Here is a 53,739-nt window from a genome sequence, read left to right on the forward strand (position 1 = left end):
AGAACCGCGACCAGCATGATCGGGAGGGTGATGATCCAGGTCAGGAAGCGCACGGGCTAGGGTCCTCGCGTCGTTTGTTCGTCAGTGGAGCCGGGCAGGACCGGCCGGGTCGGATGGGCACGGCCTCATTCGTCCGTGTTCAGGCGTTCGCGGAGCTGCTTGCCGGTCTTGAAGAACGGGATGCACTTCTCGCCCACGTCAACGGATTCACCCGTCCTCGGGTTTCGTCCAGTGCGCGCGTCGCGCCGCTTGACGGAAAAGGCGCCGAAGCCGCGCAGCTCCACCCGGTCGCCGCGCGCCAGCGCGTCGGTGATCTCGCCGAAGATGGTGCTGACGATCTTCTCGATGTCGCGCTGGTAAAGGTGCGGGTTGCGTTCCGCCAGCCTCTGGATCAGCTCGGACTTGGTCATGGGACTGGTGTTTCCCCCGATGCCGGCGCCTGATTTCGCGCCCTTTCCGCGAAGCCTGCCACCGGGGTCCCGACCCGTCAAGCTAAGCCTTTCAGGTAAAACCCTTTTTCCGTTTGCAGCCGCGAAGCGGCGGGGCCTCGGCGGCGGCCTCCGGGCCTGGGCGGCACCCTGGGGCCGGGCAGGAAAAAGGCCGCCGCGGTCTCCCGCGGCGGCCCCTTCCACTCGAACCGTCCGCCCCCGGAAGGGGCGTCGGGCTTACTCTTCGCTCTGCTGGCGGCGCTTCAGGGCGGCGCCCAGGATGTCGCCCAGCGAGGCGCCGGAGTCCGAAGAGCCGAACTCGGCCATCGCCTGCTTCTCTTCCTCGGTCTCGCGGGCCTTGATGGACAGCGAGATGCGGCGGGAAGCGCGGTCGATCTGGGTGACCTTGGCGTCGACCTTCTCACCGACGGCGAAGCGCTCGGGGCGCTGCTCCGAACGGTCGCGGGACAGGTCCGACTTGCGGATGAAGCCGGTGTAGCCCTCGCCCACGGCCACCTCGATGCCACCGTCGGTGACCTGGGTGACGGTGCAGGTGACGACGTCGTTCTTCTTCAGGCCGGCCGTGGCCGCCTCGAACGGATCGCTGCCCAGCTGCTTGATGCCGAGGCTGATGCGCTCCTTCTCGACGTCGACGTCCAGGACCTTGACCTTGACGCGGTCGCCCTTCTTGAACTCGGCGATGGCTTCCTCACCCGACTTGTTCCAGTCGAGGTCGGACATGTGCACCATGCCGTCGATGTCGCCCGGGAGGCCGACGAACAGACCGAACTCGGTGATGTTCTTGACTTCGCCTTCCAGCTCGGTGCCCGGACCGAACTTGTCGACGAAGGTCTCCCACGGGTTGTCCAGGCACTGCTTCAGGCCGAGGCTGATGCGGCGCTTCTGCGGATCGACGTCCAGGACCATGACCTCGACTTCCTGCGAAGTCGACACGATCTTGCCCGGATGGACGTTCTTCTTGGTCCAGGACATCTCCGAGACGTGCACCAGGCCCTCGATCCCCGGCTCCAGCTCCACGAAGGCGCCGTAGTCGGTGATGTTGGTGACGCGGCCCTTGAACCGGGCGCTGACCGGGTACTTGGCTTCGACGCCTTCCCACGGATCGGCTTCCAGCTGCTTCATGCCGAGGCTGATGCGCTGGGTTTCCGGGTTGAAGCGGATGACCTGGACCGTGACGGTCTGGCCGATCTGCAGGGCTTCCGACGGATGGTTGATGCGGCGCCACGCGATGTCGGTGACGTGCAGCAGGCCGTCCACGCCGCCCAGGTCGACGAACGCACCGTAATCGGTGATGTTCTTGACGACGCCCTGGAGGACCTGGCCTTCCTTGAGGTTGGCGACCAGCTCCGAACGGGCCTCGGCGCGGCTCTCCTCGAGCACGGCGCGGCGCGACACGACGATGTTGCCGCGCGAGCGGTCCATCTTCAGGATCTGGAACGGCTGCGGGGTGCCCAGCAGCGGGGAGATGTCGCGGACCGGACGGATGTCCACCTGGCTGCCCGGCAGGAACGCCACGGCGCCCGACAGGTCGACGGTGAAGCCACCCTTGACGCGGCCGAAGATCACGCCGGTGACGCGGCTCTGATCCTGGAAGGACTTCTCGAGGAGCGACCAGGCTTCCTCGCGCTTCGCCTTCTCGCGGCTCAGAACGGCTTCGCCGTTCTTGTCTTCCATACGCTCAAGATAGACCTCGACGGTGTCACCCGCCTTCATCTCGGGCGACTGGCCGGCGACGGCGAATTCCTTCAGGGCGACGCGCCCCTCGGACTTCAGGCCGACGTCGATCGTGACCATGTCGTTTTCGACCGAGACGACACGCCCGCGGACGACCGTGCCTTCGAGCGAGTCAGCGGTGCCGAGCGACTCTTCGAGCAGAGCCGCGAAGCTTTCCTTATCGCCGGACCGGGCCATAGCTTGTGCCATTGAAACTCCTAAGGTTGCAGGAAAAGCGGCTCCCTTCCTGGCCGGACCCGCGGCAAAACGGGACCGATCCGGATGAGGCCGCCGCGCCGGGCCCCACGCCCGGCGACTTGGTTGATGTTTTCCTGAAGGGCCGAGAAGCCCGGAACGCGCCGTTCAGGCCCGGGGCTTGAGACCCCTGGGGCTGAGGCCGGTCTTCGAACCGATGAAGCCGATCGCCTCTGCGAACGCCTGTTCGGCGTCGAGGGCGGACGTATCAAGCACAAAAGCGTCGGCAGCCGGACGGAGCGGGGCCACCGCTCTCTGGCTGTCGCGCGCGTCACGAGCCTTCATGTCCTCCAGAACGTCGGAGGGTATAGCCGGAATCCCGCGTCCCCGCAACTCCTTGAGTCGCCGGTCGGCCCGGACCTCCACGGAAGCGGTAACGAAGAGCTTGGCGTCGGCGCTCGGGCAGACCACCGTGCCGATGTCGCGCCCGTCGAGCACGGCGCCCGGCGCGTCGCCCGGCGGGGTCGACGCGAAGCGGCGCTGGAACTCCAGCAGGGCCTCGCGCACCGCCGGCACCGCCGCCACCTTGGAGGCGGCCTGCGCCGCCTCGTCGGTGCGCAGGGCCGGGTCGTCGAGGATGCCGTCCTCCGGGTGCAGGTCCCAGGCGGCGCGGGCCGCGGCCTCCGCGTCCGACGGGTCCATCCCGGCGCGCAGCACCGCCATGCCGACCGCGCGGTAGAGCGATCCCGTGTCCAGATGCGCGAAACCGAAGGCGAGCGCCGCCCGCTTGGCGAGCGTGCCCTTACCGCTCGCCGCCGGCCCGTCGATGGCGATGACGACGCTCATCTCCTTAAACCTCCGCAATGCTCGCCCCCAGTCCATTCATCAAACCGACGAAACCCGGAAAACTCGTGTCGATAAAGGCGCCATCATCCACCTGGACAGGTTCGGACGTGGCCATGCCCAGAACGAGGAAGCTCATGGCGATGCGGTGGTCCATCGCGGTGGCGACCGTGGCGCCGCCCTGCGGCGGGCGGCCGGTGCCGTGGACGGTCAGGCTGTCGTCGGCCCCGACCTCCACCTTGACGCCGCAGCGCGTCAGCCCTTCCGCGACCATGGAGAGCCGGTCGCTCTCCTTCACGCGCAACTCCTTCAGGCCGAGCATGACGGTCGTGCCCTCGGCGCAGGCCGCCGCCGCCGCCAGGACCGGATACTCGTCGATCATGCTGGGCGCGCGGTCGGCCGGCACAACGACACCCTTCAGGGGGCCATGCTTCACCCGCAGGTCGGCGACCGGCTCGCCCGCCTGGTCGCGGCGGTTCTCGAAGGCGATTGAACCGCCCATTTCCAGCAGCGTGTCGTACAGGCCGGTGCGGCGCGGGTTCATGCCGACGTCGCGCAGGACCAGCTCCGAGCCGGGGCGCAGCAGCGCCGCCACCGCCGGGAAGGCGGCCGAGCTGGGGTCGGACGGCACGAAGATCTCGCGGGCGGTCAGCTCCGGCTGGCCGGTGACGGAAACGGCGAGCGCGCCGTCCGCCATGCGCTCCGTCGTCACGGTGGCGCCGAAATGGCGCAGCATCAGCTCGGTGTGGTCGCGGGTCGGCTCCGCCTCGATCACGGTGGTGATGCCGGCGGTGTTCAGGCCGCAGAGGATGATCGCCGACTTCACCTGGGCCGAGGCGACCGGCAGCCGGTAGGTGACCGGGATGGTCTGGTCCGACCCGACCACGGCGAGCGGCAGCCGCCCGCCGCCGCGCCCGACGAAGCGCGCGCCCATCTGCTCCAGCGGCGTGGTCACGCGCGCCATCGGGCGCTTGTTGAGGGAGGCGTCGCCGGTGAAGACGCTGGTGATCGGGTGCGCCGCGACCAGCCCCATCAGCAGGCGTGCCGCCGTGCCGCTGTTGCCCATGTCCAGCACCTGCGCCGGCTCCCGCAGGCCGCCCAGCCCGACGCCGCGCACGCGCCAGACGCCGTCGGCGTCGCGCTCGGCCTCCGCCCCCAGAAGCCGCATGGCGGCGGCCGTGTGCAGCACGTCCTCGCCCTCCAGCAGCCCATGGATGACGGTCTCGCCGACCGCCACCGCGCCCAGCATCAGCGACCGGTGCGAGATCGACTTGTCGCCCGGCACACGCAGGGTGCCTTTGAGCGCGCCGGTGGAGGACGAGCGCAACGGCTTCGCCAGCGACATGGAAAAACCCTCGAAATGGATGAACTCGGCCGGATTACCTATCACAGCCCTCCCGGCGATGCGACTCCCGTCAGCGCGGCGGCACCACCCTGGAGCGTGTGCGGAACGCGGGCAAAAAGAGACCGCCACGGGGTTGCCCCCGGGCGGTCCAAGTTCGGGAAAATTCCCATGCCAAAAATGGAGGAGTGCACGAAGTGCAACATCCTTGTAATCTTATTATCGTTAACGAGGCGTAAAGATGCGCCCTTTTTATCGCACCTAGCCTTAATTGCAGAGCCGCTGCACGCCCGCCGACCGCCGGTTCAGTCCCCGATCGCGACGCCCTCACGCCGGGTGTCGGCGCCGCCGGACAGCCCGTCCGGCGTGACGATGATCGCCTGGGTGCCGGAGGTCATGTCCATCAGCTCGACCCTGTGGCCCCGCGCCTCCAGCGCAGACACCCAGCCCTCCGCCTCGGTCCCCCTCTCCAGCTCGGTCGGGCCGTTGCGGCTGCCGAAATTGGCGAGGTCCACCGCTTCCTGCGGGTCCATGTCCCAGTCGAGCAACGCCACCAGCGTCTTGGCCACGAAATTGGCGATGGCGCTGCCACCGGGGGAGCCGACCGTGGCAAGGAGGCTGCCGTCCCCACGGAACACCAGCATCGGCGCCATGGTGCTGCGCGGGCGCTTGCCCGGCTCCACCCGGTTGGCGACCGGCTTGCCCTCGACCTCCGGGGTGAAGGCGAAGTCGGTCAGCTCGTTGTTCAGCAGGAAGCCCCGCACCATGATGCGCGAGCCGAAGCCGCCCTCGATCGTGGTGGTCATGGAGACGGCGTTGCCCTGCCCGTCCACGACGGAGATGTGGCTGGTTCCGTTCTCGACCGCCTCCGCCAGGCCCCAGTGGCGCGTTTCGCGGTGGGGCGGCTCGCCCGGCTTCGCCTCCCCCATCGAACGCCCGCCCATCTGCGCCGCCCGCCCACGCAGATATCCGGCGTCGAGCAGGCCCTTCAGCGGCACCCGCACGAAATCCGGGTCGGCGAGGTAGAGGGCGCGGTCCGCGTAGGCGAGCCGCCCGGCCTCGGAAAACCAATGCACCGCCAGGGGCATGTCGGCGCGCAGCCGCCCCATGTCCTTGCCCTCCAGCATCGCCAGCATCTGGAGGATGGCGACCGGGCCGGAGCTGGGCGGCCCCATGCCGCAGAGCCGGTAGGCGCGGTAGCTGCCGCAGACCGGCTCGCGCTCCTTCACCGCATAGCCCTTCAGATCCTCCGCCGTCAGGTCGCCGGGATGGGCCGGGTGCGCGCGGACGGCCGCCACGATGTCCCCGGCGATGGGTTCCTCGTAGAAGGCCGCCGCTCCCCCTCGTGCGATGGCACGCAGCGTGTCGGCGAAGGCGGGATTGCGCAGCACATGGCCGACCGGCCTGGGCGTGCCGTCGGGCTGGTAGAAATAGGCGCGCGCCGCCGGGTCGCGGGCGAGATAAGCGTCCTGGCCGAGAAGGCCGTTCAGCCGTGGGCTCACCGGGAAGCCGTCCTCGGCAAGTTGGATCGCCCGCTCGAACAGCGCTGGCCAGGGAAGCCGCCCGTGCCGGGCGTGGGCATGCTCCAGCAGCCGCACCAGCCCCGGCACGCCGACGGACCGGCCACTGGCCACCGCCTCCATGAAGGGCATGGGCGTGCCGTCGGGGCGGAGGAAGCGGTCGGGCCGGGCCGCCGCCGGGGCCGTCTCGCGGCCGTCGTAGCTGGTGACCCGCTTTGTCGCCGCGTCGTAATGGACCAGGAAGGCGCCGCCGCCGATCCCGGAGCTTTGCGGCTCCACGAGGTTGAGGACGAGCTGCACGGCGATGGCCGCGTCCACCGCGCTGCCGCCGGCGCGCAGGGCCGCGCGCCCGGCCTCGGCCGCCAGCGGGTTGGCGGCGGCCACCATGCTGCCCGCCGCCGTGGCGACCGCCTGCCGGCCGCGTCCCGTTGCCCCCTCCGGGGCGGGGGCGAGCTGGGCCGACGCCAGGGGCGCGGAGGCGGTCAGGAGAAGTGCCGCGAGAAGGATCTTCCGGAGGATGCCGGGATGGCGCTGCATGTGTTCCTCCCTACGGGTGTGGGACAGAGCGTGGGGATCAACCCGTAAGCCGCCCATGTCCGGCGCGAACTTTTTTTTGACAAGCGCCCGCTGGCATGGCAAAGGGCGCCACTTGAGAAATTCCCGGAAATCTACGGAGGATTGGCGTGGCCAAACCCGAATGGGGCGTCAAGCGCATCTGCCCGAATTGCGGCGCGCGCTATTACGACATGCGCAAGGACCCGCCGGTGTGCCCGTCTTGCGGCGCGCAGTTCGACCCGGAGGCCCTGCTGAAGTCGCGCAAGGCCCGCCCGGCCCCCGCCGACGAGGTGGTCAAGAAGGCCGCCCCGGTCGATGACGAGGATGTCGAGAGGGAGACCGAGGACGAGGTCGAAGTCGATGAGGTCGAAGACGACGTCGAGGTCGAGGATGACGTCGAGGTCGAGGACGCCGCCGAGGACGAGGAGGACGTGCTGATCGAGGACACCTCCGAGCTGGGCGAGGACGACATGGACGAGGTCGTGGACGTCGACGACGAGAACGAGGAGGAGCGCTGAGGCGCTTTTCCCAAAAGCCGGACGGGGTCGGGAAAAAAGTTTCGGAGGGGCGAATATTTCTCTTGCGCCTGCCCCCCGATCTGACGATTATCCCGCTCCACCGGCGCCGGCCGAAAGGCAGGCACCCCAGAGTTCCGGGGCCATAGCTCAGCTGGGAGAGCGCTACAATGGCATTGTAGAGGTCAGGAGTTCGATCCTCCTTGGCTCCACCAAATCAACGAAGGGCTCGGTCAGATCTGACCGGGCCCTTCGTCGTTTCCGGCATTTACGTTTCCGGCATCCGCACACCGCACCGAAAGGTCCCGGCCATGGCCAGCATCCCGACCGCCGCCACCACCATGGGCACGCTGAACCGGGAGAACCCCGCAGCGCTGGAACGCCTGTCCTACCTGCACCCGGCCTTCGCCCCCGGCATGGACATCCCGCCGGAGGTGACGCTGGAACAGATGGCCGGCGCCACCGGCCTGCCGCTCGACGCCGTCCTGGTGACCGCCCGCGGCGAGATGCGCGTCACCATGCCCGAGGGCGGCTGCGGCCCCGGCTGCTCCTGCGTCGGCGAGGGTGTCAGCGCGGGTGGCGCTTGCGTCCACTGATTCTTCTTTTTCCCTCAAACGCCGGGCGCGGCCATCCGGCCGCTTGGCTTCGCGGTCACGTGACCGCGGGCCGCGGTCGCGGCCTCCAACGGCCAAAAGGCCGTTGGTTTCACCGCCGGAAGCCGAACCCCGCCAGCGCCTCGGCCACGGCGGGGTCTTCCAGCGCGGCGAGGAAGCGCTTCACCGCCGGGCGGTCCAGCCGGTCGCGCGGGATGATGAAGTCGTAATGCTCCTCCTGCAGCGGCAGGAACCCCAGCCCATACAGGTTCGCGACGCTGTCGATGGCGACACCCCAGTCGGCGCGGCCCTGCGCCACGGCGGCGGCCACGGCGTTGTGCGACTTGGCCTGCGACCAGTAGCCGGCGGGGCGCGCCGGCCCCAGCATGCGGTCGGTGAGGATGCGGGTGCCGCTGCCGGCGTTGCGGTTGATCATGATGAGGTCGGCGTCATCCGCCGCGGCCCGCGCCGCCGCCTCCGCGCCACGCCCCTCGAAGCGGGGATCGCCCCGGCGGAACAGGACGCCCTGGTTGCGGCGGTAGCCGGGGACCAGCTCCAGCGCCGATGTCAGGAAGGGGCGGTTGTATTCCCCGCTCTTCGGGTCCATCAGGTGGACGGGCGCCACGTCGCACTCCCCGCGCCGGGCGGCGGCGAGGCCGCCCATGGAGCCGAGGTTCAGCGCCTTGACCGACAGCCCCTCCCCCGCCATGCGGCCGAGGATTGCGTCGAGCCCGACGCAATGGCTGCCGATGACGATCAGGTCGGCCGGGCCGGCGTCGCGGCCCAGCAGCTGGACAGACACGGGCGTGCCGGCCTCCACCGCCTCGGCCTGGGCGTCCACCGCGATGAAGCCGTCGGCCTGGCTGAAGGCGGTGACGGCGCCGGAGCCCTTGGCGAGCGGGTAGGCCGCCAGTTCCCCGCCGGCCCCGCGCACCAGCGACACCATCGCATATTCGGTCCGCCCCCGCTCCGACGCCAGCCGCACGGGCAGCGAGGCCGGCACCGTCTCCGCCGCCTCGGGCGGCAGGCCGGCCAATGCGCGGATCACCGGCGCCACGAACTCGTGGAAGGTGAACATGGCCGAGGTCGGGAAGCCCGGCAGCACGGCCACCGGCTTGCCCCCGGTGACCGCGAGGCAGAGCGGCTTGCCCGGCTTCAGCGCCACGCCATGCACGACGATGCCGGGATCGCTCAGCCCTTCCAGGATGCGGTGCGACAGGTCGCCGGCCCCCTTGGACGTGCCGCCCGACAGCAGCAGCGCATCGCAGGCCAGCCCCTCGGCGACGAGGCGGGACAGGCTCTCCTCCTCGTCGCGGGCGATGCCCAGCGGCACCGGCTCCCCGCCCAGCTCCTCCACGGCGGCGGCCAGCACGGCGCCGTTGCTGTCATAGACGCCGCCCGGCCGCATCGGCTCGCCCGGCGCCAGGATCTCGTCGCCGGTGGAGAGGATGGCGACGCGCGGGCGGCGGACCACCGCCAGCTCGGCCCGGCCTATGGCGGCCAGCACCGCGATCTCGCGCGAGGTCAGCCGCTGGCCGCGCCGCAGCACCGTCTCCCCCCGCCCGATGTCCGAACCGGTGGCCGCGACGAAGGCGCCGGGCATGGCGGGCCGGCGGATCTCGACCGACAGGCTGCCGTCCTCGTCGCGCACGTCGGTCTGCTCGACCATCACCACGGCGTCGGCCCCGCGCGGCAGCATGCCGCCGGTCGCGATCACCGTCGCGGTGCCGGGGGCGACGGTCAGGGCGGGGGCGCGCCCGGCGGACAGCACCTCCCCGTTCAGCCGCAGCCGCACGGGTGCGTCCTCGGCCGCGCCCGTGGTGTCGGCGGCCCGCACCGCGAAGCCGTCCACCGAGGAGCGGTCGAAGCCCGGCACGTCCACCTCCGCCAGCACGTCGCGCGCCAGCACGCGGCCGAGCGCGCGGGACAGCGGGACGCTCTCCTCCCCCTTCGGCGTCAGGTCGAGATGGCGGCGGAAGCGCGCCTCCGCCTCCTCCCGGCTCACGACCTCCAGGAACTGCTCCTGCCGCGCGGCGCGCGCCACGAAGCGCCGGATCTCCTGGCTGGACATGTCCTGGCCGAATTCGTCCTTGTTGGACACGCGCGTTTCCTTCCTGATTCCCTTTGGCCTGATTCCCTTTGGCCTGATTCCCTTTGGCCCCATTCCCTCAGCCGGCCATCGTAGCGTCATACCGCCGCACGGTCACGGGGCTGCCCTCCGGGACGCCCTCGCTTTCCGGCGGGATCAGGACGAAGCCGTCCGCGCGCAGCAGCGCCCCCAGCCCCGGCACGGCGGGGGAGGCCACCGGCTCCACCCCGCCCTCCCCGTCGATGCGCACGCGGTAGAGGTCGGCGCAGCCGATCTCCGACACCAGCTTGCGCCGCGTCACCCCAGGCTGGACCGGCAAGGGCATCTCCGGGGCGCGCCCGCCGAGCCGCCGCACGGCCCGCCCGCCCAGCAGTTCATAGGCGGCGAGGCAGGCCATCGGCTCCCCCGGCAGCAGGACGGCCGGCGCGGCCCCCGCGAGCCCGAGCCCGGCGGAGTCGCCGGGCCGCATGGCGACGCCGTGCAGCGCAAGGGTGCCGGCGGCGGCCAGCGCCAGCGGCGCCACGTCGTCCGGGCCCACTCCGGTCCGCCCGGCGGACAGCAGCAGGTCGGCGCCGGGCTCCGCGAAGGCGGCGGCCAGGGCGCCGACGTCCGCCGGCAGCGGCCCCACCAGCTCCGGCAGGCCGCCGTCGCGCGCGACCAGCGCTACCAGCATGGCGCCCAGCGCGTCCGCCCCCCGGCGCGGGCCGCCGGCCAGGACGATCCGCACGCGCGGGCGCGGGCGCACGGCGACCTCCGCGACGCCCAGCGCCGCCAGCAGCCCGAGATGGTGCGGGCGCAGGACCTCCCCCTCCGCCAGCAGCGGCGCGCCGGCGCGGACGGATTCCCCGCGCCGTTCAACCCCCTCCCCCGGTGCCAGTGCCGCCAGCGCCTCGGCCATGCCGGCGATCTCCTGCACGGCCTCGACCGGCAGCACGGAATCCGCGCCCGCGGGCAGCGGGTCGCCGGCCGCGACGGGCACGGCCGCGAAGAGCGGAACGGGATTGTAGGAACCGGCACCCAGCGTGTCGGAGGCCGCCACCGCCATGCCGTCGCGCGCGGCGCGGCCGGCGGGCGGCCAGTCGCCGGGTGCGGCCAGCGCCGCCGCCGACACGCGGCCCACGGCCCCGGCGAACGGGACGGTTTCGATCGCCTGCGCCGGCACCCGGGCGTCGATCCAGGCCTCGGCCTCCGCCAGGGACGCGCGGGTCGCGAAGCCGCGGCCGCGCACGTCGCGCATGTCGGGACGCGGTTCAGGACGCCCGTTCGTCACGCTGCCGGCGGCCATCCTCGACGCTCCACCACTGCCTGTTGCCAGGGATCTTCCCAGGCGATCGGGCGGGAGTATGGGCTGGCGCCGGAACGGGCCGCAAGCTTTCCCCTCGTCCTTTCCGGACAGCGGCACCCGCGCGCGGTTCAGGTCGAAAGCGTGATGGTCCGGGGCTTGTGCTTGATGTCCAGCACGAGCCGGCTGCCGGCAACGGTCAGGGACTTGTCGGCCTGGCGCGGCACGGGGATCTTCTGGCTGCGGCAGAGCAGCAGGAGTGCGGCCAGGATCTTCTGCTGGCTCAGCACCGCCTCGCGCAGCATCGACGCGCCGCTCTGCTGCACGAAGACCGTCGCCGACAGCCCGTCATTGTCGCGCAGATCGACGCCCGTGATGACCCCCTGCGGCAGGTCGCCCTGCGTCGACACGTCGGCGTACAGGCGGATGGCCAGCCGCAACGCCGTGTCGTTGAACACGATGCGGCGGGACTCGACGATCATCGAGGGCGAGGAGGAGGAGGAGGTGCGGTCGGTCATGAAAACCAGGTCGAGGGGGGAACCGGGCCGGGAGCCGGCGCGGCGCGCGCCCCGTCCAGTTAGGGGCCGCCGGGTTAGGTTTCCGTTAAAAGGCCGCAGCCCCATGGACCCGCCGGCCCTCTTAATGTCTTGACCGCGACCCGCGATCCTCCAATCTATGGGGAGTGCGGCGCCGAGACGAAGATCGGGCCGCCGATGCACCGGGTGCCGGCAACGGGCCCGCCGCGCAACTCGCTCGCGTCTCGAGGAGGATGCCCATGACGACTCGCCTTTCGCTGTTCAACAGCCCCCTTCTGCTCGGTTTCGACCAGTTCGAGCGGACGCTCGACCGCATCGCCAAGAATTCCGCCGAGGGCTACCCGCCCTACAACATCGAGCAGATCGGCGAGGACGGACTCCGCATCACCTTGGCTGTGGCCGGTTTCACGTCGGAGGACCTGTCGGTCCAGACCGAGGACAACCAGCTCGTCATCCGCGGCCGCCAGACCGACGACCGGTCGCGCGTCTACCTGCACCGGGGCATCGCCGCCCGCCAGTTCCAGCGCAGCTTCGTGCTGGCCGAGGGGATCGAGGTCATCGGCGCGTCGCTCGACAACGGGCTGCTGAACGTCGACCTGCGGCGCCCGATGCCCGAGCCGAAGGTGCGCACCATCAAGATCGAACAGACCAGGACGGACCAGGGCGCGGCCAAGGGGCCGCAGACCATCGACGTGGCGCCCGACCGTTCCGAGGCCTGACCTTAGTTTCCGGCCGCCGGTCCAGCCGGCGGTCCGTTTGCCGAAAGACCATCATCCATGAACGACTCCCTTCACCTGCGCGAAATCTCGGCCCAGGACTTCGCGTCCTTCGGCTTGGACCATGTGGCCTATGTGCGCCCGGTGACGGTGCATGGCATCGACGCCTTCGGCGTCTACGCCGCCGACGGCACGCAGCTGACCGTCGTGCCCGGGCGCGACGCGGCCTTCACCGCGATCGTCCAGAACGACATGGAGCCGGTCAGCCTCCACTGACGCCCCCTCCAGGCGGCCCCCGCCCCGAACCGGTCAGGCCGGCCCGCCCCGATGGCGCGCCGGCCTTTCTCGTATCCCACCCCGTTGAATTTTGTCGCAGAGCGTCGCGTGATGTCGGTATTTGCTGCCGCTAGTATGGCCCGCGTTCGCGGAACAGGCGTCGGGAGAACAGGGTGGACGGCGGTCACGGCCCCGTGGCGACACGCGCGGCATCCGGAGCGGCGGGCATGAGCCGGGCCGTGGAGGACCAAGCCAGGGCGGACGAGGCGCGCGACGCGCTGCACATCCTGCCCCTGTCGATGATCCCGCTGGAGACGGCCGGCCTCCAGCAGGCCCGGCTGATCAAGAACGTGCGGCTGGAAACGGTCGTGGAGATGTTCCACGACCCCCAGGCCGGCAGCGGCCAGGTGCCGCCGCATCAGGTCGCCGCCTATTTCGAATCCAACCCGGAGGAGATGGAACGCGACCTCGTCAAGATCCAGAAGATCGGACGCGCCTCCAGCTTCGACGTCTACTCCTCGCGCATCGAGCTGCGGCGCCTGAAGATCGACGTCAACAACGTCGAATCCCTGACCCTGTCCGACCGCAAGAAGGCGGAGCTGACCAACTACATGCGCGTCTTCACGCGCCCGCTGGTCGAATACGTCTACGGGATGGAGGAGATCCAGGTCCAGGACGTGGGCGACCTGATCAACATGTTCGCCAACCCCAACCGGGACGAGGCGCTGCGGAACCTGCGCATGATGGCCGACCGGCTCGACATCGGGCTGATGGAGATCCCGCAGTTCCTGGAGGAGTATGGCGACATCTTCCTGTCGCTCGCCTATTTCAAGAAGTGCCTGGACGACATCGTGCCGGAGACCCAGCGCTTCATGGACTGGGTGAACGACATCCGCGCCTCCGCCGAGGTGCGGCGCGACTCCCGCCAGATCCGGATGCTGGACGAGATCGAGAGCGACCTGACCGACATCACCACCTCGATCACCGGCCGCTTCGAGAGCTTCGACAACCGCTCCCGCGACTTCTGGCGCGACATCAACGCCCAGACCTTCCGCGCCATCCGGGAGCTGATCACCTCCCACCACGTCACCATCGGCGGCGTGCTGTGCGGGCTGGCCGTGAAGATGTCCCTCTGGAAAGCCCGCTTCGCCCGTGGCGGCGGCGGCCCCAACCGCCGCCTGGAATTCGTCAAGTCGGAGATCCTCCCGGGCCTGTCGCACATCCGCGCCCTGGAACAGTCGGCGCGCGCGCCGACGCAGTGAGGGGTTTGGTGCGGCCAAGGATAAATGAGCGATCGAAGCAAGCGTGCGACCATCCCGCCACCGTCATCCCCGCGGACGCGCATGGGCGCTAACTTTGAGAATCGCCCGACGAAACCGAGCATCCGACTCCCCCTGCACCGGCATCGAATCCGTCAGCGCACGGAGCGCTGCGACATCGACAGGCCGGCGGGGTGGTTGCGCGGCGACCAGCCGGGCGGCCGGCTTGCCTTCGACGGTGATGCAGACCGGTTCTCCGGACGCCGCCAGCGCGACCAGTTCGCCAAGACATGCTCCGGCTTCGGCAAGTTCGACGGTCCTCACAGCGTGGCCTCCTGACCGAGCTGTTCCCTCTCCCGCTCCGGCTTCGCCGGTCGCGCCAGGACGCAGGAGGCCGGCAGGACCAGAGCGGCCCGGGTGCCGCGGCCGGGTTCGCTGGCGATCTCCAGGCGCCCGCCATGCGCCTCGATCAGGCCCTTGACGATGCTGAGGCCGAGCCCGGTGCCCTCGTGCAGGCGGGACAGGCGGCTGTCGATCTGGGTGAAGGGCTGGACGGCCAGGGCGGCCTGCTCGGCGGTCATGCCGATGCCCTGGTCCGTCACGGCGATCTCCACCTCGCCCTGCGGGCCGGCCGTGCAGGCGATGCGGACCGGTGACGGGGGCGTGCTGAACTTCAGGGCGTTGGACAGCAGGTTCGTCACCATGCGCCGCAACGCCTTCTCGTCGGCGTACAGGACCGGCCATGCGGAGTCCGGGTCGAGTTCGACCGTGCGGCCCTGGCCGATGGTGCTGGAGCGGACCATGTTCAGGGCGAACAGGACGGCCGCCCGGCTGTCCACGCTGTCGCGGTTCAGGGACAGCGTCATGGACTCCAGCTTGGCGACGGTCAGCAGGTCCTCCACCATCACCAGCATGTGGCGCCCGCCGCCGAGGATGTATTCGGCGCATTCGGCGGCCTGCCGGGCGGCACCGCTTCCCTGGCCTTGCCCTGGGCGGCCTTCCTGGCGGCGGCTTTCCTCGCGGCGGCTTTCCTCCTGGATGATCTCGGCGTAGCCGATGATCGCGTTCAGGGGCGTGCGCAGTTCGTGGCTCATGACGGCCAGGAAACGGGATTTCGCCCGGTTCGCCGCCTCGGCGTTCTCCTTTTCCGCGCTCAGGTCCACGCTCAGGCTCTGGAGCCGGAACTGCGCGCGCCGCATGGCGCGGTTGTTGTGGAGGATGAAGGCGATGGACAGGCCGCTGAACAGCAGGCAGGTCCCGGCGAGGAGGGAGAAGTTCCGGTGCTGCCGGATCAGGTTGTCCTGGGCCTCCGAGATCTCCTCGCTGCTGTACTGGTTGACGGCGGAGGCGAAGCGCGACAGCTCGGGCACGGCCGGGGCCAGCACGGCCAGCGCCGCCCGCGCCTTGGCCGGGGCATCGCCGCCAGTGTCGCCGAACAGCGCCTCGGCGCGCGCGACGGCGGCGGAGACGCGCTCCAGCGCCTGCCGGAGGTCCGGGGAACGCTCCCCGAATTCCGTGAGCCGGCCGCTTGCCAGAAGCCTCAGCCGTCCCTTGACGATGGCGAGCCGCAGCGAGACCTCCTCCTCCGCGGCGGCGTCGCCGGCCAGCGCGTAGGCGGTGATGCGCTGCTCCAGCCGCACGAACTCGCCGACGGCCTGGCTCGCCGCCCAGGCCGCGTGATAAGGGGTCGCCTCGTCCAGTGCTGAGGCGTGCTGGAACACCAGCGCGCTCGCGTAGATCGAGGCCGCGGCGAAGAGGCCGGTCACGGCCGCGAGCAGGAAGCCCGACCTCCGCTCCCTCCGGCTTCGCCCGTTCCGGCTCCGCTCCGCCCCGAGCCGCTCCATGCCGGATGCCATGCGCCCTTCCCTGTCCATGCCGCGCCCGCTCATGTCCTAGCGGACGTCCAGGCTCTTCAGCTGCCACACGGAGCGGCTGAAGTAGGCGTTCGAATTCAGCTCGGTCCGGCTGTCGTAATCGTAGACGATGAACAGCGGCCCCTTGTTGTCGACCCTCAGATACTCGCCGTTCGCCTTCAGGGCGATGATCACGGGATAAGCGCGGGCATCGGACACCGGCAGTTCGGCCGAATAATCGTTCAGCGCGACGGCCAGCAGCCGGTCGCCGCTGGCCTCCACCCGGTCGAGCAGCGTTGCGAGCGGCACGCCCTCGAAGCGGACCGGCCCATTGTCCCAGGGCGTCACGGTTTCGAAGGAGACGGTACCGAGACCTTCCAGCATCGCGCGGTCGAAGCGCGCGGCCTGGCCGTCGTTGCGCACACCGATCTTTCCCGACACTTCCAGGACCGGGCGCCCCGTGGGCTCGGGAAGCGGCTCGGCCGCCGACGCGCCGAAAGCGAGCGGCAGGGCCAGACCCGCCGCCGCGACCGTCCGAACGAAGTGCTGGACCATGGCCATGTCCGATCCCCTCGCGCCAGCCCTGCCGGATGCCTTCCGCATCCGGTCCCGGCGGCGTCGGGATCAGCATACAATTGTTTGATAAACGGACGGTAAAATTCGGGTTCGCCCAAGGCCGCCGGCCGGGTTGGGCGTTCAGCCCGGCAAGGCCGGCCCCTGTTCGGAAAAGACAGGGGAAACGGAGATTTCACCTTTCCAAATCAATCCCTTGCCGTTCCGGCGGGTGCGGCCGGCAGAGACGGCCGTCCCCCTGGAAAAACGGCATACATGCCTATTGTCCGGGGGTCCTAATCCTTCGCCGAGAGCACCCGCCGCGCGATCTCCCCGACAAGGTCCGGCAGCACCTCGAAGCCGTAGGGGACGCACAGACGCTCCAGCGGCGTGTGGTAGTCGCGGCCCCAGGGGCCGGCGTTCACGATGGGAACGCCGCCCAGCGCCGGGCCTTCGGGCCAAGTGATGCCGGCGCCCCAGGGCGGGGTGTTGGCGGCGATGACCGGCACGGCGCCTTCGTCGGCCTGGCCCAGGAAGCTCATGTCGGAGATGCCTGGGAAATAGCGCATCAGCCGTATGGTCGTGCCGTGGCGCTCCGCCACCGCCCGCACCGCTTCCCCACAGGCCGCCTCCAGCCGGCGCGCATCCGGGTCCTCGCCGAGGCTGGTCGCGAGATAGGGCATGGAAGCGAAGCCCAGGAAGATGGCGGGGCCGGTGCGGCCGCTCAGCTCCCAGGCGCGCTCGGTGATCAGCCGGCTCTGCTCCGGCAGGTCCAGCCCGCGCCCCGCCGCCTCGCGCGCCATCCCGGCCAGCGCCTCGGCGGCATCCGGTCCGCGCGCCTCCACCTCGCGGCGCAGCGCCTCGAAGGTCAGGACCGGCACCTCGGGAACGGGCGCGCCGAGCCGCTGCCCCAGCCGTTCGACGAAGCCGCGCGCCGCGCGCGCCGCCAGCGTCTCCACGATGCCCAGCACCTCGGCCGGCCCGCGCCGCTGGGTCATGACGTTCCAGAACATCCAGACCCGCTCGGGCATGGTGACGTTGTAGCCCTGCTTGCCGTCCTTCATGCCGAGCAGGGTCACGCCGGCCGCCGCCTCCTCGCCCGTGCGCTCCTGAAGCTCCGCCGCCCATTCAAGCTCGGCGGCGAGCGCGCCGGCCAGCGCGCAGGCGCCGAGCCCCCGGAAGGAATCCGAGGCGTGGGCCGCCCGGCCGACCACCAGGGCGCTCGGCAGCAGCTTGCCGATGGTGCCGAGCGCCACAGCCCGCCCCTCGCTGCCGTCGCCCTCCTCCACCAGCGCGTCGAGGTTGACCGCCGCGACGATCTCCAGCCCGCGTTCCCGGCCCAGCCCGGCCAGACGGGCCGCGGCGGCACGCGCGCCGGCGGAGTTCACCTCCTCGTCCGGCACGGCGAGGAACAGCAGGTTGCCCACGCGCTCCGGGTCGGCCGCCGCCGCTTCCATCGCCGCGAGCCCGGCGGCCAGCCCGCCCTTCATGTCCAGCAGCCCCCGGCCGGGCAGGAAGTCCGGCCCCTCCAGGTCGGCCAGCGCCAGCCGTTCCCCGACCGTCTCCGCCCTGCCGCGCAGCCGTTCCACCAGCGCCGCCTTCAGCGCCTCGGGCCGGCAGGCGAGAGGGGCGAGGTCGCCGTAATCCTCGATGCCCACCGTGTCGAAATGGCCGGTCAGCACGACCGTCCGCGCGCCCCGCCCCCGCAGCAGCGCGCAGACGCAGGCCCGCCCGGGCAGCCCGTCCGGCACCGGGATGGTCCAGACATCGTCGGGAGAGCCGGCGAAGAGCGGGTCGGCGCGCAGCAGTTCCACCAGCCGCGCGGCGAAGCCGGCTTCGGCGGGCGTGCCGGTGACGCTCGGGATTTCCGTGAGCGCGATGGACCAGCGGGCGGCGGGAGCGGCGGGAACGGTGCTCATGGGATCGGTTTCGGCTCGCGGTTGGGGCGGGACCGGACCCGGAGGTCCGGCCCCGCCAGCATAGCAGCTCCGGCGCGCCGCCCCACGCCGGTTGCGTCAACCGGCTGTCGCCAATCGGCAGGCGTCATTCGGCAGGCTTTATTCAGCGGCTTGCCCGGCGCTCTCCTTCGGGGCGTCGCGGACCGCGGCGGGCGCCTCGCGCGACTGGTCCTCGTCCGTCATGATCCGCGCCAGCCCGATGGCGGCGGGGCGAGGCGCCCATGAGAAAAGGGCCGCCCCCTTTCGGGAGCGGCCCTTTCCTTTGCTTTGACAGAACCGGAACGTTCCGGCGCCGAACTCAGGTGTCTGAATTAAGCCGCGAGGTTGCGCAGCACGTAGTTCAGCACGCCGCCGTTCTTGTAGTATTCGACCTCGTCCAGCGTGTCGATGCGCAGGAAGAGCTGGTACTCCTCCTTGGCGCCGTTCGCGCGGGTCAGGGTCAGGGTGACGTCCTTGCGGGGGCGCAGGTCGTCCTCGATCCCGACGATGTCGAAGGTCTCGGAGCCGTCGAGCTTCAGCGCGTCGCGGGTCAGGCCGTCCTTGAACTGGAGCGGCAGGATGCCCATGCCGACGAGGTTCGAGCGGTGGATGCGCTCGAAGCTCTCGGCGATGACCGCCTTGATGCCCAGCAGCTTGGTGCCCTTGGCCGCCCAGTCGCGGGACGAGCCGGTGCCGTACTCCTTGCCGGCCACCACGACCAGCGGCACGCCCTCGTCGGCGTAGCGCATGGCAGCCGTGTAGATCGGCAGGCGCTCGCCCGACGGATAGTGCTTGGTCTCGCCGCCCTCGACGCCGGGGATCAGCTCGTTCTTGATGCGGATGTTGGCGAAGGTGCCGCGCATCATGACTTCGTGGTTGCCGCGGCGGGCACCGTAGGAGTTGAAGTCCTGCGGACGCACCTGGTAGCTCAGCAGATACTCACCCGCCGGGCTGGTCTTCTTGATCGAGCCGGCCGGGGAGATGTGGTCGGTCGTGATCGAGTCGCCCAGCACGGCCAGGGCGCGCGCGCCCTTCACGTCGGAGACCGCACCCGGCGTCTTCGGCATGTCGGTGAAGAAGGGCGGCAGCTTGACGTAGGTCGAGCTGTCCTTCCACTGGTAGGTCTGGCCTTCGGCGGTGGCGATGTCCTGCCACTGCTGCGGGCCCTTGAACACGTCGCTGTAGCGCGAGCGGAACATCTCCGGCGTCAGCGAGGCGTTGATCGCGTCCTGGACCTCCTGGTTGGACGGCCAGATGTCCGCGAGATAGACCGGCTGCCCGTCCTTGCCCGTGCCGATGGCGTCCTTGGTCAGGTCGATCAGCATGTTGCCGGCCAGCGCGTAGGCGACGCAGAGCGGCGGCGAGGCGAGGTAGTTGGCGCGGGTGTGCGGGTTGACGCGGCCCTCGAAGTTGCGGTTGCCCGAGAGCACCGCGGCGACCACGAGGTTGCCCTCCTCCACCGCCGCGGCGATGGCGTCCGGCAGCGGGCCGGAGTTGCCGATGCAGGTGGTGCAGCCGTAGCCGACCGTGTTGAAGCCGAGCTGGTCCAGATACTGGGTCAGGCCGGCCTGGTTCAGGTAGTCGGTCACAACCTGCGAGCCGGGGGCGAGCGAGGTCTTCACCCAGGGCTTGGTCGTCAGGCCCTTCTCGACCGCCTTGCGGGCGACGAGGCCGGCGGCGATCAGCACGGCGGGGTTGGAGGTGTTGGTGCAGGACGTGATGGCGGAGATCACCACCGCACCCTGCTCGAGCGCGTAGTCGCTGCCGGCGACCGGGACCGACTTCTTCGGGTCATCGGCCTTGAAGGCGCCGGTCAGGTCGGCGGCGAAGCTCTGCGCGGTGCCGGACAGGGCGACGCGGTCCTGCGGGCGCTTCGGGCCGGCGAGCGACGGCTCGACCGTGCCCATGTCCAGCTCCAGCGTGTCCGTGAAGACCGGGTCCGGGGTGTTGGCGTCGCGCCACATGCCCTGCGCCTTGGCATAGGCTTCCACCAGGGCCACCCGCTCGGGGTCGCGGCCGGTGAAGGTCAGGTAGTTGATGGTCTCGGCGTCGATCGGGAAGATGCCGCAGGTGGCGCCGTATTCCGGGCCCATGTTGCCGATGGTGGCGCGGTCCGACAGCGTCAGGCTGTCGAGGCCCGGGCCGTAGAACTCCACGAACTTGCCGACCACGCCCTTCTTGCGGAGCATCTGCGTGACGGTCAGGACGAGGTCGGTCGCGGTGTTGCCTTCCTTCATCTTGCCGGTCAGCTTGAAGCCGACGACCTCGGGGATCAGCATGGAGATGGGCTGGCCCAGCATGGCCGCCTCGGCCTCGATGCCGCCGACGCCCCAGCCCAGCACGGCCAGGCCGTTCACCATCGTGGTGTGGCTGTCGGTGCCGACCAGCGTGTCGGGATAGGCCACCAGCTTGCCGGCCGGGTCGGTGTCGGTCCAGACGGTCTGGGCCAGATATTCGGTGTTCACCTGGTGGCAGATGCCGGTGCCCGGCGGGACGACGCGGAAGTTGTCGAAGGCCTTCTGGCCCCAGCGCAGGAACTCGTAACGCTCCAGGTTGCGCTCGAACTCCAGGTCGACGTTCTTGCCGAAGCTGTCGCTGGTGCCGAAGTAATCCACCATCACCGAGTGGTCGATGACGAGGTCGACCGGGACCAGCGGGTTGATCTTCTTCGGGTCGCCGCCGAGGGCGGCCATCGCCTCGCGCATGGCGGCGAGGTCGCAGACCGCCGGCACGCCGGTGAAGTCCTGCATCAGCACGCGCGCCGGGCGGTAGGCGATCTCACGGTCCGACCGCTTGTCCTTGAGCCACTGGGCCACGGCCTTGACGTCGTCGACCGAGACGGTGCGGCCGTCCTCGAAGCGCAGGAGGTTCTCCAGCAGGACCTTCATCGAGTAGGGCAGGCGCGAAAGGTCGCCCAGCCCCGCCTCCTCGGCGGCCTTGATGCTGTAATAGTCATAGCTCTTGCCACCCACCGTGAGGGTACGGCGGGTCTTCAACGTGTCCTGACCGGTGAACGTGGTCACGGGAACGCCTCCTTGGCTTGGGTCTGGTGCTTGTCTTTGGCGGCAGCGGATCGCGGCTGTCGATGACGGCCATATCTGTCGTTGCCGTGGTGTAGCGCAAAAACGAGGCAGGATCAAACGGCTTCGATCACGCCTGCTTCGCACCGCTTCATCCTGACGAAGACCGCTCCCGGGAGCTCAGTACAGTCCGAATGGTTGGGTGCTACAGACGGGAAGAAGGTGAATGCTGGGCGATTCTGGTATGACCACTTTCCGCCCTGGTATGACCACTTCATGCCGCAGCGCAACAGCGCCCCTCCCCGGCCGCCGCCACGGCCCGGTTCCTTGACGCGGCCTTCAGGCGGGCTTGATCGCGAGGTAGCGGACGAAGCTCAGGCCGCGGCCCAGCACCCGCAGCCGCGCCCACCACATCGACAGCTCCCGCGCCAGCCCCGACAGCACGGGTCCGGACAGCACGCCGCTCTTCAGCCGCTCCGCCAGCGCCCGCACCCGCTCGACGATCTGGCGGCGGTGGAGCGCCGTCAGGTCCTCGGTGATGCGCAGGTCCATGTTGCGCTGGACCAGCTCGGTCGCCATGCGGTCGCGCGACCAGGGATACAGCTCCTCCGGTTCCTCGTTCCTCCACCGGTTCCAATTGTCCCAGGAGGCCGGAGTTCCCTCGATCACGTAATCGAACAGCAGCAGCCCCCCATTCTCCTTGGCGCAGTCGCAGATCCGGTCGAGGAAGACCTCCTTGGAGCGGACGCGGTGCAGAACGCGGTCGGCCAGCACGAGGTCGAAATGGCCGGCCTGGTTGAAGCCGTCCGGGTCGTAGGCGGCGATGGGCGCCTTCTTCGCCAGCCCCAGCGCCTTCGACCGCTCCATGCCGAGCCGCGCCAGCAGGGGCGACATCTCCAGCCCCGTCACCCAGGTGTCGTAGCTGCCGGCGATGGCGCGCGCCGAACCGCCCAGGCCCGCCGACAGGTCGAGCACGGTCTTGGCCGGGGTGAGCCCGAAGGAGCGCACCGCCTCCACCATCCAGGCCGCGTCGCCCGGCCCCGCCTGCCCGTCGCCCCAGAGCATCTGCGCGCCTTCCGCCCGCCCCGGCGACCAGAGCGGCCCGCCGCTCCGGTCGAGCTGGAGGCTCGCCAGACGGTCCAGTTCGCCATCGGCGGACACATCGCCGGACTCGGCGGCGGAAGCGGTGGCGGAAGCGGTGGCGGAAGCGGTGGCAGGAGGCAGGGCCTGCCGGGAAAGCGCCGCCCGGTCCAGACCGAGCGGCGAGGCGCGCCCGGCGCGCTGGGCGGCGCGGGCCGCGCGCGACAGCGCCTCGACGTCATACCCCTCCCACCAGGCGACCAGCCGCGACCGCAAGTCCGGATTGCGCCAGCGCTCCAACTCCCGGTGGTTCAAGGCCCGCTCTCCGCGCGATGAGGAACGCTTTTCAGGAGAAGCCGCGTCGCGACGTGTAATGCGGCAGCCCTACCCAGCAATAAAGAGGTAAGAAGCCCCTTCCCTTCTTGTCAAGAAAGGATTCCTTAACCAATATCTACCAATTAGCGCGTGTTTTATATGGTTTTCGCGCATTCCCGACGCTGCTGCGGGGCAACACCGGCATGCCGGGGTGCGGGAAAATCCGGGGAGCCACGCCGGGGCGCGTTGCGGATGCGCCGGGGCGCTCCCTATATTCCGCACCTGCTCATGCGCCGCAACCGACCGGAGGACCTTCCGCGTGCCGCACACGACCCGCAATCCCTGGACGATTCTGTCCACAAAGCCGGTCTACGAGAATCCCTGGATGCGGATCGTCGAACATCAGGTGCTGAACCCGAAGGGCAAGCCCGGCATCTACGGCGTCATGCACGCGCAGAACCTCGCGGTCGGGGTCGTGCCCATCGACGACGAGGGCCATGTCACGCTGGTCGGCCAGTACCGCTTGCCTCTGAACCTCTACAGCTGGGAGATCCCGGAGGGCGGCGCCGACCCGAAGCTGCCGCCGGTCGAATCGGCGCGGCGCGAGCTGTCGGAGGAAACCGGCCTCACCGCCCGGCACTGGCTGCCGCTGATGACGCTGCACCTGTCCAACAGCGTCACCGACGAGACCGCCCACGGCTTCCTCGCCTGGGGGCTGCAGCAGGGCACCGCCACGCCGGAGGACACCGAGGAGCTTCAGGTCCGCCGCATTCCCTTCGCCGAGGCCCTGTCCATGGCGATGCGCGGCGACATCACGGACGCTATCGCGGTGGCCTGCCTGATGAAGGTCCAGCTGATGGCGCAGGCGGGCGAGCTGCCCGACGACGTGACCCGCCTGATCCTGCGCTGAAGGAAAAGCCCGCTTCCATGTACGCCGTCGCCATCGATTTCGAGACCGCCAACGAGCTGCGGACCAGTGCCTGTTCCATCGGCGTCGCCTGGATCGACCGGGGCCGCGTCGTCGCGACGGAGGAGCATCTGATCCGCCCGCGCGAGCTGCGCTTCAACCCCTTCAACAGCAAGATCCACGGCATCCACGCCGACGACGTGGCCGAGGCGCCGGAATTCCCCGAGGTGTGGGCGCTTCTGGAGGAGCGGATGCGCGGGCGCCTCGTGCTCGCCCACAACGCCTCCTTCGACCTCAGCGTGCTGCGCCACACGCTCGCCGACTATGGGATGGCGGCCCCGGTCTGCTCCTATCTCTGCACGGTCATCCTGGCGCGGCGCGCCTGGCCGGAGCTGACCGCGCACAAGCTGAACGTGCTGGCCGCGCATCTGGGCATCGCGCTCGAACACCACCGGGCCGGCAGCGACGCGGAGGCCTGCGGGCGGATCGCGCTGGCGGCGGCGGGTGCTCTGGGGCTGGAGCGGCTCGGCCAGATCGCCGAGGCGACCGGCATCGTTCCGGGCGAGTTGCGCGCCGACGGCTACAGCGCCTGCAAGGCCGGACGCACGCCGCCGAAGCGCCGCGCGGCCGGGGGACTCGTCACACTGGAGCGGAGCTGAGCCAAGCGCGGTGGAAGATCAGCGGCGCGGGTCGCGGCTGAGCTTCCTGGCCTCGAGCTCGGCGAGATAGTCGGCCCACAGCTCGTCCTGCTTCTCGCCGATCTCGTACAGGTACTTCCAGCTGTAGATGCCGGTGTCGTGCAGGTCGTCGAAGAGGATGCGCACGGCGTAATGGCCGACCGGCTCCAGCTTCATGATGCCGACATGGCGGCGGCCGAAGACCGTCTGCTTCTGGCCCGGCCCGTGGCCCTGCACCTCGGCCGAGGGGCTGACCACGCGCAGGAACTCCGCCGGGTAGGAGAAGGTCCGGCCGTTGTCGAACTCGACCTCCAGCCGCTTTTCCTCCTTCTTCAGGCGGATCTCGACGGGCCAGTGCTTGGTGCCGAATGCGTCCGTGGCGAACTGCTCGTCGGACATCAGGCGGCTCCGGAGTCGCCGTCGACGCTGCGCGCCTCGTCCACCAGCATGATCGGGATGCCGTCGCGGATCGGGTAGGCCAGCCCGGCCCGCTCGCTGATCAGCTCGCCGCGCTGCGCGTCGTAGCGCAACGGCCCCTTGGTCAGGGGGCAGACCAGGATTTCCAGCAGCTTGGGATCGACGCGCGCGCCGGCCTTGCCTTCGGTCGCCTTGTCCTCGGGGGTGTCCACGCTCATGGAAATTGGCCTCGCGTAAATGGCGGATGTGGGGGATCAGTGACGGTGCGGCCCGGCGTCGCCGTCGTGGGCGTCGAGAATGGACATCTCGATCAGCGCGATCAAGAGCTTCGCGCGCTGCTGGAGGTCCGGCGCCTCCAGCAGCGCCTGTTTCTCACCCGGCCCGAAGGGGCAGATCATGGCGAGCGAGGTGACCAGCCGCTCGTCGGGGGTGGAGCCGATGGCGTCCCAGTCCACCGAGATGCCGTTCGCCTTGAGGTAGCCGCGCAGACCCGCCAGAAGCTTGGGCCGGTCGAAGGAGGCGCCGCGCTCCTCCTCCAGGTCGCCGGCGTAGCGGTCCCAGTCCGCCTCCACCCGGCGGTAGCCGCGCGCCCCCTCCAGTTCCTGGCGGACGTCGAAGCGGCAGACGCCCGACAGGGTGATCAGGAAGCGGCCGTCCTCGGATTCCGTGAAGCTGGTGATGCGCCCGGCGCAGCCCGTCCCGTAGACGGCCGGCGCCTGGGATCGGGTGCCGGGATCGGTCGGCTGGACCATCCCGATCATGCGGCCGCCGCCCAGCGCGTCCTCGACCATCGCGAGGTAGCGCGGCTCGAAGATGTTCAGCGGCAGCCGCCCGCGCGGCAGCAGCAGCACGCCGGGCAGCGGAAAGATCGGCAGGTCCCGCGGCAGGCGGTCGAAGGTCGGGTCGAACGGGTTTCGGTTCATGCTTGGAATATAGGCGCGGCTCGGCCCGCGAACAGTCACGAGCGCAACGGTGCGACTCCGCCGCAGGGCGGGAGTGGGCGCGGGGTGGCCCGGAAAGTGAAAAGGGCGGCCCGCCACCGGCAGGCCGCCCCTTCCCGAAGGCCAATGCGTCCAGCCCTAGCTGAACAGGATCGACGACAGGCGCCGGCGGGTCTGGACGGTCAGCGGGTCGGTCGGGCCGAAGGCCTCGAAGAACTTCACGAGCTGCTTGCGGGCGGCCTGCTCGTTCCATTCGCGGTCGCGCTTCACGCTGTCCAGCAGCGCGTCCACCGCCTCCTGCCGCTGGCCGGCGGCGAACAGCGCGATGGCGAGGTCGAGGCGGGCCTGGTGGTCGTCCGGGTCGCGCGCCACCTTGTCCTGAAGCTCGGTGATCGGGCCGGCCTTCTCCGCCTGCTCGGCGACCTCCAGCGCGCTGCGGGCCAGCGCCATCTCCTTGTCCTTGGCGATGGGCTCGGGCGCCCCGTCGAGCATCTGCCGGGCCTGCTCCAGGTCCTTGGCGGCGATCAGGCAGCGGACCAGACCGAAATAGGCCTGGGCGTTCTCCGGGTCGGCCTGCATCAACTCGTTGTAGATCTCGGCGGCGGTCTGGATGTCGCCGGCCTCCAGCGCCTCCTTGGCCTGGGCCAGCACCTCCTCGATCATGTCGGCCTCGGAGCCGCCGGACAGCTTCGCCAGCTTCTCGACGAAGGCCTTGATCTGCGACTCAGGGACCGCACCCATGAAGCCGTCCACCGGGCGCCCCTGGAAGAAGGCGAAGACGGCGGGGATCGACTGCACGCGCAGCTGCTGCGCGATCATCGGGTGCTGGTCGGTGTCGATCTTGACCAGCCGCACGGCACCCTTGGCGGCCAGCACGGCCTTTTCCAGCACGGGGCCGAGCTGCTTGCAGGGGCCGCACCAGGGCGCCCAGAAATCGACGATGACCGGGACGCTCTGCGAGGCCTCGATCACGTCGGCCATGAAGGCGCGGTCGCTGCTGTCCTTGACGAGGTCCTTGGCGGCGGCACCGCCGCCGAAGGCGGCGTTGTTGGCGGGCGGAGGTGAGAACATGGCTTCCAGATTTCCCGTTTTCGGTCTTGCGTGAATAGATGAGCCTTTCCCGCCCGCCGAACAAGCCTTTCGCATGCGGCGCGTCGGATGGCTTGGCCTGAAACGTTCACCGGCGTTCCGGCTCAGCCCTCCTCGCCGAAGGCGACGACCGCCGGCTCGTGCCCGCAGGCGCGGATGAAGGCCAGCAAGTCCGCCGAGCGGATGGCCGTGGTGCGGTCGTTCATCAGCGGGTGATAGTTCAGGAGATCGTGCCGCATCATCGCCTCCTGGAGCACGACCCTGACCCGCTTCTCCGTATCGTTGATCAGGGCGAAGGGCGTGACCGAGCCCGGCCGCACGCCGAGATGCCGCCACAGCCGGTCCGGCGAGGCGAAGCTGAGCCGCGCCGACCCGATGGCCTTGTCCAGCCCGTTCATCTCGATCCGCGCGTCCTCCAGCGCCACCACCAGCCAGTGCTGGTCCTTCTTGTCCTTCAGGAACAGGTTCTTGCAGTGGCCGCCGGGCAGCGCGCCGCGCAAGGCCTTGCTGTCCTCCACCGTGCGCATCGGCGGGTGGCGGTGCGTCACCGCCTCGATCCCCAGCTCCGCCAGCCGCGCCAGCAACTCGTCCGGCGAGGTCGGCAGGGGGACATCGCCGGGAATGGGCGAAGGGGCGGCGGAAGGCGGGGTCTCGGCCATGGCTCGGGCGTCGCGGCGCTGTTCGGAGAGGGGTTCGGAGGAGGTTTCTTACCGGCGGGACGGCCCCTCGTCCAGACGTTCGAATTTCTGAAAAGGAGCGCTTGCATTGCTCCGGCCGATGAGTATAGTCCGCCGCACGCCGCCGGACGGACCGGCCGCCAGCCCCGATACGAAGGGCAGGCAGCGGGATGGAAAGCGGCACGGAGCGCGGGCGTAGCTCAGGGGTAGAGCACAACCTTGCCAAGGTTGGGGTCGAGGGTTCGAATCCCTTCGCCCGCTCCAAATTCAAGCGACATCAAGGGCCGGGCCTCGATCGAGGCACCGGCCCTTCGCTTTTCTGGCCTCTGGCCGAACCACGCCGCGGCATTCCCTGAAAGCGCATGCGCCCGAACCGGGCCCAAGGACCGAAACCAAGCTTTCGGCCATCCCTCCTCCGTCTCATACGATTTTCATGAAGTCCTGATCTGTGGTCAGGACTTCCGCGCCACAGGGCACGGGGCCGCAGTCGCTGCCCTATACCGGGTTCGGAGGTCGGAATTTTCCGAACCCGGCATCACGTCATGGACTCCGTGCGAGCAGCGAATTTGCGCCCGGAATGCTCATCGCACAAACATTTCGCATAACAAACCACTAGCATCGTAAGTCCTCGCCGAAGTGAAACAAAGATTTCACTCCTGTGACCGTAAAGGTCCAGCCATCCAAAACCTACAGCCCCGCTATGTAAAAGCGTCTGTGGCGAAGGCCGACGAAGACGAATATCTATTCATCACCAAACACAGGCGCCGCAGCCCTGGGCATGACGGCGCGATCCAAGAAAAATGGAATCACCATCATGACCATGACCGAACGCTCGGCCGATCTCGGCCACGCCAGCTCGACCACCACCCTCTCCCAGCTGGTCGCCCGCCTCTCCTCCCTCCTGTCCCTGTGGCGCCGCCGCACCGTCACCCGCTTCGAACTCGCCCGCCTGGACGAGCGCATGCTGCGGGACATCGGCGTCACCCACGGTGCGGTGGAGCTGGAAGTGTCGAAGCCCTTCTGGCGCGCCTGACCGGTGCCGGAACCGGAACGGCGAAAAGGCCGCCTCCCTCACGGGATGGCGGCCTTCTTCATTTCAGGATGCCTCCAGACGCGCACTATTCCCTCAAGCTGGAAACCCGCGATGCCTGGTCACCCCGACAACCATCAGCGTTGACACCAGCAGCACCAGCAAAGCGGGAGAGAACGCCCCTACACCGAACCAGTTCAACAGCACGCCACCCACGATGCCCCCGCCGGCAATTGCCGTGTTCCAGGCGGTCACCAGCATGGACTGCGCGACATCCGTAGCCTCGCCGGCCATCTCGGCGAGCGCGGTCTGAAAGAGCGTCGCCGCGCCTCCGAAGGCCAAACCCCAGGCGGCACCAGCTGCGTACACCACAGCAGGCACATCTCCGGCCATGCCAAGCGCCAGCGCGGACAGGCTGAACACGACTGTGCTGGCGAGCGTCAACGCGCGCAGATGGCGGTCGATCAGCAAACCGATGATCCAGATGCCCAACAGGGACGTGACGCCGAATACCAGCAGCACAAGGTCCGTCCGGTCCGCCATGCCTGCCGCAGCCAGGAAAGGCGCGATGTAGGTGTAGAGGATGTTGTGTGCCAGCACGAAGGCCAACACCACGAAAAGGAGCGGACGCACACCGGGCATGGTGAACACGTGCCCGAGTGACAGCCGTTTACCCGCCGTCTGCCCAGCGAAGTCCGGCACCTTGACGCGCACCCAGATCATGAGCAGCAGCGCCAGCAGGCTCATGATGCCGAAGCACATGCGCCAGCTCACCAGATTGCCAAGGAATGTGCCGGCCGGCACGCCGAGCGACAGCGCCAATGGCGTTCCCACCATGGCAATCGCGATGGCCCGCCCCTTTTGGTGTTCCGGCACCATGCGAGCGGCATAGCCGGCCAGCAGAGCCCAGAGCAGTCCAGCCGAAACTCCCGCCAGAAAGCGCGCCATCATCGTCAGCGCATAGCTGGCGGAAAGTGCCGTCACGGTGTTGGCAAGTGCGAAGCCCGCGACCGCGGCCAACAGCAACGGCCGGCGCCGGATGCCCTGTGTGGCGGCGGTCAACGGGATAGCCGCCACGAGCGAGCCGATGGCATAGATCGTGACGGTCTGGCCGACCCAGGCCTCGGACACGGCCAAGCCGTGTGCCATATGCGGCAACAGCCCGGCCGGCAGCGCTTCGGTCAGGATGGTGATGAAAGCCGCCATGGCCAGTGCCAGCAACGCGGCCAAGGGCAGGCGGTCTTGCGTACCGGATTTCATCGCGGCACCTCCGCCGCACCATGCACCGCTTCGCGGAGGTCAGCGACGAAACAGCGCCGGCCTTGCATGACCAGCACGACGGCACCGACAAGCCGCTGCTCATCCAGGGCCTGCTCGACAACGGTATGGACGCGGGTTGGCAGATCCCCCGGCGGAACGCTCCGGCGCACGGAAAACATGGGACTCGTCACGGCAAACACCTCAACCAAATTGGCGAAGCCGTGACGATAAAAATCCTGCGATTGAAGAAAAAGCAGGCTAGAGTTCCGTTCTGTGCGGACCTTTCAGTCCGCAATTAGGGCAAGGCACCGGGGATGGCATGGACAGCCTGAATGGCTTCGTGGTGTTCGTGCAGGTGGCCGAAACCCGCAGCTTCGTCGCCGCCGGCCGGCTGCTGGGCGTATCGGCATCCGCCGTCGGCAAGAGCGTGGCGCGGCTGGAGGAGAAGCTGGGCGTGCGCCTGTTCCACCGCAGCACGCGAAGTGTCACGCTGACCGCCGAGGGCACGCTGTTCCTCGAGCGCAGCCGCCGCATCCTGGCCGAAATCGAGGCGGCGGAAATGGAATTGTCACAGGTCACCGCCGCGCCGCGCGGACGCCTGCGCGTGAGCCTGCCGCTGGTCAGTTCGCTGATGCTGCCGGTGCTCGGCGAGTTCATGCGCGAGTACCCGGAGATCGAGTTGGACCTGGACTTCACCGACCGCATGGTCGATGTGATCGAGGAAGGCTTCGACGCTGTGGTCAGGACGGGCAATCCCACTGATTCGCGCCTCACGACCCGAAGGCTGGGTTCCTTCCGCTCGCTGCTGGTCGCCTCGCCTGATTACCTTGCGCGGCGAGGCACGCCCGAAGTGCCCGCCGATCTGTTGCGGCACTCCTGCCTGCACTACCGCTTTCCCAACAGCGGCAAACTGGAAACATGGCCACTGCGGCAACAACCCGGCGAGCCCGAACTGCAGCTTCCCACCTCGATGATCTGCAACAACATCGAAACGCGCGTGTGTTTCGCGCTTCAGGGGCTAGGGATCGCCTATCTGCCGGATTTTTCCATCCGCGAACCGCTGGCCGATGGCCGGCTCCAACCGATCCTGGATGGGCATGTGGAGCGCACCGGTGTCTTCCACGTTCTCTGGCCCGCGAGCAAGCACCCATCGCCGAAAGTGCGGGCGTTGGTGGATTTCCTCCACGCGAGGGTGTTCGCGGCCTCGAAGATCAAGGCGCCCAGTTCCAAGGGCCGGCTCGCCCGATAGCTGGTCCCCCGTGCCCGCTCGAACCGGGGACCTGACGGCGCACATCTTTCATGTCCGGTTTTCCGGGTCCGGTTTCCGGGCCTGGCGCCGTCCTCCGGCCCGGCCCCTCCCTGGCGGAAGGGGCGGGCCGGGAGCGGCTTCAGATGCAGTACTGCTGGAGCGGCGCGAAGCCGTTGAAGCAGACGGCCGAGTAGGTCGTGGTGTAGGCGCCGGTGGCGTGGATGCGCACGCGGTCGCCGGCCTTCAGGGCGAGCGGCATCTTGTACTCGGCCTTCTCGTACAGCACGTCGGCGCTGTCGCAGGTCGGGCCGGCCAGCACGACGGCTTCGGTCTCCGGGTCGAACGACTCCTCGCCCATCTCCTCGGCCAGCACCTCGATGGGGTACTGGATGGCTTCGTCCATCGTCTCGGCGAGGCCGCCGAACTTGCCGATGTCCAGATAGACCCAGCGCTTGGAGTCGTTGGCCGACTTGCGGGAGACGAGCACGACCTCGCTCTCGATCACGCCGGCGCTGCCGACCATGCCGCGGCCCGGCTCCACGATGGTCTCGGGGATGCGGTTGCCGAAATGGCGGCGCAGGCTGTCGAAGATCGACTGGCCGTAGGCGGCCGAGGCCGGCACGTCGGAGCGGTAGCGGGTCGGGAAGCCGCCGCCGAGGTTGATCATGCCCAGTTCGACGCCCACCGCCTCAAGCTCGCGGAAGAGCTGCGCCACCTGCGAGATGGCGAGGTCCCACTGCTTCAGGTCCTTCTGCTGCGAGCCGACGTGGAACGACACGCCGTAGGGCTGGACGTTCATGTCCTTGGCCTTCAGCAGCAGCTCGCGCGCCATGTCGAGGTCGCAGCCGAACTTGCGCGACAGCGGCCATTCGGCGCCCTCGCCCGAGGTCAGGATGCGGCAGAAGACGCGGGCGCCGGGGGCGGCGCGGGCGATCTTCTCCAGCTCCGGCTCGCTGTCGAAGGCGAACAGCCGCACGCCCAGCTCGTAGGCGCGGCGGATGTCGGCTTCCTTCTTGATGGTGTTGCCGTAGGAGATGCGCTCCGCCGGGCAGCCGGTCGCCAGCACCATCTGGATCTCCGGCACGCTCGCCGTGTCGAAGGCGGAGCCGAGGCGGGTCAGCAGCGACAGCACTTCCGCGGCCGGATTGGCCTTCACCGCGTAGAAGATGCGCGCGTCGGGCAGCGCGGTCTCGAGCGCGTTGTAGTTCTGCTCGACGATGTCGAGGTCCAGGACGAGGCACGGGGTCTGCGGGCGGCGCTCTTCGAAAAAGCGCGCGATCTTCTGGTTCATCTGCATCTCCATGATGGCAAGATGATTGAAACAAACGGGCGGATGTCAGTCGGGAACGGAGCGGCCGAAGCGGCTGCTGACCGGAAAAAAACCGTCGGTCAGGCGCTCGGGCCGCCCATACTGGACTGCCGTTTGCTCACACCAGAGTGACGGACGAGAAGGGATCGGTGACGGGTGAGCCGGGGCCCACCGACAACAACATGTACCATCGTAACCTCCAAGACGCCGCCTTGCTTAAGGGACGGTCGGGGATCACGCGTTACGTCGTTGCATAACCAGGTCGTCGGGAATGAGGCCGACGAGGGCGGGCCAGCGGCACGTGCGCTTGCGAGTGCGGCGTATTTATATCCATTGGCCCTCCGTTTAAAGGGAAAAAAATGCGACGGGGGCAAAAAACTTCCCCTCTCCCGAGAACCATGAAAAAACCGTTACGGTCCAAGGGTTTGTCTCGCTTTTTCCCCCGCCCGCCTCAGGCTTTGCGCGCGGGCGCCGCGACCAGCCGGTAGGCCCCCGCCGCCAGCACCGACAGCAGGCCGATCCCGCCCATCATGGGCAGCTGGGTGCCGGTGTGGATGTGCCCGATCAGCGTGCCGGCCACCGCCCCCGTCCCCATCTGCCAGAATCCCAGCAGCGCCGAGGCCAGCCCGGTCATGGCCGGATAGGGGCCGATGGCCGCCGCCATGCCGTTGGGCAGGGTGAAGGCGGCGCCGAACAGGAAGACGAAGAAGGGCGCCAGCACGGCGGCCAGATGGGTCGCGTCGGCAACCGCCAGCAGCGCGCCGGCCAGCCCGCCCGCCAGCGATATGGATGTTCCGATGCGGATCATGCGCGCTGCGCCCAGCCGCTGCGACAGCCGCCCGGCGAAGAAGGACCCCGTCATGTAGCCCAGCACCGCCGTCCCGAAGCTGAGGCCATAGGCCGACGGGCTGAGCTTCAGCCGCTCGATCAGCACGAAGCTGGAGCCGGAGATGAAGGCGAAGATGCCGCTGTAGGTGAAGCCCACCATCATGGCGTGGCCGACGAAGGCGCGGTCGCGCATCAGCCGCGCGTAGTTGGCCGCCAGCCGGCCGGGTTTGAGGGCCTGCGGGTCGCGCGCCGCGTTGGTCTCCCCCAGCATCGTCCAGAGCCCCGCCAGGGTCAGTGCCGCGAAGCCCGCCAGCAGGGCGAAGTTGGCGCGCCAGCCGAACAGCTCGGTCATCACCCCGCCCAGCACCGGGCCGGCGGCGGGCGCGAGCGTCATGGCCATCGCCATGTAGGCCAGGACCGAGGCGGCGCGGTCGCGCCCGAAGACGTCGCGCACAACCGCCCGCGCCACCACCGGCCCGCAGCAGGCCCCGACCGCCTGGACGAGGCGTGCCGCGATCAGCCCGCCGATGCTCGTCGCCATCATGCAGCCCAGGCTGCCCAGCAGATATACAAGGACCCCGCCCAGCAGGGCCGGCCGCCGGCCGAACCGGTCCGACAGAGGCCCGTAGACGAGCTGCGACACGGCGAAGCCCACCAGGAAGACGCTGAGCGTCAGCTGCACGGACGCGATGTCCGTGCCGAACACGGTGACCAGCGTCGGCAGGGCCGGAAGATACAGGTCGGTGGAGATCGGGCCGAGGGCGACCAGCGCGGTCAGCAGGACACGGACGCGCAGGGATTCGGAAGGGGGCATGGAAAGCCGGACGGGATGGGAGGGCGGGAAGGCAGGGAGGACCCGGGATCAGCCGTAGCGCAGGAGCCGGGCGCCGTTGGTCTTCAGCCAGTTGCGCGGCCCCGCCACGTCGGGCACCAGCGACGCGCAGAGCGCCCAGAAGCGGGGCGAGTGGTTCATCTCGCGCAGATGCGCCACCTCGTGCCCGACCACATAGTCGAGAACGGGTTCGGGCGTCAGGATCAGCCGCCAGGAATAGGAAAGGCGCCCGGTCGCCGAGCAGCTTCCCCAGCGGCTCTTGGTGTCACGCACGGTCACGGCGGCGACGCGGGCGCCGATCAGGGCCGCCTTGGCCCGCGACCGCTCCGCCAGCTCCCGCCGCGCCTCGGACAGGAGGAAGTCGCGCACCCGGCGGGCGACATGCTCGGCCTGCCCGCCGACGAGGATCGCGCCACCCTCCCGCCGCGTGCCGCCCCGCAGATCCGGGTCGTGGCGGACCACATGGTCCACACCCATGTAGGGCACGGTCGCGCCGTCGGCGAAGGGGAGCTGCGGCGGCAGGGCGGCCAGCCGCGCGCGCACCCAGCCGTCGTGGCGGCCGACGAAGCGCAGGGCCTCCTCCTCGGCGACGCCCACGGGGATCACCACCTGGATGAGGCCGCGCGCGGCGTCCACGCGCAGGGTCATGCGCCGGGAACGGGCGCTCTCGCGCAACTCCAGGGGAACGGGCAGACCGGCCACCGCCAACGCGCGTGGGCTTTTTGCCTTGCGGCGGATCATCATTGCGCCTTTATAGCCCGCCGCCGCGCGGCATCCAAGCCGTCCCGGCGGCACGGGCGGGCGGCTCGGCACGAAGCCGGGAAAACCGGCCCGGACCAAAGACATGGGACGAACGGCATGGGCACCGCAATTCCGTCACCTTTCCGGGCGAGGCTGGCCGCCATGTCGGGACGGAAACGCAGACCGGCGTCCGGGCGGATTTTTGTCTCGCCTTATGGCGTTTGTCACATTTGACTTAAGGCCTGCCCGTGCAACATAACCATTCTGATGAATGCTTCTGATCGGTAAAGTCGTGAACCAGTACAACGCCAAAGCTCAAGCTGAAGGGCATATGACGGCACGCGAAGCTCAGCTTGACGCGTTGTTGTCGGCCAGCGTCGCTCCGCAGGCGTTGTTTGCGCCCGATGGGCGTTTGCTGGTGGTGAACAGGGCCTTCGCCGTGGCCTTCGGCCATCTCCCTGACGAGATCGAAGGGCTGCGGCTGGAAGAGGCTGGCGCCACGCCGGCCGTCGCCGCGCATGTGGAGGCCCAGATCCGCCGCGCCGCCGCGACCGGCGGCACCGCCACGATCGAGGGGGTGCCGGCCGGCATGGCGCTGACCCTGACGCCGGTGCGCGACGCCGACGGGCTGGTCCACTCCATGGCCGCCATCGCGGTTCCGGCCGCCGGCACCGACGCCTCCTCCTCGCGCGAGGCGCTGCTGCGCGAGCTGGAGGCCGCGCGGGCCGAGGCCGAGCGGGCCAGGGAGGAGGCCGTGCGGGCGCGCAAGGCCGCCGGCAAGTTCCTGTCCACCGCCAACCACGACCTGCGCCAGCCCTTCCAGGCGATGCAGCTCTTCCATCACCTGCTGATGATGAAGCTGACCGACCCCGCCGCGCGCGACCTCGGCGAGAAGCTGGAAATGGCCATCATGGGCAGCGACGCCCTGCTGCGCACGCTGGTCGAGGTGTCGCGGCTGGAGGCCGGGCTGGTCGAGGCCGCGACCGAGAATTTCGCGGTCGAGGATTCCCTGCGCCGCATGCGGGAGGAGTTCGCGCCGGAGGCCAAGGCCAAGTTGCTGCGCCTCAGCATCCGCAAGGCCGATGCGCAGGTGCACAGCGACCCGGTCCTGCTGGAGCGGCTGCTGCGCCCGCTGATCTCCAACGCCCTGCGCTACACCGACCGGGGCGGCGTGGTGGTCGGCGTGCGCCGCCGCGGTGTCGGGCTGCGGGTCGAGGTGTGGGACAGCGGCATCGGCATCCCCGAGTCCGACGTCGAGGCCGCCTTCGAGGATTTCCGTCAGCTCGACAACCCGAACCGCGACCGCAAGCAGGGGCTGGGGCTTGGCCTGTCGATCGTCCGGCGCCTTGCCGACCTGCTCGGCCATCAGGTGACCCTGCGCTCCCGCCCCGGCCGGGGCACGGTCGTGGTGGTGGACCTGCCGCCGGCCCGGGACGAGCGGCAGGACGCAGTGCAGCGGGCCGAGCCGTCCCTCGCCAGCCTCTGATAAGGACCACCGACCCCGGCCACTGACTCCGGCTAGCCGGAACACAGCGTCCGGAAAAGCGGAGCGCGGGAGCCATGACGGCGCCCGCGCTCTTTGCTATGGTCCGCACCCTTGACGCTATTCCACCTGGAAGACTTCTCAAGGGACACGGACGTGAAGCTCTACATCAAGCCCGGCGCCTGCTCGCTCTCGACGCACATCATCCTGCGGGAGGCCGGTCTCCCCTTCGATCTCGTGAAGGTCGAATTCCCGGCGAAGACCCTGCCGGACGGCGCCAGCTACCTGTCGGTCAACCCCAAGGGCCAGGTGCCGGCCCTGGGCCTGGACGAGGGCGGCGTGCTGACCGAGGCGGCGGTCATCGCCCAGTATCTCGCCGACAAGGCGCCGGACAGCGGCCTGCTGCCGGCCGCCGGCGGCATGGAGCGCTACCGCGTTCTGGAGTGGCTGAACTTCATCGCCACCGAGCTGCACAAGAGCTTCACCCCGCTCTTCCGCCCGAACACGCCGGAGGAGTACAAGCCGGTCGCCCGCGACATCGTCGCCGGCAAGCTCGCCATGCTCGACGCCGAACTGGCGGATAGGCCCTTCCTGGCCGGTGCAGCCTTCACGGCGGCCGATGCCTACTGCTTCACCGTCCTGCGCTGGACCCGCGCGGTCGCCATCGACCTCGCCGCCTGGCCGAACCTGACCGCCTATGTGGAGCGCGTCGGCGCCCGCCCGGCCGTGGCCGAGGCCATCGCGGCGGAGAAGGCGGCCTGACGACCGCCTGAAGGCCGACGCCTGACGCATCGGTCGGGGCCGGACCGCCAAAGAAAAAGCCCCTCTCTCCAGCCGGAGAGAGGGGCTTTTTCCTGTCGGAACGCGGCGCCCGTTAGGCGGCGCTGCGGCGCGGGCCGCCGCCCTGCTGGGGACGGCGGTTGGGCTGGCCCGCCGGCTTGGGCTTGTTGCCCTGCCCCTGCGAGGCGGCACCCTGCCCCTTCGGCCCATCCTGGCGGGGCTGGCCCGCCGGCTTGGGCGCGCCCTGCTTGGGAGCTCCCTGGCGCTGGCCGCCCGGCTGTCCGTTCCCCTGGGGGCGGCCCTGCCGCTGCCCCTGGGGCTTCTGGCCCTGCGGCTTGGAGGCACCCCGGCCCTGCTTCTGCGGCGGGCTCGCGTAGAGATGCGCGATGTCCGCGGCGTGCATCGCGTGGTCGTGGTCGGCGGGGACCGGCTGGCGGATGGTCTTCTCGATGTCGCGGAGGTAGGGCACCTCCTCCACGTCGCAGAAGGACACCGCGACCCCTTCCGTGCCGGCGCGCGCCGTGCGGCCGATGCGGTGGACGTAGCTTTCCGGCTCGTTCGGCAGGTCGAAGTTGACGACGTGGGTCACGCCGTCCACGTCGATGCCGCGCGCGGCGATGTCGGTCGCGACCAGCGCCCGCAGCTCGCCCTTGCGGAAGGAGTCCAGCGCGCGGATGCGGGCCGACTGCGACTTGTCGCCGTGGATCGCGTCCGCCGGCACGCCGGCCTTCTTCAGATGCTCGGCGACGCGGTCGGCGCCATGCTTGGTGCGGGCGAAGACGATCGTCCGCTCCATCCCCCGGTCCTGCATCAGGTTCGCCAGCAGCTGGCGCTTGTCCGCCTTGTGGACGAACAGCACGCGCTGGGCGATGCGCTCGACCGTGGTGGACTGGGGCGCCACCTCGACCCGCACGCTGTCGGTCAGGATGCTGCGCGCCAGCTCGCCCACCGTGTCCGGCATGGTGGCGGAGAAGAGCAGGGTCTGCCGCTGCTTGGGCAGCTGCGCCACGACCTTCCGGACGTCGCGGATGAAGCCCATGTCGAGCATCCGGTCCGCCTCGTCCAGGACGAAGATCTCCACCTGGTCCAGCCGGACATGGTTCTGCGCCATCAGGTCGAGCAGGCGGCCCGGCGTGGCGATCAGCACCTCCACCCCCCGGGCCAGCGCCGCGACCTGCGGGCTCTGCCCGACGCCGCCGTGGATCACGGTGCGGCGGATGGGCAGGTGGCGTCCGTAGGTCGTGAAGCTGTCGCCGATCTGCAGGGCCAGCTCGCGCGTCGGGGTCAGGATCAGGGCACGCGGCGCCTTCGCCGCCACCCGCTTCTTCGCCTCGAACAGGCGTTGAAGGATGGGCAGCGTGAAGGCGGCGGTCTTTCCGGTCCCCGTCTGCGCCAGGCCGAGCACGTCATGCCCTTGCAGCAGAACCGGTATGGCGTCCGCCTGGATGGGCGTCGCCTGGGTGTATCCCTCGTCCGAGACGGCCCGCAACAGGGGCTCGATCAGGCCGAGGTCGGTGAATTCGGTCATTCGATTCTTTGTCCTGGTGTGTCGGCGCGCCGGTGGGCGCCGGGATCGGTCCGGAAGGGGACCGATCAGCGCCGGCGCGGAGGCGGACGCCGCGCGCCGCCGGGCGCTCCGCCGGGAGCGCCGCCCGTGGGCTCGTCCTTGTGGCGGAAGTTGATGCGCGCCTTGGTCAGGTCGTAGGGCGTCATCTCCAGAGAGACGCGGTCCCCCGCCAGGACGCGGATGCGGTTCTTCTTCATGCGGCCGGACGCGTAGGCGATCACCTCGTGTCCGTTCTCGAGATTGACGCGGAACCGTGCGTCGGGGAGGACTTCGGCGACGATGCCCTCCATCTCGATCAGATCTTCCTTAGCCATCAGGCACCCTTTCCGGAAAACAAAGGGGGGCGGCCAAGCGCCGCCCCACCCGGTTCAAAACGATCTTCAGACCATGCGCGAAAGCTGAGGGCACGGGAACGGGACGCCCATGCGCACGGGACCACCCGTCCCCACGCGGCCGCCCTTATCCGACCACTCCCAACCCGGCCGTGCGACGGCCGCGATGTGGACGCAGTGGTCCTCCGATCCGTCTTCCGGCTGGATGGTGAAGCCAAGGCTCCGGAACAGGAGGCCCCCGCCGTCGGCAGGGGCCGTCACGCGCATTTCCCCAACGGGCAAAGCCCCGGCCGCCTGGGCGGGGGGCATCGGTTCACGCGAGGAAAACGGCAAGCACCTGCACCTGATCGGGGGTCCATGCAACCCGGAGCCAATTCGACAGGACACACATAGGCCTCCGGACCCGTCTTGGCAAGGAAAGTTGTGCCGGCGGGGCAAAGTCCGCCACCGGGGCGGCCGCCCGCGGCCCCTGATTTCGGCACTAGGAATGCGAATGATTTTCAGTATTATGGGGCCCTGTCCTGTCGAAGAGGTTCACACGCGCATGATCTCGCGTCTTGAAGCGCTGTGCCTGGAGAAGGGCCTGAAGATGACCGGCCAGCGCCGCGTGATCTCGCAGGTCCTGTCCGAGGCCGACGACCATCCGGATGTCGAGGAGGTGCACCGCCGGGCGCTCCTGATCGACCCGCGCATCTCCATCGCCACCGTCTACCGCACCATGCGCCTGCTGGAAGAGGCCCAGGTGATCGAGCGGCTGGACTTCGGCGACGGCCGCGCCCGCTACGAGGAGGCGGGCGCCGACCACCACCACCACCTGATCGACACCCGCACCGGCCGCGTCATCGAATTCTCCTGCTCCGAGCTGGAGGCGATCAAGGAACGCATCGCGCGCGAGCTGGGCTACCGGATCGTCGCCCACCGGCTGGAAATCTACGGCGTGCCCTTGGACGAGGAAGAGGGAAAGAAATGACCGAGGAACTGCGGAGCCTTCCCGACGCCACGCCAGAACCGGCCGCCGAGCTGATCGGCTGCCGCGACGCGGTGAAGCGCTGCTACGCGGGGCTGTGCGGCTGCGGCCAGCCCGAGCGCTACGCACTGGAAGCCGCCGTCACAGTCTACCGCTATCACAACCCCGAATCCTGCCCGATGATGGCCGAGACCATCGTCAGCCACTGGGTGGCGAGCCCCGTCCGGCACTGAACCGGCACTTCGGGCACTCCCGGCACTGACGCCGGCGCCGTCCGGCGCGCCCTGCGGGGCGCGCCGGAGCGGCCGCCTTCCCCGCCCCGCCTTGTTCGGTGACGGGGGGTGGCCGCAGCACCTCTCCCCTTTCCCTCCTCCCCCTGGCCCGCCCTTCCGTGTCCCGGAGCCATCGCGCCGCCGCGTGGCTACGTCGCTTTGCCGCGCCTTGCCTTTCAAGGATTCCCTTGTCAGAAGCGCGAGTGCATTTTGATTTGCTTACCATGCAGACGAGCTATCTTTAAGACAAGAGACGGCAACCCGGCAGCATCCCGGCGGCTCGGACAACCGCAACCAGGAGGTTCCCCATGACAAACCAGCTGCACCCCGCCACCCGCGAATCGGCCTACGGCAACGCCCGCGCCCTGTGCAACGACCTGGATGCGGAAAACATCTACCCGGCCTTCGACGTCGCCATGGACATGGCCTGCCGCCTGAACGAACTGGTCCTGCGCGCCCCCTCCCGCCCCAGCCTCGACCGCGACGTCCCCGCCCGCCGCGAGGAATCCCCCGTGGAAGCCCGCGCCGCCCGCCGCACCGCCCAGTGATCTGCCCGGGGTGATCTGCCCGGGGCGCACGGCCCCGGCCGCAAGGCCCGCCGCCACCGGCACGCCGACGCGCCCACCTGGCAGCGTTGGCGTGGCTGGAGCGATGATGGAGCCCCACGAGGAGGGACGTTCGCCGGCCCCGGTTGCAGTCCACGCTCCTGTGTGGCGAGCGACGGTAGCCAGCCACTTCACCGGCTGCCGCCCCTCGGCGTTTCAATCCACGCCCCCGTATGGGGAGCGACGCGCGACGTGCAGTCCCGCCTCAACGGGCATCTGCGGTTTCAATCCACGCCCCCGTATGGGGAGCGACACGCTGCGGCTTCACAGCCCGGACCCCTGAAACGAGGTTTCAATCCACGCCCCCGTATGGGGAGCGACACCGGCCCAGCTCCTGCTTGGTCTGCCGCTTGACGTTTCAATCCACGCCCCCGTATGGGGAGCGACGCGACACTTTCGCACGCCTCGCCCTATGTGGCCGTTTCAATCCACGCCCCCGTATGGGGAGCGACGCGCCACGCACCATCCAGGCCCCCACGGCAGGACCTGTTTCAATCCACGCCCCCGTATGGGGAGCGACCCTCCCAGACCTCCACGCGGTAATAGCTGCTCTGTCGGTTTCAATCCACGCCCCCGTATGGGGAGCGACCCACGCCGAACTGGCCGAGCGCCATCATGGTCCCGTTTCAATCCACGCCCCCGTATGGGGAGCGACGATCAGGCGGGGCTGGGCAGCGTGGTGAAGCCGCCGTTTCAATCCACGCCCCCGTATGGGGAGCGACGAGCGGACGCTTGCCGAGGACTTCGGCCTGCATCGGTTTCAATCCACGCCCCCGTATGGGGAGCGACTCGGAGGAGATCGGGCGCAAGTCGGCTTTCATGAGGTTTCAATCCACGCCCCCGTATGGGGAGCGACTAGCAACGTGGGGCGGCGGCGGCCCCTATGACATGTTTCAATACACGCCCCCGTATGGGGAGCGACAATGGAAGGGCTGATACAGGGGCTGAAACCGGAGGTTTCAATACACGCCCCCGTATGGGGAGCGACGTGCGCATGGGAATCCCGGCAGATTGAGGAGCATGTTTCAATACACGCCCCCGTATGGGGAGCGACGGCGGCGGCGCCGTGCGCGTCTGGGAGAATCTGGCGTTTCAATACACGCCCCCGTATGGGGAGCGACGAGCTAATTGAAGCGTTGATGAATGGGCGCAAGGGAGTTTCAATCCACGCCCCCGTATGGGGAGCGACAGGTCGCCCGCCGTGACGATGGCCAGCAACGCGCCGTTTCAATCCACGCCCCCGTATGGGGAGCGACGCCCTGGTCCGTGAAGGCTTGGGCCATCGGGCAGTTTCAATCCACGCCCCCGTATGGGGAGCGACATGCGGCAGGAGCGGCGGCATCTTGCCGGTCTGGTAGTTTCAATCCACGCCCCCGTATGGGGAGCGACTGGATGATGTTGTTGTCGCTGGAGCCCATAAACTTGGTTTCAATCCACGCCCCCGTATGGGGAGCGACGGCGGCGCGCGGCGTCAGGTCGTCTTGATGGCGGGTTTCAATCCACGCCCCCGTATGGGGAGCGACTCCGCGATCCCCGACGAGGTGCTGGACAAAGGCGTTTCAATCCACGCCCCCGTATGGGGAGCGACTGACCGACTACATCGTCCGGCGCCTCGTGGAAAAGGTTTCAATCCACGCCCCCGTATGGGGAGCGACGGCCCCAGTGTAAGTCATTGGCGCGGTTCATGAAACCATCCCATTTGCGCGAACCTTCGAGCATCGGCCGCTCGTGGCCCCCCTCCAGGCGCGGCCCACCGCCGGAGCGCTTGCGGCGCCTGGGTTTTCGGCCCGCGCGAACCTCCCGGGAATTTCGTGTGCGCTTGGGGTTCGCGCGGACGCGGCGCGGACGCGCGGGGCCGGTGCCATGCGCGGTCAGCGCGGGTCCGGCGGGCTGTCCGGCCACCCGCCGACGGGGCGGTAGAGGCGGAGCGATTCGGGCTCGAAGCCTTGCCCTTCGTAGAAGGCGCGGGCGCGGCCATTGTTGGCGAAGACGTCCAGGCTGAGGAAGCGCCAGCCCGACGCCGCCGCGACCTCCTCGGCCGCCGCCATCAGGGCGCGGGCCGTCCCTCGCCCCTCCGCCGCTTCCGACACGGCGAGGAGGGAGACATAGCCAGCGGGATCGCCGGAGATCGGATCCGGCGCCGGCTCGACATGCAGGAAGCCCAGCCGCTCGCCCGTCTCCCCAACCGCGACGAGGGTGGAGGCCCCCTCCGCCGTCCGGCCTTCGGCCAGCGGGCCGAGCGCTGCGCGCATGAAGCGCTCCTGGAAGGCGTCCACCTCCGTCCGCTCACGGCCGCGCAGCCGCGCCATGCCGGCCAGCCGGGGCGCGAGCCCGAGGCAGAAGGGCACGTCCTCCGCCGTCGCGGGGCGGACGGTCAAGCCGTTCAACGGCGCTTCCCGGCTCACTGCCGCCTTCCCTTGCGCAGCAGGGTTTCCGGGGCGAACTCCTCCGGTTTCATCGGCTTTCCGAAGACCGGCGGGCCATGCTGGTTGTCCAGCCCGCTGGCGACGTAGCGCCCGTCGGTCAGGTCGTAGGTGATCTCCATCGCCGGGAGGAAGGCCGGGACCTGCGAATGGGCGATGCCGTGCGCCTCGCCGTAGCGGGCGAGATTGCCCTCCGCGTCGTAATAGTCGGCCATCAAGATCTGCCAGCTGTCCTCGTCCAGGTAATAGGTACGCTCCGGGAAGGCGTCGCGCAGGCCGGCCTTGACGGCCGCCTCGACCACCCAGACCCGGTGCAGCTCGTAGCGCAGGAATTCCGGGTTGGGGTGGTTCGGCCACAGGAAGTCCCGCGGGGTCAGGTTGGGGGCGTTCAGCCGGTAGGCGTTGTAGGGCACGTACATCTCGCGCCGCTTGTCGAGCAGCGTGAAGTCCAGCCGGTCGAGCGGGCCGCTGAACATGTCCAGCATGTCGGCGGTGCGGATGCCGCCGGCCGCCGGGTCCGGCGTGTCGTGGGCGAACTCCGCCGCCCGCATGGGCTTGCCGCGCTCGCCCTGGCGGAACCAGGCGGCGCGCGGGACGCGCAGCGGGTCCAGCGTGCCCTGCAACAGCAGCGTCGTGCCGGCCTCGGCCTCCGGCTCCAGCTGGGTGCGGCGGTAATGGAAGGGCCGCCCCTCCTGCCCGGCGGAATAGCCCGACAGCCGGTCTTCCCGGAAGACGGAAGTGGCGAGCTGCCGCTGCCCGTCGGAGATCACCGTGGTGCCCGTGCGGCTGAGCGTCTCCCCGCGCCAGCGCAGGATGTGGTTCCACATGGCCTGCGCGCCGTTCGCCGGCACCGGGAAGGGAACGCCGGCCTTGGCCCCGTTCAGCACCAGCCCGTTGTCGGACAGGCCGGCGCGGGCCGCGTTCGCGATGGACTCGTCGTACAGGCGCTGGGGCGCCGCCGCGGTCCGGCGGCTCGGGAACAGGCGGATCTCGAAGCTGTCGGGATAGCGCCGCAGCAGCGCCTTCAGCCCGCCCGACAGGCGCGGCTCGTAACGCCGCAGTTCCCCGGCCTTGACCGTGAACCACAGCACGTCCTCGACGAAGGGGTTCGGGTGGTGCTTGCCCGGCTCGAACTCCCTCACCGGAGCCGACAGCCCACCCGTCCAGGGCGGCACCGACCGCGCCTGGTTGCCGGCGCGGATCGCGCCCATGGCCGTCAGCTCCTCCCCCAGCTTCGGCCCGGCGGGCGCAGGCTGACCGGCCTGGGACTGGGCGGTGGGAGCCTTGGTCTGCGCCTGCGCCGGATGGGACAGCAGCAGGGTGGCGATCAGGGTGGCGAAAAGACGTCTCATGCCGGCCGGGAGCGATGGTTCTCCGGCGATGATAACGCAAATCCGGACGGGGAATAGCTCTCTCCCCACTCTCCCTCTTACTCGGCCGCCAGCCGCATTTCGGGGAACAGCCCCTCCAGCCCCTCGCGGGAGGCGGGGCAGACGCCGCGTTCGGTGATCAGGCCGGTGACCAGCCGCGCCGGCGTCACGTCGAAGGCGTAGTTGGCGGCGGGGCTGCCGGCCGGGGTGACGCGGACCGTCTCGATCCGCCCGTCCGCCGTGATGCCGGTGAGGTCGGTGACCTCCGTCGCGTCGCGCTCCTCGATGGGGATCTCCCGCAGCCCGTCGGCCATGCCCCAGTCGATGGTCGGCGAGGGCAGCGCCACGTAGAAGGGCACGCCATTGTCGTGGGCGGCGAGCGCCTTCAGGTAGGTGCCGATCTTGTTGCAGACGTCGCCCGTCGCCGTGGTGCGGTCGGTGCCGACGATGCAGAGGTCCACCATGCCATGCTGCATCAGGTGGCCGCCGACATTGTCCACGATCACCGTGTGCGGCACGCCGTGATGGTTCAGCTCCCAGGCGGTGAGGCTGGCGCCCTGGTTGCGCGGGCGCGTCTCGTCCACCCAGACATGGATCTTGATGCCCCGTTCGAAGGCGACGTAGATGGGCGCCAGCGCCGTGCCCCAGTCCACGGTGGCAAGCCAGCCGGCGTTGCAGTGGGTCAGGATGTTGACGGGCTCGCCCGGCGCCTTGCGGGCCGCGGCCGCCTCGATCAGGGCGGCACCCTGCTCGCCGATGGCGCGGTTGATGGCGACGTCCTCGTCGGCGACCGCCGCGGCCTCGCGGAAGGCGGCCTCGGCGCGCTCGGACGCCGGAAGGGCCGCCAGATGGCGGCGCATGCGCTCCAGCGCCCAGCGCAGGTTGACGGCGGTGGGGCGCGTCGCGGTCAGCGCCTTGCAGGCCTCCTCCAGCCGGGCATCGCTTGCGTCCTCGGCCAGCGCCAGGGCGAGGCCATAGGCGGCGGTGGCGCCGATCAGCGGGGCGCCGCGCACCAGCATGGCGCGGATGGCGTGCGCCGCCTCCTCCAGGCTGGTCAGCCGGGCGATGGCGAAATCGTGCGGCAGCCTGGTCTGGTCGATGATCTCGACGGCCCGGCCATCCTGCGTAGGCCAAATCGTCCGATAGGCTGAGCCGTCGATACGCATGCGCCCTGTCCCCCTTCGCGCCGCCGTGCCATGGTTAGGCCGACTATGGGGACTGGCCGGCGCGGGTTCAATGACGTTGAACCGGCCCGGCGGAACGCCCCTCCGGCCGCCGCGCCGGCGCGCTGTCCGATCCTTCCGCCCACCACGCCCCTCACCTGCCCGCCCCATGCCGACACACGCCCCGCGTCCCCTCCCCTCGCCCGCCCCCGGGCATCACCGGCTGCCGGGCACCTCGCTCGTGGTGATCGCCTGCGTGGCGGCGATCCTGCTGACGGTCGGGCTGTCGGCCCTCTTCGCCTGGCGGGACCGCGACACCTCCTACCGGCAGGCGACCGACCTCGCCGGCAACGTCAGCCTGCTGGTCGCCGAACACGCGGCCCGGCTGGTGGAGACGAGCGACCTGATCCTGCGCCAGGCGGTGGAACTCGGCGGCCCGGCCGGCGCGCCCGTGCCCGCCGACCGCGCCGCCTGGGAGCGGCTGCGCGCACTCGCCGGGGCCACCCCCTACATGGTGTCGCTGCGGCTGACCGACGCCGAGGGCGCCACCCTGATGACCTCGCGCCGCTTCCCGGCCGGCACGGACGGCGCCCGCCCGGGCGGGCTGGCGGCGCAGGCCGGGCCGCCGGACGCGGCGGCGAACGGACCCTTCATCGGCCGGATCGACGGCGAGGACGCCACCGACGAGCCGCAGATCCTGCTGTCGCGCCCGCTCGCCGCGGCACCGGGGGAGTTCCGCGGCCTCGCCGTGGCGACCGTCTCGCCACGCTACCTGCGCGACATCTACAAGGCCTTCGACATCGGGCACGAGCGCATCATCACGCTGGAGAAGGCGGACGGCACCCTGCTGGTCAGCGAGCCGCCCGCCGCCCTTCCGGCGCGGGAGGACACCGCCATCTCCGTGACCCGTCCGGTGGAGGGCCGCGACGTGGTGGCGCGGGTGACGGTGCCGTCGGTCAGCGTCGGCGCCCACTGGCGCGCCCGGCTCTGGGCCTACGCCACCTACGCGGCGGCGGCCATGGGGGCCGTGGCGCTGATCGGCGCGCTCGCCATCCAGCGCGCCCGCCGCCAGCGCGAGGCGGAGGACGCGCTCCAGGTCGCCTACGCGACGCTGGAGGAGCGGGTGCACCAGCGCACCGCCGAGCTGGAGGCCGTGAACGCCAGCCTGGAGCGCGCCGTGGAGGACAAGGAGGTGCTGCTGAAGGAAGTGCAGCACCGGGTGAAGAACAACCTCCAGGTCATCTGCAGCCTGCTGCGCCTCCAGGGCAGCCGGATCGACGAGCGGGCGCGCTACGGCTTCGACGAAAGCCTGCGCCGCATCCAGTCCATGAGCCTCGTTCACGAGCTGCTCTACCGCTCCGAGCAGCCGGCGCGCATCAACCTCGCCGACTATCTGCACCAGCTCTGCGACGGGCTGGTGCGCTCCGCCAACCCGACGGGAGCGCGGCTGGTGGTGGAGGCGCGGGACTGGACGGTGGACGCCGACCGGGCCATGCCGCTCGCCCTGATGACCAGCGAGCTGGTGTCCAACGCCCTGCGCCACGCTTTCCCGCAGGGCCATCCGGGCACCGTCATGGTCGGGCTGGAGCCGGCCGGGGACGGCATGGTTCTGACGGTGCGCGACGACGGCGTCGGCCTGCCGCCGGAAAACAGCGGCCCCCGTCCGCGCGGCCTCGGCCTCGTTCTGGTGCGCTCGCTCGCCCAGCAGGCGGCGGCGACCGTGCACATCGGGCAGGGAAACGTCGGCCAGAGCAGCAGCAGCCAGGGCGGCCCCGGAACGGTCTTCACCCTGACCATCCCGACCAGCGCCTCGCGCCGGTCGAAGGCGGCCTAGCCGTCCGGGGCCGGCGTGCCGGCGGGATTTGGCTTCAGGGAAAGGCGGGGATCAGGAGGTGCGCGGCAGCCAGGGAATGCGGTGGATGTCCACGCCTTCCTCGCGCAGCTCCTCGACGTCCTGGTCGGAGGCCTCGCCGTAGATGCCGTGCGGGTCGGTCTCGCCGTAATGGATGCGGCGCGCTTCCTCGGCGAAGCGGTCGCCGACATAGTCGCAGTTTTCCTCGACCTTGCGGCGCAGCTCGCCGAGCTGGCGCATCATCTCGGCGGCGAGCCTTTGCCGCGCCTCGTCGGCCGGGCTTTGGACGGCAGGTCCGGCGGCGGCCGGAACCGCGGCGGGGACAGGCACGGCGACGGCTTTGTCGTTCCCCTGCCCCGGCTGGGCGGATTCGACCGGCTCGCGCAGGGGGGCGCGCTTGCCGAGGCCCTTGGAGATGCGGGGGGCCATCGGCGCCTTGGTCACGTCGGCGTCGCCGCAGACCGGGCAGGTGATCGCATGCTCGGCGGCCTGGGCCGCGTAGCTGTCGCTGTTGCGGAACCAGGCCTCGAAACGGTGGTCCGCCGCGCATTTCAGTTCGAAGAGGATCATGTCCCCGTCAAACCCTCGGTGTGTAGAGTGAAGGGAAAGAGGCGGTAATTCACCACGTCCGGGCCGCCGCCGTCAAACCCTCAACCGGATTCGCCTTTACGGATCAGCCATGTCCCAGCAAACGACCCCGCCGCCTCCGCACGCCGTCCTCGGCCCGCCATCCCCCTGGGTGGTGCGTTTCGCGCCGCTGGTGCCCTCCGGGGGCACCGTTCTCGACCTCGCCTGCGGGGCCGGGCGGCACTTGCGGCATTTCGCCGCGCGCGGCTTCCCGGTGGTCGGGCTGGACCGCGACCTGCGCGGGGTGGAGGACCTCCGGGGACGGAACGGGGTGGAGCTGGTGGAGGCCGATCTGGAGAACGGCTCCCCCTGGCCGCTGGCCGGGCGGCGCTTCGCCGGGATCGTGGTGACCAACTACCTGCACCGGCCGCTGTTCTCGGCCCTGCTGGACGCGCTGGCGCCGGGCGGGGTGCTGATCTACGAGACCTTCGCCGTCGGCAACGGCCGCTTCGGGCGGCCCGCTTCCCCGTCCTTCCTGCTGCGCAGCGGGGAACTGCTGGAACTGACGCGCGGCCGGCTCCAGACCGTCGCCTACGAGCATGGGGAGGTCGCCTCGCCCAAGGCCGCCGTCGTGCAGCGGCTCTGCGCCGTCAACGACCTGACGCCGGGCGACGGGCTGGACGGCGACCCGGAACCCCGGCCCCTGCCGGCGCCCTGACGGGGGCCGGCAGTAGCCAGGCGGATCAGAAGGCCAAGCGGATCAGAAGCCCATCCGGACCAGATCGACCGTGCGGTCGTGGGTCAGGGCGGGGACCATGCCGCGGGCCTCATCGACGCGGGCCATGTCCAGCTCGGCGATGGTGAAGCCCACCTCCTCGCCGGCGTCGCCCAGCACCTCGCCCCAGGGGGCGACGATCAGGGAATGGCCGTAGGTCTTGCGGCCCTGGTCGTGCGTGCCGGTCTGGGCGGGGGCCAGGACGAAGCAGCCCGTCTCGATCGCGCGGGCGCGCAGCAGCACGTGCCAGTGGGCGCGGCCGGTCGGCACGGTGAAGGCGGCCGGCGCGGTGATGATGCTCGCACCGTTCTGCGCCAGCATGCGGTACAGATAGGCGAAGCGCATGTCGTAGCAGATGGACAGCCCCATCCCGCCCCAGGGCGTGTTCGCCACCACCGCCCGGTCACCCGGCCGGTATGTGGCGGATTCCCGGTAGCTCTCGCCCTCCTTCAGGTCCACGTCGAACATGTGGATCTTGTCGTAGGTGGCGACGATCTGCCCGTTGCCGTCGAACAGGTAGCTGCGGTTGGCGACGCGCCCCTCCTCCAGCAGGATGCCGAGCGAACCGGCGAGCAGCCAAGCCCCCGTCTCCCGCGCGAGGTCGGAGAAGAAGGGGATGCCGGGATGCTCCTCCTCCCGCTTCACCCGCTCCATGATGCGCTGCCGGCCGAAGGCCATAAGGCTGACATTCTCCGGCGTCGCGATGAAGTCGGCCCCGGCGTCGCGGGCGCGGCGGATCAGGTCGCCCGCGTCCTCCAGGCTCGGCTCGATCTCGCTCCCGGCGTTGACCTGGACGCAGGCGGCCTTGAACGTCGCGCTCATCCGGCGATCCCCAGCATGGCGTCGAGCTTGCCCGCGCGGTCCAGCGCGTGGATGTCGTCCGAACCGCCGACCGGCTTCCCGTCGATGAAGACCTGCGGAACGGTGGTGCGGCCCTCGGCGCGCTGGGTCATCTCCTCGCGCCGGCGCGGCTGCGAGTAGACGTCGATTTCCTCGTACGGCACGCCCTTGCCGTCCAGCAGCTTCTTCGCGCGGGCGCAGTAGGGGCAGAAGGGGGTGGTGTAGATGACGACTTCGGCCATGGCTGGGCTCCTTGAGGTCCGGATTCCTTATAGAGTCAACGGCGCACGGGCGCCAGACGTCACGGGTCTCTATGGCTTGCGAAAAGGTCTCTCATCCGTGCCGTCCCGGCACCCGATACACCAGGGCGCCGTTCCGCCGCTAACCGTTACAGTGACGAAATTACGTGGGGTTCCTTCTATAGCGGTCTTTGATAAGCTAAGGCCGAACATGAACCGGAGAGCCCAGGGCAATAATGTCTATGATCGACGATGCTCAAGAGGTAAGAAAGTCTACGCAGATCTATCTTCGAGTTGCGGAAGCTGTACTGAGCGCAACGCGCTCGCCATTGAGCGCACGTGAGATTGTAGAAAGGGGAATAGAAAGAGGTCTCTTCGGTGATCATTCGCTTAGCCGAACTCCGGAAAATTCTATGCAGGCAAGGCTGAGCCTCGACATAAAGCAGCTAAAGACGTCGTCAAGGTTCACAAGAGTAGCGCGCGGGCGTTTTCTGTTAAGAAACCAGCTCAAAGACGCGTACGACGAAGGACAACTCTTACGCTCCGAATCAAAAGTACTGTCTGAGTATATCGCCGAGCCTAGGAAGCTTCGCCTTCCGACCGAAGAGGTACTTTGTACTCCGGAAAGTCATTTCGAAAGCATTCTTACGTTTCAAGGCATAGATGGCGACTACATCTCGGTCCTTCCAAGACTTCTTAATCGAACACTATATATTGATCGAACTGAGGCTGAGAGCAGGAATGATGCCAAGCAATTTATTACCTATGTGATTGTTCAGTGCGGCCACCGCTTACTAACATACAGAAGATCTTATCTTAGCCGGGCCGCTGAGTTCCTCAGGGGAGCGAAATGCATTGGCTTCGGGGGCCACGTTAGTGCCGCTGATAATGATATATTTTCTAGTGCTGATCGCGGCATTGAGTCCTGTGCGCGCCGTGAGCTAAGCGAAGAGCTAAGACTTAGCTTAGCCGAGAAGCATTTCCATGGTCATCTGACACGAGCTAGCGTCGACCTTTTCCGCGGCTCTCCTATGGAATGCTTGGGGATATTAAATGACGACTCCTCCGAGGTAGGTCGGCGGCACTTAGCTGTCGTTTACCGTGTGTGGATTAATGACTGGTCCGATGCTAGGAGACTGGAAAAGGGAGAGTCCTCACTTCGCACATTGAGTTGGGTTGATCTTACCAAAGAAAAGGTTGACGTAACAGAGTATGAATATTGGTCTCAGCTATGTTTGAGGAGATACTATCCGTCTAATATAATTTCAGAACCCGTCATACGCCATTTAAGCTTGCGTGCAACGCGGCGGGCCCGCACTTTAGTGGTTGCAGGGCGCATTGGATCTGGAAAGTCGGAGACTAGTCGTTACCTAGCCCAGCATCTCCATGCCGAAGCGATCAATTCAGGAGTTATTCTTCAGCATCTTATGAGTTCTCCAAGCCTTCAAGAAATAGGCCGCGAGGAGTTTCAGAGACGTGCCGAAGATTTTATTAGAAATCCGACTGGTCCGAACCGCCTTGCTCAAGCCCTTGCCGAAATTATATCAAAATCTCCAGAGAGCCGCTTCGTTATTGATGGGATACGGCAACTTGAAACTTACGAATTCCTTACAAAGCGCTTAGAAGAGCAACCGGCACTTCTATATGTCCACACCCCGCCAGACATTGCATACGAAATGTACAGACTTCGCGAGAGCGCCAATAGCCTTGACTTCAAATACAGAGATTTTCTTAAGGTTTATGACGCTCCAGTGGAATCCGACATCGCAGCTTTAGGGCGAACTGCGCATACTTATATATATAATTTTCTAGGCATTGACGCTCTACGTCGATCTCTAAATAAGCTTGTACAGGACCTATCTTAAAGTCCAGGGAACAACATTGGGCTACTTCCAATGCGGTGCGCAACAAATTGACGCAAAGCTTTTATGGACTGTGAAATGCTCAATTTATCAGCCAAACTGCTATCAGCGATCTCTGCGTAGGTTTTCCCTCCGAATCCATCGGGGCAGAACACTGGGTCCCAATAGAAGTCACGTTTTCCCGAAGGAGTGCTTTTTAGCTCTCCAAAAGTGTCACCGACAAATACCTCAACATTTGCCCCATCGCAATATCCAATCACTGCACGAGCAGTTGCTGCTTTGCTTAGAATAGAACAAGTTGCTACGAACTTTTCCGCTCCAAGTGCATCCCACATGGGCTGTGTTAATCCTCCTGGGTAGCTTTGCACCTCATAACCGCCTAGAATGAGACCAGCATGCTCAACAACACAGGGCACACGAACCGCCTGATAAGCGGAGATAACCTTCGCGCGGACCATAGCACTTAAATCACAGAGCAAGGGCTCACGCGTAGCAACCTTCCGAAACTCAAACTCAATTACGTCATCAAAATGCTTTCCAGGTTCGTACTCAAGGCGCCTGACTGTTTCCCATTCTTCTATTTTGTATTTACTCCAAGAGCAGTAAACAATTTTTGGCTTTGTTGGCATTTCAGACTCGCATGTCGTCAAGAAGATCAGCAATGGCCTTTTCTGGACTTGCAGAAGGAATAGGTATCACCTCTATGTTCCTCATATGGAACAATCGGCGCTCGAATTCGGATGGATCTGGCAGCGCGATATAAGCGCGACGCCCGGTGTACGTATTTGGCAAATTATTGAATATATGGTTTACCAAATGAAATAGGTAGTTTACGTTTGTATCATTAAAGCTATAACCTATAAACAGGACAGCTCGCCCTAATATGTCTGAACGTAACTTGAAATCCATGGCATTCTCAAAGCGCATTCTCATAAAGTACTGGCTTTCTGAAAAAACCATATTTTCAGGATCATTGAAATCACCATGAAATTTGACGACTTCATCTACAAAGCGCTTATGATTTATATTCAATTCTGAAGATGTGACATGTGTCTCGCGTTTCGAAGCACGCAACGCTCGCTCTATAAAGTTATCATAATTAGTTGTATAAAAAATTCGACAACGCTCTAGTCGGACGAGAGCTTGGTGTATTGGGCAGCGAAGTATATCACTGTCTTCTGCATAACTGAATTCTGCTGAAAGCCAGTTCGTCAAGGGAGCAAACCCGCCCTTTATAGCACGGAAGTACTCCAGTATTTGCAAGTCACTCCCCCGGACGCGGAGAAGCTCTGGTTCATTTATCCCTAGTATTTCACATGCGTGATCTACAAGCTGACGCCAAGACGGCCCCCGCGCCTGTTCACCTTTCCTCATCCATGTAACAGCCATCGACGCCCCAGCGCCAATGAACGGGATCACCCGATCGTCATGATAAAGGCGCCGCAGATCCGGCGGGCAGAGTGCGCTCATCTTATTTCTACAACCATTCGCGTGACGGAGTGATGGTGCGGAATACCATTATGAGGATGCACCTCCTCAAGAATTGAATCAGTGGCACAAAGAATATCATGTCCTGAATAAAGCCTCATATAGGCCAAATGAGGCAATAAAGTTGGGTGAAAACCTGGATGAGCCAACGCCAAATCTTGGCTCCGGTCATTAAAAGAAACTAAAATATGCATACCACCGGGCTTTGTTGCCCCGATAGCACGATGAACAAGGTTGGAAATAGCAGCCTCGCTTGGCATGCAATGGAGAAGTCCATACATTACAACAACATCATACTTCGTTCGCTCGGAGAGAATTTCCTCCGCATCCCCGACACACCATGAAATACCTAGATCAGGGAATGCAGCCTTTCCATTTGAAATTGCAATATCTGAGCAGTCAATGCACGTTACCGACGCTCCTGCGCGAGCGAAAGCTGCTGCATTTTTGCCTTCACCGCCACCGAGATCAGAGCCTGTTTGATTAGGCTTCTGGCTTGTAATCTCGGCCATAGGCGCGGAGTGCTCGATCGAAAGCAGCGATTTCTACGGCATCTT

At 68.2% G+C, this 53,739-nt stretch carries 52 protein-coding genes, 2 tRNA genes and 1 CRISPR repeat array (1 of these 55 cut by a window edge); of the genes, 19 read left to right on the forward strand and 35 right to left on the reverse strand.

The window, feature by feature from the left end; translation table 11 throughout:
* From JUB11_RS19240 to ggt, 6 genes are all read right to left on the reverse strand, one after another.
* A protein-coding gene (locus JUB11_RS19240) for a lipopolysaccharide assembly protein LapA domain-containing protein (protein ID WP_207460191.1) crosses the window boundary here: on the reverse strand, positions 1-53 show its 5' portion. 361 nt of this gene lie to the left of the window's left edge; only the first 53 of its 414 coding nucleotides appear in the window; its start codon is at positions 51-53; its stop codon lies beyond the left edge, outside the window.
* Positions 54-125: 72 nt separating this feature from the next.
* The gene (ihfB, locus tag JUB11_RS19245; protein WP_207460192.1) at positions 126-410 is read right to left on the reverse strand and encodes an integration host factor subunit beta; all 285 of its coding nucleotides are present in this window, start codon (positions 408-410) and stop codon (positions 126-128) included.
* A gap of 255 nt (positions 411-665) precedes the next feature.
* Positions 666-2,372, reverse strand: coding sequence for a 30S ribosomal protein S1 (rpsA, locus tag JUB11_RS19250; RefSeq protein ID WP_207460193.1), 1,707 nt, complete (start codon positions 2,370-2,372; stop codon positions 666-668).
* A 153-nt stretch (positions 2,373-2,525) separates the two neighbouring features.
* Positions 2,526-3,203, reverse strand: a complete 678-nt coding sequence (gene cmk, locus JUB11_RS19255) for a (d)CMP kinase (RefSeq protein ID WP_207460194.1) — start codon at positions 3,201-3,203, stop codon at positions 2,526-2,528.
* Between the two features lie 4 nt (positions 3,204-3,207).
* Positions 3,208-4,545 (reverse strand): 3-phosphoshikimate 1-carboxyvinyltransferase, encoded by a 1,338-nt coding sequence (gene aroA / locus JUB11_RS19260; RefSeq protein ID WP_207460195.1) that lies wholly within the window; start codon positions 4,543-4,545, stop codon positions 3,208-3,210.
* Between the two features lie 302 nt (positions 4,546-4,847).
* Positions 4,848-6,599 (reverse strand): gamma-glutamyltransferase, encoded by a 1,752-nt coding sequence (ggt, locus tag JUB11_RS19265; protein ID WP_207460196.1) that lies wholly within the window; start codon positions 6,597-6,599, stop codon positions 4,848-4,850.
* 146 nt (positions 6,600-6,745) lie between these two features.
* Between ggt and JUB11_RS19270 the strand changes: the two genes are divergently transcribed.
* The 3 genes from JUB11_RS19270 to JUB11_RS19280 all read left to right on the forward strand — a co-directional run bounded on the left by JUB11_RS19270 (position 6,746) and on the right by JUB11_RS19280 (position 7,728).
* Positions 6,746-7,135, forward strand: a complete 390-nt coding sequence (locus tag JUB11_RS19270; RefSeq protein WP_207460197.1) for a TIGR02300 family protein — start codon at positions 6,746-6,748, stop codon at positions 7,133-7,135.
* Positions 7,136-7,271: 136 nt separating this feature from the next.
* Positions 7,272-7,347: transfer RNA gene (locus JUB11_RS19275), tRNA-Ala, on the forward strand.
* A gap of 96 nt (positions 7,348-7,443) precedes the next feature.
* Positions 7,444-7,728, forward strand: coding sequence for a hypothetical protein (locus tag JUB11_RS19280; protein ID WP_207460198.1), 285 nt, complete (start codon positions 7,444-7,446; stop codon positions 7,726-7,728).
* 109 nt (positions 7,729-7,837) lie between these two features.
* On the opposite strand, the gene JUB11_RS19285 is transcribed toward JUB11_RS19280, so the two are convergent.
* The 3 genes from JUB11_RS19285 to JUB11_RS19295 form a co-directional block, all read right to left on the reverse strand.
* Positions 7,838-9,826, reverse strand: a complete 1,989-nt coding sequence (locus JUB11_RS19285) for a molybdopterin biosynthesis protein (RefSeq protein WP_348771466.1) — start codon at positions 9,824-9,826, stop codon at positions 7,838-7,840.
* A 67-nt stretch (positions 9,827-9,893) separates the two neighbouring features.
* Positions 9,894-11,099 carry a molybdopterin molybdotransferase MoeA gene (locus JUB11_RS19290; RefSeq protein ID WP_207460199.1) on the reverse strand — a complete coding sequence of 402 codons (1,206 nt, stop codon included), beginning with the start codon at positions 11,097-11,099 and terminating at the stop codon, positions 9,894-9,896.
* Between the two features lie 128 nt (positions 11,100-11,227).
* Positions 11,228-11,614 carry a hypothetical protein gene (locus tag JUB11_RS19295; protein ID WP_207460200.1) on the reverse strand — a complete coding sequence of 129 codons (387 nt, stop codon included), beginning with the start codon at positions 11,612-11,614 and terminating at the stop codon, positions 11,228-11,230.
* 257 nt (positions 11,615-11,871) lie between these two features.
* On the opposite strand from JUB11_RS19295, the gene JUB11_RS19300 reads away from it, so the two are divergent.
* The 3 genes from JUB11_RS19300 (at position 11,872) to JUB11_RS19310 (ending at position 13,886) form a co-directional block, all read left to right on the forward strand.
* Positions 11,872-12,351 carry an Hsp20 family protein gene (locus JUB11_RS19300; protein WP_207460201.1) on the forward strand — a complete coding sequence of 160 codons (480 nt, stop codon included), beginning with the start codon at positions 11,872-11,874 and terminating at the stop codon, positions 12,349-12,351.
* A 57-nt stretch (positions 12,352-12,408) separates the two neighbouring features.
* The gene (locus JUB11_RS19305; protein ID WP_207460202.1) at positions 12,409-12,624 is read left to right on the forward strand and encodes a DUF1150 family protein; all 216 of its coding nucleotides are present in this window, start codon (positions 12,409-12,411) and stop codon (positions 12,622-12,624) included.
* Positions 12,625-12,851: 227 nt separating this feature from the next.
* Positions 12,852-13,886 (forward strand): hypothetical protein, encoded by a 1,035-nt coding sequence (locus JUB11_RS19310; RefSeq protein WP_207460203.1) that lies wholly within the window; start codon positions 12,852-12,854, stop codon positions 13,884-13,886.
* Between the two features lie 63 nt (positions 13,887-13,949).
* On the opposite strand, the gene JUB11_RS19315 is transcribed toward JUB11_RS19310, so the two are convergent.
* From JUB11_RS19315 to JUB11_RS19340, 6 genes are all read right to left on the reverse strand, one after another.
* Entirely contained in the window at positions 13,950-14,207 is a 258-nt protein-coding gene (locus JUB11_RS19315) for a type II toxin-antitoxin system prevent-host-death family antitoxin (RefSeq protein ID WP_207460204.1), read from the reverse strand.
* Entirely contained in the window at positions 14,204-15,739 is a 1,536-nt protein-coding gene (locus JUB11_RS19320) for a HAMP domain-containing sensor histidine kinase (protein ID WP_207460205.1), read from the reverse strand. The genes JUB11_RS19315 and JUB11_RS19320 overlap by 4 nt, the downstream gene beginning before the upstream one ends.
* A gap of 36 nt (positions 15,740-15,775) precedes the next feature.
* Positions 15,776-16,297, reverse strand: coding sequence for a molybdopterin-dependent oxidoreductase (locus JUB11_RS19325; protein ID WP_247887166.1), 522 nt, complete (start codon positions 16,295-16,297; stop codon positions 15,776-15,778).
* 287 nt (positions 16,298-16,584) lie between these two features.
* The gene (locus tag JUB11_RS19330; protein WP_207460206.1) at positions 16,585-18,207 is read right to left on the reverse strand and encodes a M20/M25/M40 family metallo-hydrolase; all 1,623 of its coding nucleotides are present in this window, start codon (positions 18,205-18,207) and stop codon (positions 16,585-16,587) included.
* A gap of 350 nt (positions 18,208-18,557) precedes the next feature.
* Positions 18,558-21,248, reverse strand: a complete 2,691-nt coding sequence (gene acnA / locus JUB11_RS19335) for an aconitate hydratase AcnA (RefSeq protein WP_207460207.1) — start codon at positions 21,246-21,248, stop codon at positions 18,558-18,560.
* A 336-nt stretch (positions 21,249-21,584) separates the two neighbouring features.
* On the reverse strand, positions 21,585-22,640 hold the full coding sequence (locus JUB11_RS19340) for a class I SAM-dependent methyltransferase (RefSeq protein ID WP_207460208.1): 1,056 nt from the start codon (positions 22,638-22,640) through the stop codon (positions 21,585-21,587).
* Between the two features lie 319 nt (positions 22,641-22,959).
* On the opposite strand from JUB11_RS19340, the gene JUB11_RS19345 reads away from it, so the two are divergent.
* Positions 22,960-23,550 (forward strand): NUDIX hydrolase, encoded by a 591-nt coding sequence (locus JUB11_RS19345; RefSeq protein ID WP_348771467.1) that lies wholly within the window; start codon positions 22,960-22,962, stop codon positions 23,548-23,550.
* 17 nt (positions 23,551-23,567) lie between these two features.
* Positions 23,568-24,206, forward strand: a complete 639-nt coding sequence (locus tag JUB11_RS19350; protein ID WP_207460209.1) for a 3'-5' exonuclease — start codon at positions 23,568-23,570, stop codon at positions 24,204-24,206.
* An 18-nt stretch (positions 24,207-24,224) separates the two neighbouring features.
* Here the strand turns inward: JUB11_RS19350 and JUB11_RS19355 are convergent, their stop codons facing one another.
* The 5 genes from JUB11_RS19355 to JUB11_RS19375 form a co-directional block, all read right to left on the reverse strand.
* Positions 24,225-24,623, reverse strand: coding sequence for a DUF971 domain-containing protein (locus JUB11_RS19355; RefSeq protein WP_207460210.1), 399 nt, complete (start codon positions 24,621-24,623; stop codon positions 24,225-24,227).
* On the reverse strand, positions 24,623-24,859 hold the full coding sequence (locus tag JUB11_RS19360) for a Trm112 family protein (protein WP_207460211.1): 237 nt from the start codon (positions 24,857-24,859) through the stop codon (positions 24,623-24,625). Before JUB11_RS19360 ends, JUB11_RS19355 begins: the two co-directional genes overlap by 1 nt.
* A 36-nt stretch (positions 24,860-24,895) precedes the next feature.
* The gene (locus tag JUB11_RS19365) at positions 24,896-25,564 is read right to left on the reverse strand and encodes an LON peptidase substrate-binding domain-containing protein (protein ID WP_207460212.1); all 669 of its coding nucleotides are present in this window, start codon (positions 25,562-25,564) and stop codon (positions 24,896-24,898) included.
* 156 nt (positions 25,565-25,720) lie between these two features.
* Positions 25,721-26,653, reverse strand: coding sequence for a co-chaperone YbbN (locus JUB11_RS19370; protein ID WP_207460213.1), 933 nt, complete (start codon positions 26,651-26,653; stop codon positions 25,721-25,723).
* Between the two features lie 122 nt (positions 26,654-26,775).
* Complete coding sequence (locus JUB11_RS19375; protein ID WP_207460214.1) at positions 26,776-27,330, reverse strand: prolyl-tRNA synthetase associated domain-containing protein; 555 nt, start codon at positions 27,328-27,330, stop codon at positions 26,776-26,778.
* A 207-nt stretch (positions 27,331-27,537) separates the two neighbouring features.
* Here JUB11_RS19375 and JUB11_RS19380 point away from each other — a divergent pair.
* Positions 27,538-27,612: transfer RNA gene (locus JUB11_RS19380), tRNA-Gly, on the forward strand.
* 550 nt (positions 27,613-28,162) lie between these two features.
* Entirely contained in the window at positions 28,163-28,381 is a 219-nt protein-coding gene (locus JUB11_RS19385) for a DUF1127 domain-containing protein (protein ID WP_207460215.1), read from the forward strand.
* Between the two features lie 93 nt (positions 28,382-28,474).
* Here JUB11_RS19385 and JUB11_RS19390 read toward each other — a convergent pair whose 3' ends face one another.
* Entirely contained in the window at positions 28,475-29,638 is a 1,164-nt protein-coding gene (locus tag JUB11_RS19390) for an MFS transporter (RefSeq protein WP_207460216.1), read from the reverse strand.
* 20 nt (positions 29,639-29,658) lie between these two features.
* Here JUB11_RS19390 and JUB11_RS19395 point away from each other — a divergent pair, with 20 nt between their 5' ends.
* Together JUB11_RS19395 and JUB11_RS19400 are read left to right on the forward strand one after the other, a co-directional pair.
* The gene (locus JUB11_RS19395) at positions 29,659-29,937 is read left to right on the forward strand and encodes a hypothetical protein (RefSeq protein ID WP_207460217.1); all 279 of its coding nucleotides are present in this window, start codon (positions 29,659-29,661) and stop codon (positions 29,935-29,937) included.
* Positions 29,938-29,957: 20 nt separating this feature from the next.
* A complete protein-coding gene (locus JUB11_RS19400) occupies positions 29,958-30,887 on the forward strand; it encodes a LysR family transcriptional regulator (RefSeq protein WP_207460218.1) in 930 nt (309 codons plus the stop codon).
* A gap of 139 nt (positions 30,888-31,026) precedes the next feature.
* Here JUB11_RS19400 and JUB11_RS19405 read toward each other — a convergent pair whose 3' ends face one another.
* The 3 genes from JUB11_RS19405 to JUB11_RS19415 all read right to left on the reverse strand — a co-directional run bounded on the left by JUB11_RS19405 (position 31,027) and on the right by JUB11_RS19415 (position 34,600).
* Positions 31,027-32,178, reverse strand: coding sequence for a type III PLP-dependent enzyme (locus JUB11_RS19405; protein ID WP_207460219.1), 1,152 nt, complete (start codon positions 32,176-32,178; stop codon positions 31,027-31,029).
* Between the two features lie 469 nt (positions 32,179-32,647).
* Positions 32,648-33,838 carry a multidrug effflux MFS transporter gene (locus JUB11_RS19410; RefSeq protein ID WP_207460220.1) on the reverse strand — a complete coding sequence of 397 codons (1,191 nt, stop codon included), beginning with the start codon at positions 33,836-33,838 and terminating at the stop codon, positions 32,648-32,650.
* Between the two features lie 48 nt (positions 33,839-33,886).
* Positions 33,887-34,600 carry a SprT family zinc-dependent metalloprotease gene (locus JUB11_RS19415; protein WP_207460221.1) on the reverse strand — a complete coding sequence of 238 codons (714 nt, stop codon included), beginning with the start codon at positions 34,598-34,600 and terminating at the stop codon, positions 33,887-33,889.
* Between the two features lie 328 nt (positions 34,601-34,928).
* Here JUB11_RS19415 and JUB11_RS19420 point away from each other — a divergent pair, with 328 nt between their 5' ends.
* The gene (locus tag JUB11_RS19420) at positions 34,929-36,083 is read left to right on the forward strand and encodes a PAS domain-containing sensor histidine kinase (protein WP_207460222.1); all 1,155 of its coding nucleotides are present in this window, start codon (positions 34,929-34,931) and stop codon (positions 36,081-36,083) included.
* 153 nt (positions 36,084-36,236) lie between these two features.
* Entirely contained in the window at positions 36,237-36,842 is a 606-nt protein-coding gene (gene gstA, locus JUB11_RS19425) for a glutathione transferase GstA (RefSeq protein ID WP_207460223.1), read from the forward strand.
* A gap of 112 nt (positions 36,843-36,954) precedes the next feature.
* Here gstA and JUB11_RS19430 read toward each other — a convergent pair whose 3' ends face one another.
* Both JUB11_RS19430 and infA read right to left on the reverse strand, forming a co-directional pair.
* Positions 36,955-38,388, reverse strand: a complete 1,434-nt coding sequence (locus JUB11_RS19430) for a DEAD/DEAH box helicase (RefSeq protein ID WP_207460224.1) — start codon at positions 38,386-38,388, stop codon at positions 36,955-36,957.
* A 65-nt stretch (positions 38,389-38,453) separates the two neighbouring features.
* Positions 38,454-38,741 carry a translation initiation factor IF-1 gene (infA, locus tag JUB11_RS19435; protein WP_207460225.1) on the reverse strand — a complete coding sequence of 96 codons (288 nt, stop codon included), beginning with the start codon at positions 38,739-38,741 and terminating at the stop codon, positions 38,454-38,456.
* A 562-nt stretch (positions 38,742-39,303) separates the two neighbouring features.
* On the opposite strand from infA, the gene JUB11_RS19440 reads away from it, so the two are divergent.
* The 3 genes from JUB11_RS19440 (at position 39,304) to JUB11_RS19450 (ending at position 40,546) form a co-directional block, all read left to right on the forward strand.
* Positions 39,304-39,729 carry a Fur family transcriptional regulator gene (locus tag JUB11_RS19440; RefSeq protein ID WP_207460226.1) on the forward strand — a complete coding sequence of 142 codons (426 nt, stop codon included), beginning with the start codon at positions 39,304-39,306 and terminating at the stop codon, positions 39,727-39,729.
* Positions 39,726-39,959 carry a hypothetical protein gene (locus JUB11_RS19445; RefSeq protein ID WP_207460227.1) on the forward strand — a complete coding sequence of 78 codons (234 nt, stop codon included), beginning with the start codon at positions 39,726-39,728 and terminating at the stop codon, positions 39,957-39,959. Before JUB11_RS19440 ends, JUB11_RS19445 begins: the two co-directional genes overlap by 4 nt.
* A 347-nt stretch (positions 39,960-40,306) precedes the next feature.
* A complete protein-coding gene (locus JUB11_RS19450) occupies positions 40,307-40,546 on the forward strand; it encodes a hypothetical protein (RefSeq protein ID WP_207460228.1) in 240 nt (79 codons plus the stop codon).
* 142 nt (positions 40,547-40,688) lie between these two features.
* Positions 40,689-42,258: direct repeats of the CRISPR family, unit length 32 nt; unit sequence GTTTCAATCCACGCCCCCGTATGGGGAGCGAC.
* A 216-nt stretch (positions 42,259-42,474) separates the two neighbouring features.
* Here JUB11_RS19450 and JUB11_RS19455 read toward each other — a convergent pair.
* The 3 genes from JUB11_RS19455 to mtnA all read right to left on the reverse strand — a co-directional run bounded on the left by JUB11_RS19455 (position 42,475) and on the right by mtnA (position 45,562).
* Positions 42,475-42,990 (reverse strand): GNAT family N-acetyltransferase, encoded by a 516-nt coding sequence (locus JUB11_RS19455; RefSeq protein WP_207460229.1) that lies wholly within the window; start codon positions 42,988-42,990, stop codon positions 42,475-42,477.
* A 14-nt stretch (positions 42,991-43,004) separates the two neighbouring features.
* Positions 43,005-44,378: a DUF1329 domain-containing protein gene (locus JUB11_RS19460; RefSeq protein WP_207460230.1), complete on the reverse strand. Its 1,374-nt coding sequence runs from the start codon at positions 44,376-44,378 to the stop codon at positions 43,005-43,007.
* 77 nt (positions 44,379-44,455) lie between these two features.
* Positions 44,456-45,562, reverse strand: a complete 1,107-nt coding sequence (gene mtnA, locus JUB11_RS19465; RefSeq protein WP_207460231.1) for an S-methyl-5-thioribose-1-phosphate isomerase — start codon at positions 45,560-45,562, stop codon at positions 44,456-44,458.
* A gap of 166 nt (positions 45,563-45,728) precedes the next feature.
* Here mtnA and JUB11_RS19470 point away from each other — a divergent pair, with 166 nt between their 5' ends.
* Complete coding sequence (locus JUB11_RS19470; RefSeq protein ID WP_207460232.1) at positions 45,729-47,393, forward strand: sensor histidine kinase; 1,665 nt, start codon at positions 45,729-45,731, stop codon at positions 47,391-47,393.
* A gap of 51 nt (positions 47,394-47,444) precedes the next feature.
* Here the strand turns inward: JUB11_RS19470 and JUB11_RS19475 are convergent, their stop codons facing one another.
* Positions 47,445-47,981: a DUF1178 family protein gene (locus JUB11_RS19475; protein ID WP_207460233.1), complete on the reverse strand. Its 537-nt coding sequence runs from the start codon at positions 47,979-47,981 to the stop codon at positions 47,445-47,447.
* Positions 47,982-48,090: 109 nt separating this feature from the next.
* Between JUB11_RS19475 and JUB11_RS19480 the strand changes: the two genes are divergently transcribed.
* Positions 48,091-48,696 (forward strand): class I SAM-dependent methyltransferase, encoded by a 606-nt coding sequence (locus JUB11_RS19480; RefSeq protein ID WP_207460234.1) that lies wholly within the window; start codon positions 48,091-48,093, stop codon positions 48,694-48,696.
* Between the two features lie 42 nt (positions 48,697-48,738).
* Here JUB11_RS19480 and JUB11_RS19485 read toward each other — a convergent pair whose 3' ends face one another.
* The 5 genes from JUB11_RS19485 to JUB11_RS19510 all read right to left on the reverse strand — a co-directional run bounded on the left by JUB11_RS19485 (position 48,739) and on the right by JUB11_RS19510 (position 53,694).
* A complete protein-coding gene (locus tag JUB11_RS19485) occupies positions 48,739-49,575 on the reverse strand; it encodes a carbon-nitrogen hydrolase family protein (RefSeq protein ID WP_207460235.1) in 837 nt (278 codons plus the stop codon).
* The gene (gene grxC, locus JUB11_RS19490; RefSeq protein ID WP_207460236.1) at positions 49,572-49,835 is read right to left on the reverse strand and encodes a glutaredoxin 3; all 264 of its coding nucleotides are present in this window, start codon (positions 49,833-49,835) and stop codon (positions 49,572-49,574) included. The genes JUB11_RS19485 and grxC overlap by 4 nt, the downstream gene beginning before the upstream one ends.
* Before the next feature lie 1,858 nt (positions 49,836-51,693).
* Complete coding sequence (locus JUB11_RS19500; RefSeq protein ID WP_207460238.1) at positions 51,694-52,356, reverse strand: non-canonical purine NTP pyrophosphatase; 663 nt, start codon at positions 52,354-52,356, stop codon at positions 51,694-51,696.
* Positions 52,325-53,164 (reverse strand): SIR2 family protein, encoded by an 840-nt coding sequence (locus tag JUB11_RS19505; RefSeq protein WP_207460239.1) that lies wholly within the window; start codon positions 53,162-53,164, stop codon positions 52,325-52,327. Before JUB11_RS19505 ends, JUB11_RS19500 begins: the two co-directional genes overlap by 32 nt.
* The gene (locus tag JUB11_RS19510) at positions 53,161-53,694 is read right to left on the reverse strand and encodes a class I SAM-dependent methyltransferase (RefSeq protein ID WP_207460240.1); all 534 of its coding nucleotides are present in this window, start codon (positions 53,692-53,694) and stop codon (positions 53,161-53,163) included. Before JUB11_RS19510 ends, JUB11_RS19505 begins: the two co-directional genes overlap by 4 nt.
* Positions 53,695-53,739 lie beyond the last annotated feature (45 nt).

Source organism: Azospirillum sp. SYSU D00513 (assembly GCF_017356015.1).
Classification (GTDB): Bacteria; Pseudomonadota; Alphaproteobacteria; order Azospirillales; family Azospirillaceae; genus Azospirillum.

Bases quoted from the DNA above. Each gene is read 5' to 3' on its own strand.
- ihfB (WP_207460192.1), bottom strand. From the start codon at position 410: ATGACCAAGTCCGAGCTGATCCAGAGGCTGGCGGAACGCAACCCGCAC.
- rpsA (WP_207460193.1), bottom strand. From the start codon at position 2,372: ATGGCACAAGCTATGGCCCGGTCCGGCGATAAGGAAAGCTTCGCGGCT.
- cmk (WP_207460194.1), bottom strand. From the start codon at position 3,203: ATGAGCGTCGTCATCGCCATCGACGGGCCGGCGGCGAGCGGTAAGGGC.
- aroA (WP_207460195.1), bottom strand. From the start codon at position 4,545: ATGTCGCTGGCGAAGCCGTTGCGCTCGTCCTCCACCGGCGCGCTCAAA.
- ggt (WP_207460196.1), bottom strand. From the start codon at position 6,599: ATGCAGCGCCATCCCGGCATCCTCCGGAAGATCCTTCTCGCGGCACTT.
- JUB11_RS19280 (WP_207460198.1), top strand. From the start codon at position 7,444: ATGGCCAGCATCCCGACCGCCGCCACCACCATGGGCACGCTGAACCGG.
- JUB11_RS19290 (WP_207460199.1), bottom strand. From the start codon at position 11,099: ATGGCCGCCGGCAGCGTGACGAACGGGCGTCCTGAACCGCGTCCCGAC.
- JUB11_RS19295 (WP_207460200.1), bottom strand. From the start codon at position 11,614: ATGACCGACCGCACCTCCTCCTCCTCCTCGCCCTCGATGATCGTCGAG.
- JUB11_RS19300 (WP_207460201.1), top strand. From the start codon at position 11,872: ATGACGACTCGCCTTTCGCTGTTCAACAGCCCCCTTCTGCTCGGTTTC.
- JUB11_RS19305 (WP_207460202.1), top strand. From the start codon at position 12,409: ATGAACGACTCCCTTCACCTGCGCGAAATCTCGGCCCAGGACTTCGCG.
- JUB11_RS19310 (WP_207460203.1), top strand. From the start codon at position 12,852: ATGAGCCGGGCCGTGGAGGACCAAGCCAGGGCGGACGAGGCGCGCGAC.
- JUB11_RS19320 (WP_207460205.1), bottom strand. From the start codon at position 15,739: ATGGCATCCGGCATGGAGCGGCTCGGGGCGGAGCGGAGCCGGAACGGG.
- JUB11_RS19325 (WP_247887166.1), bottom strand. From the start codon at position 16,297: ATGGCCATGGTCCAGCACTTCGTTCGGACGGTCGCGGCGGCGGGTCTG.
- JUB11_RS19330 (WP_207460206.1), bottom strand. From the start codon at position 18,207: ATGAGCACCGTTCCCGCCGCTCCCGCCGCCCGCTGGTCCATCGCGCTC.
- JUB11_RS19350 (WP_207460209.1), top strand. From the start codon at position 23,568: ATGTACGCCGTCGCCATCGATTTCGAGACCGCCAACGAGCTGCGGACC.
- JUB11_RS19355 (WP_207460210.1), bottom strand. From the start codon at position 24,623: ATGTCCGACGAGCAGTTCGCCACGGACGCATTCGGCACCAAGCACTGG.
- JUB11_RS19360 (WP_207460211.1), bottom strand. From the start codon at position 24,859: ATGAGCGTGGACACCCCCGAGGACAAGGCGACCGAAGGCAAGGCCGGC.
- JUB11_RS19365 (WP_207460212.1), bottom strand. From the start codon at position 25,564: ATGAACCGAAACCCGTTCGACCCGACCTTCGACCGCCTGCCGCGGGAC.
- JUB11_RS19370 (WP_207460213.1), bottom strand. From the start codon at position 26,653: ATGTTCTCACCTCCGCCCGCCAACAACGCCGCCTTCGGCGGCGGTGCC.
- JUB11_RS19375 (WP_207460214.1), bottom strand. From the start codon at position 27,330: ATGGCCGAGACCCCGCCTTCCGCCGCCCCTTCGCCCATTCCCGGCGAT.
- JUB11_RS19385 (WP_207460215.1), top strand. From the start codon at position 28,163: ATGACCATGACCGAACGCTCGGCCGATCTCGGCCACGCCAGCTCGACC.
- JUB11_RS19390 (WP_207460216.1), bottom strand. From the start codon at position 29,638: ATGAAATCCGGTACGCAAGACCGCCTGCCCTTGGCCGCGTTGCTGGCA.
- JUB11_RS19395 (WP_207460217.1), top strand. From the start codon at position 29,659: ATGCACCGCTTCGCGGAGGTCAGCGACGAAACAGCGCCGGCCTTGCAT.
- JUB11_RS19400 (WP_207460218.1), top strand. From the start codon at position 29,958: ATGGACAGCCTGAATGGCTTCGTGGTGTTCGTGCAGGTGGCCGAAACC.
- JUB11_RS19405 (WP_207460219.1), bottom strand. From the start codon at position 32,178: ATGAACCAGAAGATCGCGCGCTTTTTCGAAGAGCGCCGCCCGCAGACC.
- JUB11_RS19410 (WP_207460220.1), bottom strand. From the start codon at position 33,838: ATGCCCCCTTCCGAATCCCTGCGCGTCCGTGTCCTGCTGACCGCGCTG.
- JUB11_RS19415 (WP_207460221.1), bottom strand. From the start codon at position 34,600: ATGATGATCCGCCGCAAGGCAAAAAGCCCACGCGCGTTGGCGGTGGCC.
- JUB11_RS19420 (WP_207460222.1), top strand. From the start codon at position 34,929: ATGACGGCACGCGAAGCTCAGCTTGACGCGTTGTTGTCGGCCAGCGTC.
- JUB11_RS19430 (WP_207460224.1), bottom strand. From the start codon at position 38,388: ATGACCGAATTCACCGACCTCGGCCTGATCGAGCCCCTGTTGCGGGCC.
- infA (WP_207460225.1), bottom strand. From the start codon at position 38,741: ATGGCTAAGGAAGATCTGATCGAGATGGAGGGCATCGTCGCCGAAGTC.
- JUB11_RS19440 (WP_207460226.1), top strand. From the start codon at position 39,304: ATGATCTCGCGTCTTGAAGCGCTGTGCCTGGAGAAGGGCCTGAAGATG.
- JUB11_RS19445 (WP_207460227.1), top strand. From the start codon at position 39,726: ATGACCGAGGAACTGCGGAGCCTTCCCGACGCCACGCCAGAACCGGCC.
- JUB11_RS19450 (WP_207460228.1), top strand. From the start codon at position 40,307: ATGACAAACCAGCTGCACCCCGCCACCCGCGAATCGGCCTACGGCAAC.
- JUB11_RS19460 (WP_207460230.1), bottom strand. From the start codon at position 44,378: ATGAGACGTCTTTTCGCCACCCTGATCGCCACCCTGCTGCTGTCCCAT.
- mtnA (WP_207460231.1), bottom strand. From the start codon at position 45,562: ATGCGTATCGACGGCTCAGCCTATCGGACGATTTGGCCTACGCAGGAT.
- JUB11_RS19470 (WP_207460232.1), top strand. From the start codon at position 45,729: ATGCCGACACACGCCCCGCGTCCCCTCCCCTCGCCCGCCCCCGGGCAT.
- JUB11_RS19475 (WP_207460233.1), bottom strand. From the start codon at position 47,981: ATGATCCTCTTCGAACTGAAATGCGCGGCGGACCACCGTTTCGAGGCC.
- JUB11_RS19480 (WP_207460234.1), top strand. From the start codon at position 48,091: ATGTCCCAGCAAACGACCCCGCCGCCTCCGCACGCCGTCCTCGGCCCG.
- JUB11_RS19485 (WP_207460235.1), bottom strand. From the start codon at position 49,575: ATGAGCGCGACGTTCAAGGCCGCCTGCGTCCAGGTCAACGCCGGGAGC.
- grxC (WP_207460236.1), bottom strand. From the start codon at position 49,835: ATGGCCGAAGTCGTCATCTACACCACCCCCTTCTGCCCCTACTGCGCC.
- JUB11_RS19505 (WP_207460239.1), bottom strand. From the start codon at position 53,164: ATGAGCGCACTCTGCCCGCCGGATCTGCGGCGCCTTTATCATGACGAT.
- JUB11_RS19510 (WP_207460240.1), bottom strand. From the start codon at position 53,694: ATGGCCGAGATTACAAGCCAGAAGCCTAATCAAACAGGCTCTGATCTC.